Source organism: Cryobacterium sp. GrIS_2_6 (assembly GCF_035984545.1).
Classification (GTDB): Bacteria; Actinomycetota; Actinomycetes; order Actinomycetales; family Microbacteriaceae; genus Cryobacterium.
The window spans coordinates 3,132,543-3,189,649 of sequence record NZ_JAXCHP010000001.1 but is presented as its reverse complement, the minus strand read 5'-3'; the positions used below and the strand labels follow the sequence as shown (position 1 = coordinate 3,189,649).

51 protein-coding genes and 1 pseudogene (2 of these 52 cut by a window edge) are annotated in these 57,107 nt (G+C 70.2%); 30 read left to right on the top strand and 22 right to left on the bottom strand.

The features are described from left to right. The 4 genes in view from RCH22_RS15565 to RCH22_RS15550 are tightly spaced (at most 59 nt apart) and all read left to right on the top strand, a layout consistent with a single transcriptional unit that may run on beyond the window. Positions 1-895, top strand: the 3' portion of a protein-coding gene (locus tag RCH22_RS15565; RefSeq protein ID WP_327014607.1) for a nitrilase-related carbon-nitrogen hydrolase. The gene continues 17 nt to the left of window position 1, outside the view; 895 of the gene's 912 nt are visible here — the last part of the coding sequence; its start codon lies beyond the left edge, outside the window; its stop codon occupies positions 893-895. Positions 896-903: 8 nt separating this feature from the next. Continuing rightward, on the top strand, positions 904-2,352 hold the full coding sequence (hydA, locus tag RCH22_RS15560) for a dihydropyrimidinase (RefSeq protein WP_327015546.1): 1,449 nt from the start codon (positions 904-906) through the stop codon (positions 2,350-2,352). Between the two features lie 59 nt (positions 2,353-2,411). Next, complete coding sequence (locus tag RCH22_RS15555) at positions 2,412-3,428, top strand: TIGR03842 family LLM class F420-dependent oxidoreductase (RefSeq protein WP_327014606.1); 1,017 nt, start codon at positions 2,412-2,414, stop codon at positions 3,426-3,428. Between the two features lie 37 nt (positions 3,429-3,465). Next, entirely contained in the window at positions 3,466-4,776 is a 1,311-nt protein-coding gene (locus tag RCH22_RS15550; protein WP_327014605.1) for an aspartate aminotransferase family protein, read from the top strand. A gap of 46 nt (positions 4,777-4,822) precedes the next feature. Here the strand turns inward: RCH22_RS15550 and RCH22_RS15545 are convergent, their stop codons facing one another. Beyond that, positions 4,823-5,803: a LysR family transcriptional regulator gene (locus RCH22_RS15545; protein WP_327014604.1), complete on the bottom strand. Its 981-nt coding sequence runs from the start codon at positions 5,801-5,803 to the stop codon at positions 4,823-4,825. Between the two features lie 134 nt (positions 5,804-5,937). Between RCH22_RS15545 and RCH22_RS15540 the strand changes: the two genes are divergently transcribed. From RCH22_RS15540 to RCH22_RS15530, 3 genes are all read left to right on the top strand, one after another. Next, on the top strand, positions 5,938-6,063 hold the full coding sequence (locus RCH22_RS15540) for a hypothetical protein (protein ID WP_255454334.1): 126 nt from the start codon (positions 5,938-5,940) through the stop codon (positions 6,061-6,063). Between the two features lie 73 nt (positions 6,064-6,136). Continuing rightward, on the top strand, positions 6,137-6,685 hold the full coding sequence (gene pyrE, locus RCH22_RS15535; protein WP_327014603.1) for an orotate phosphoribosyltransferase: 549 nt from the start codon (positions 6,137-6,139) through the stop codon (positions 6,683-6,685). Continuing rightward, the gene (locus tag RCH22_RS15530; RefSeq protein WP_327014602.1) at positions 6,685-9,054 is read left to right on the top strand and encodes a hypothetical protein; all 2,370 of its coding nucleotides are present in this window, start codon (positions 6,685-6,687) and stop codon (positions 9,052-9,054) included. Before pyrE ends, RCH22_RS15530 begins: the two co-directional genes overlap by 1 nt. Before the next feature lie 95 nt (positions 9,055-9,149). Here the strand turns inward: RCH22_RS15530 and RCH22_RS15525 are convergent, their stop codons facing one another. The 3 genes from RCH22_RS15525 to RCH22_RS15515 are packed head-to-tail and all read right to left on the bottom strand — an operon-like array spanning position 9,150 to position 11,965. Next, the gene (locus tag RCH22_RS15525) at positions 9,150-9,950 is read right to left on the bottom strand and encodes an HAD-IIA family hydrolase (RefSeq protein WP_327014601.1); all 801 of its coding nucleotides are present in this window, start codon (positions 9,948-9,950) and stop codon (positions 9,150-9,152) included. Positions 9,951-10,002: 52 nt separating this feature from the next. Continuing rightward, positions 10,003-10,692: a metal-dependent transcriptional regulator gene (locus RCH22_RS15520; protein WP_327014600.1), complete on the bottom strand. Its 690-nt coding sequence runs from the start codon at positions 10,690-10,692 to the stop codon at positions 10,003-10,005. A gap of 10 nt (positions 10,693-10,702) precedes the next feature. Further along, positions 10,703-11,965, bottom strand: a complete 1,263-nt coding sequence (locus RCH22_RS15515) for an Nramp family divalent metal transporter (RefSeq protein ID WP_327014599.1) — start codon at positions 11,963-11,965, stop codon at positions 10,703-10,705. 99 nt (positions 11,966-12,064) lie between these two features. Between RCH22_RS15515 and RCH22_RS15510 the strand changes: the two genes are divergently transcribed. The 5 genes from RCH22_RS15510 (at position 12,065) to RCH22_RS15490 (ending at position 23,060) form a co-directional block, all read left to right on the top strand. Beyond that, a complete protein-coding gene (locus tag RCH22_RS15510; RefSeq protein ID WP_327015545.1) occupies positions 12,065-12,709 on the top strand; it encodes a TrmH family RNA methyltransferase in 645 nt (214 codons plus the stop codon). 266 nt (positions 12,710-12,975) lie between these two features. Beyond that, complete coding sequence (locus RCH22_RS15505; RefSeq protein WP_327014598.1) at positions 12,976-18,039, top strand: isopeptide-forming domain-containing fimbrial protein; 5,064 nt, start codon at positions 12,976-12,978, stop codon at positions 18,037-18,039. Continuing rightward, positions 18,036-21,371: a hypothetical protein gene (locus RCH22_RS15500; RefSeq protein ID WP_327014597.1), complete on the top strand. Its 3,336-nt coding sequence runs from the start codon at positions 18,036-18,038 to the stop codon at positions 21,369-21,371. Before RCH22_RS15505 ends, RCH22_RS15500 begins: the two co-directional genes overlap by 4 nt. Before the next feature lie 16 nt (positions 21,372-21,387). Further along, positions 21,388-21,756 carry a DUF4440 domain-containing protein gene (locus RCH22_RS15495; protein ID WP_327014596.1) on the top strand — a complete coding sequence of 123 codons (369 nt, stop codon included), beginning with the start codon at positions 21,388-21,390 and terminating at the stop codon, positions 21,754-21,756. A 179-nt stretch (positions 21,757-21,935) separates the two neighbouring features. After that, positions 21,936-23,060, top strand: coding sequence for a Vms1/Ankzf1 family peptidyl-tRNA hydrolase (locus RCH22_RS15490; RefSeq protein ID WP_327014595.1), 1,125 nt, complete (start codon positions 21,936-21,938; stop codon positions 23,058-23,060). 415 nt (positions 23,061-23,475) lie between these two features. Here the strand turns inward: RCH22_RS15490 and RCH22_RS15485 are convergent, their stop codons facing one another. Together RCH22_RS15485 and RCH22_RS15480 are read right to left on the bottom strand one after the other, a co-directional pair. After that, complete coding sequence (locus tag RCH22_RS15485; RefSeq protein ID WP_327014594.1) at positions 23,476-25,821, bottom strand: YhgE/Pip domain-containing protein; 2,346 nt, start codon at positions 25,819-25,821, stop codon at positions 23,476-23,478. Between the two features lie 11 nt (positions 25,822-25,832). Beyond that, positions 25,833-26,483: a hypothetical protein gene (locus RCH22_RS15480; protein WP_327014593.1), complete on the bottom strand. Its 651-nt coding sequence runs from the start codon at positions 26,481-26,483 to the stop codon at positions 25,833-25,835. A 155-nt stretch (positions 26,484-26,638) separates the two neighbouring features. Between RCH22_RS15480 and RCH22_RS15475 the strand changes: the two genes are divergently transcribed. The 6 genes from RCH22_RS15475 to RCH22_RS15450 all read left to right on the top strand — a co-directional run bounded on the left by RCH22_RS15475 (position 26,639) and on the right by RCH22_RS15450 (position 31,669). Beyond that, the gene (locus RCH22_RS15475) at positions 26,639-27,229 is read left to right on the top strand and encodes a TetR/AcrR family transcriptional regulator (RefSeq protein WP_327014592.1); all 591 of its coding nucleotides are present in this window, start codon (positions 26,639-26,641) and stop codon (positions 27,227-27,229) included. Positions 27,230-27,245: 16 nt separating this feature from the next. Beyond that, a complete protein-coding gene (locus RCH22_RS15470; RefSeq protein WP_327014591.1) occupies positions 27,246-27,740 on the top strand; it encodes a DUF3151 domain-containing protein in 495 nt (164 codons plus the stop codon). After that, a complete protein-coding gene (locus RCH22_RS15465) occupies positions 27,740-29,026 on the top strand; it encodes an adenylosuccinate synthase (protein ID WP_327014590.1) in 1,287 nt (428 codons plus the stop codon). Before RCH22_RS15470 ends, RCH22_RS15465 begins: the two co-directional genes overlap by 1 nt. Before the next feature lie 281 nt (positions 29,027-29,307). Continuing rightward, on the top strand, positions 29,308-30,195 hold the full coding sequence (locus tag RCH22_RS15460; RefSeq protein WP_327015544.1) for a DMT family transporter: 888 nt from the start codon (positions 29,308-29,310) through the stop codon (positions 30,193-30,195). A gap of 104 nt (positions 30,196-30,299) precedes the next feature. Next, positions 30,300-30,737, top strand: a complete 438-nt coding sequence (locus RCH22_RS15455; RefSeq protein ID WP_327014589.1) for a chorismate mutase — start codon at positions 30,300-30,302, stop codon at positions 30,735-30,737. Then, positions 30,734-31,669 (top strand): SDR family NAD(P)-dependent oxidoreductase, encoded by a 936-nt coding sequence (locus RCH22_RS15450; RefSeq protein WP_327014588.1) that lies wholly within the window; start codon positions 30,734-30,736, stop codon positions 31,667-31,669. Before RCH22_RS15455 ends, RCH22_RS15450 begins: the two co-directional genes overlap by 4 nt. 84 nt (positions 31,670-31,753) lie before the next feature. Here the strand turns inward: RCH22_RS15450 and RCH22_RS15445 are convergent, their stop codons facing one another. Together RCH22_RS15445 and purL are read right to left on the bottom strand one after the other, a co-directional pair. Further along, a complete protein-coding gene (locus tag RCH22_RS15445; RefSeq protein WP_327014587.1) occupies positions 31,754-32,668 on the bottom strand; it encodes a DUF559 domain-containing protein in 915 nt (304 codons plus the stop codon). A 146-nt stretch (positions 32,669-32,814) separates the two neighbouring features. After that, complete coding sequence (purL, locus tag RCH22_RS15440) at positions 32,815-35,121, bottom strand: phosphoribosylformylglycinamidine synthase subunit PurL (protein ID WP_327014586.1); 2,307 nt, start codon at positions 35,119-35,121, stop codon at positions 32,815-32,817. 147 nt (positions 35,122-35,268) lie between these two features. On the opposite strand from purL, the gene RCH22_RS15435 reads away from it, so the two are divergent. From RCH22_RS15435 to mgrA, 4 genes are all read left to right on the top strand, one after another. Next, positions 35,269-35,511: a YciI family protein gene (locus tag RCH22_RS15435; protein ID WP_327014585.1), complete on the top strand. Its 243-nt coding sequence runs from the start codon at positions 35,269-35,271 to the stop codon at positions 35,509-35,511. A 231-nt stretch (positions 35,512-35,742) separates the two neighbouring features. Beyond that, the gene (locus tag RCH22_RS15430) at positions 35,743-36,192 is read left to right on the top strand and encodes a sigma factor-like helix-turn-helix DNA-binding protein (protein WP_327014584.1); all 450 of its coding nucleotides are present in this window, start codon (positions 35,743-35,745) and stop codon (positions 36,190-36,192) included. Beyond that, positions 36,153-36,500 (top strand): hypothetical protein, encoded by a 348-nt coding sequence (locus RCH22_RS15425; protein WP_327014583.1) that lies wholly within the window; start codon positions 36,153-36,155, stop codon positions 36,498-36,500. The genes RCH22_RS15430 and RCH22_RS15425 overlap by 40 nt, the downstream gene beginning before the upstream one ends. Next, complete coding sequence (mgrA, locus tag RCH22_RS15420) at positions 36,497-37,522, top strand: L-glyceraldehyde 3-phosphate reductase (RefSeq protein ID WP_327014582.1); 1,026 nt, start codon at positions 36,497-36,499, stop codon at positions 37,520-37,522. The genes RCH22_RS15425 and mgrA overlap by 4 nt, the downstream gene beginning before the upstream one ends. 100 nt (positions 37,523-37,622) lie before the next feature. On the opposite strand, the gene purQ is transcribed toward mgrA, so the two are convergent. The 3 genes from purQ to RCH22_RS15405 form a co-directional block, all read right to left on the bottom strand. After that, on the bottom strand, positions 37,623-38,321 hold the full coding sequence (gene purQ / locus RCH22_RS15415) for a phosphoribosylformylglycinamidine synthase subunit PurQ (protein ID WP_327014581.1): 699 nt from the start codon (positions 38,319-38,321) through the stop codon (positions 37,623-37,625). Continuing rightward, a complete protein-coding gene (purS, locus tag RCH22_RS15410) occupies positions 38,321-38,596 on the bottom strand; it encodes a phosphoribosylformylglycinamidine synthase subunit PurS (protein ID WP_327014580.1) in 276 nt (91 codons plus the stop codon). The genes purQ and purS overlap by 1 nt, the downstream gene beginning before the upstream one ends. Before the next feature lie 174 nt (positions 38,597-38,770). Continuing rightward, positions 38,771-40,033 (bottom strand): aminotransferase class V-fold PLP-dependent enzyme, encoded by a 1,263-nt coding sequence (locus tag RCH22_RS15405; protein ID WP_327015543.1) that lies wholly within the window; start codon positions 40,031-40,033, stop codon positions 38,771-38,773. A 269-nt stretch (positions 40,034-40,302) separates the two neighbouring features. Here RCH22_RS15405 and RCH22_RS15400 point away from each other — a divergent pair, with 269 nt between their 5' ends. Together RCH22_RS15400 and RCH22_RS15395 are read left to right on the top strand one after the other, a co-directional pair. Continuing rightward, positions 40,303-41,004: a helix-turn-helix domain-containing protein gene (locus tag RCH22_RS15400; protein WP_327014579.1), complete on the top strand. Its 702-nt coding sequence runs from the start codon at positions 40,303-40,305 to the stop codon at positions 41,002-41,004. A 276-nt stretch (positions 41,005-41,280) separates the two neighbouring features. Further along, positions 41,281-42,336, top strand: a complete 1,056-nt coding sequence (locus tag RCH22_RS15395) for an alpha/beta fold hydrolase (protein WP_327014578.1) — start codon at positions 41,281-41,283, stop codon at positions 42,334-42,336. Between the two features lie 57 nt (positions 42,337-42,393). Here RCH22_RS15395 and RCH22_RS15390 read toward each other — a convergent pair whose 3' ends face one another. From RCH22_RS15390 to purD, 4 genes are all read right to left on the bottom strand, one after another. Continuing rightward, positions 42,394-43,230, bottom strand: a complete 837-nt coding sequence (locus RCH22_RS15390) for a VOC family protein (RefSeq protein ID WP_327015542.1) — start codon at positions 43,228-43,230, stop codon at positions 42,394-42,396. A 98-nt stretch (positions 43,231-43,328) separates the two neighbouring features. Next, positions 43,329-43,706, bottom strand: a complete 378-nt coding sequence (locus RCH22_RS15385) for a VOC family protein (RefSeq protein WP_327014577.1) — start codon at positions 43,704-43,706, stop codon at positions 43,329-43,331. 58 nt (positions 43,707-43,764) lie between these two features. Further along, positions 43,765-44,763, bottom strand: coding sequence for a phosphoribosylaminoimidazolesuccinocarboxamide synthase (locus tag RCH22_RS15380; protein ID WP_327014576.1), 999 nt, complete (start codon positions 44,761-44,763; stop codon positions 43,765-43,767). An 88-nt stretch (positions 44,764-44,851) separates the two neighbouring features. Further along, positions 44,852-46,120: a phosphoribosylamine--glycine ligase gene (gene purD / locus RCH22_RS15375; protein ID WP_327014575.1), complete on the bottom strand. Its 1,269-nt coding sequence runs from the start codon at positions 46,118-46,120 to the stop codon at positions 44,852-44,854. A 254-nt stretch (positions 46,121-46,374) separates the two neighbouring features. Between purD and RCH22_RS15370 the strand changes: the two genes are divergently transcribed. Further along, entirely contained in the window at positions 46,375-46,743 is a 369-nt protein-coding gene (locus RCH22_RS15370) for a sterol carrier family protein (RefSeq protein WP_327014574.1), read from the top strand. 55 nt (positions 46,744-46,798) lie between these two features. Here RCH22_RS15370 and RCH22_RS15365 read toward each other — a convergent pair whose 3' ends face one another. Continuing rightward, a complete protein-coding gene (locus RCH22_RS15365) occupies positions 46,799-47,302 on the bottom strand; it encodes a PfkB family carbohydrate kinase (RefSeq protein WP_327014573.1) in 504 nt (167 codons plus the stop codon). Between the two features lie 211 nt (positions 47,303-47,513). Between RCH22_RS15365 and RCH22_RS15360 the strand changes: the two genes are divergently transcribed. The 3 genes from RCH22_RS15360 to purM are packed head-to-tail and all read left to right on the top strand — an operon-like array spanning position 47,514 to position 50,746. Then, a complete protein-coding gene (locus RCH22_RS15360) occupies positions 47,514-47,927 on the top strand; it encodes a hypothetical protein (protein WP_327014572.1) in 414 nt (137 codons plus the stop codon). 21 nt (positions 47,928-47,948) lie between these two features. Continuing rightward, positions 47,949-49,646 carry an amidophosphoribosyltransferase gene (gene purF / locus RCH22_RS15355; RefSeq protein WP_327014571.1) on the top strand — a complete coding sequence of 566 codons (1,698 nt, stop codon included), beginning with the start codon at positions 47,949-47,951 and terminating at the stop codon, positions 49,644-49,646. Then, positions 49,643-50,746 carry a phosphoribosylformylglycinamidine cyclo-ligase gene (gene purM, locus RCH22_RS15350; RefSeq protein WP_327014570.1) on the top strand — a complete coding sequence of 368 codons (1,104 nt, stop codon included), beginning with the start codon at positions 49,643-49,645 and terminating at the stop codon, positions 50,744-50,746. The genes purF and purM overlap by 4 nt, the downstream gene beginning before the upstream one ends. A gap of 250 nt (positions 50,747-50,996) precedes the next feature. On the opposite strand, the gene RCH22_RS15345 is transcribed toward purM, so the two are convergent. Next, positions 50,997-51,230, bottom strand: coding sequence for a DUF3073 domain-containing protein (locus RCH22_RS15345; RefSeq protein ID WP_327014569.1), 234 nt, complete (start codon positions 51,228-51,230; stop codon positions 50,997-50,999). A gap of 187 nt (positions 51,231-51,417) precedes the next feature. Here RCH22_RS15345 and RCH22_RS15340 point away from each other — a divergent pair, with 187 nt between their 5' ends. Continuing rightward, complete coding sequence (locus RCH22_RS15340; RefSeq protein WP_327014568.1) at positions 51,418-52,503, top strand: NAD(P)-binding domain-containing protein; 1,086 nt, start codon at positions 51,418-51,420, stop codon at positions 52,501-52,503. A gap of 13 nt (positions 52,504-52,516) precedes the next feature. Here the strand turns inward: RCH22_RS15340 and crcB are convergent, their stop codons facing one another. From crcB to RCH22_RS15320, 4 genes are all read right to left on the bottom strand, one after another. After that, positions 52,517-52,885, bottom strand: a complete 369-nt coding sequence (gene crcB, locus RCH22_RS15335; protein WP_327014567.1) for a fluoride efflux transporter CrcB — start codon at positions 52,883-52,885, stop codon at positions 52,517-52,519. Then, positions 52,882-53,289: a CrcB family protein gene (locus tag RCH22_RS15330; RefSeq protein WP_327014566.1), complete on the bottom strand. Its 408-nt coding sequence runs from the start codon at positions 53,287-53,289 to the stop codon at positions 52,882-52,884. Before RCH22_RS15330 ends, crcB begins: the two co-directional genes overlap by 4 nt. 4 nt (positions 53,290-53,293) lie before the next feature. Further along, a complete protein-coding gene (locus RCH22_RS15325) occupies positions 53,294-55,483 on the bottom strand; it encodes an APC family permease (RefSeq protein ID WP_327015541.1) in 2,190 nt (729 codons plus the stop codon). A 173-nt stretch (positions 55,484-55,656) separates the two neighbouring features. Then, positions 55,657-56,139, bottom strand: a complete 483-nt coding sequence (locus RCH22_RS15320; protein WP_327014565.1) for a MarR family transcriptional regulator — start codon at positions 56,137-56,139, stop codon at positions 55,657-55,659. 93 nt (positions 56,140-56,232) lie between these two features. Between RCH22_RS15320 and RCH22_RS15315 the strand changes: the two genes are divergently transcribed. Continuing rightward, positions 56,233-56,517, top strand: a complete 285-nt coding sequence (locus RCH22_RS15315) for a hypothetical protein (RefSeq protein ID WP_327014564.1) — start codon at positions 56,233-56,235, stop codon at positions 56,515-56,517. A 525-nt stretch (positions 56,518-57,042) separates the two neighbouring features. Here the strand turns inward: RCH22_RS15315 and RCH22_RS15310 are convergent. Beyond that, positions 57,043-57,107 (bottom strand): annotated as a pseudogene (locus RCH22_RS15310) (PadR family transcriptional regulator) (its annotated part continues 322 nt past the right edge of the window); the annotation flags it as partial.

The window sequence follows — 57,107 nt, the reverse complement described above, 5'->3', positions numbered from 1 at the left end:
TGCCCCGGCCAGCGCGAAGATCCGCGCGGATGCGGCCGGCGAGCGCGCGAACATCGTGAGAGCCGCGATCACCCAGGCCACCTGGACCGGCGACGAAGCGTCGATGATCGCCAAGCACGAGGGGTTCGTGCGCTCGGCGGCCGCGCAGGGAGCGCAGGTGATCTGCTTCCAGGAGCTCTTCCACGGCCCCTACTTCGGCATCATCCAGGACCCCCAGTACTACGGCTACGCGACGAGCGTTCCGGGCCCCCTCGTCGAACGGTTCCAGGCGCTCGCCGCAGAGCACCACATCGTGATCGTGCTTCCGGTCTACGAGGAGGAGCAGGCCGGCGTGCTCTACAACACTGCGGCCGTGATCGACGCCGACGGCAGCTACCTCGGCAAGTACCGCAAGCACCACATCCCGCACCTCCCGCAGTTCTGGGAGAAGTTCTACTTCCGCCCCGGCAACCTCGACTACCCGGTCTTCGACACCGCGGTCGGTAAGATCGGCGTCTACATCTGCTACGACCGGCACTTCCCGGAGGGCTGGCGCATCCTCGGCCTGAACGGCGCCGAAATCGTCTTCAACCCCTCGGCCACCAAGCCCGGCCTGTCCAACCGGCTCTGGGAACTCGAACAGCCGGCCGCGGCGGTCGCCAACCAGTACTTCATCGGCGCCAACAACCGGATCGGCACCGAAACCGAGGAATTCGGCGACGAGGCCGTCACCTTCTACGGCAGCTCCTACTTCGTCGACCCGCGCGGCAACTACGTCGGCGCCATCGCCTCGACCGACACCGACGAGATCGTGATCCGCGACCTCGACCTGGGCCTCATCCGCGAGACCCGCAACTCCTGGCAGTTCTACCGCGACCGCAGGCCGGACTCCTACGACCCGATCGCCCGCGCATGAGCGCCCGGGTGGGGCGCACCCTGATCCGGGGCGGCACTGTGGTCAGCTCGACGGGCCGGTCGCAAGCGGATGTCCTCATCGACGGCGAGAAGATCGTCGCGGTGCTCGCCCCCGGCTCCGCCATTTTCGGGTTCGACGTCGCGGCATCCGCGGACACGGTGATCGACGCGACCGGGAAGTACGTGATCCCCGGCGGCATCGACGCGCACACCCACATGGAGCTGCCGTTCGGCGGCACCGCGGCCTCAGACACCTTCGAGACCGGCACCCGCGCGGCCGCGTGGGGCGGCACGACGACGATCGTCGACTTCGCGGTGCAGAGCTACGGGCAGCGTGTCTTCGACGGCCTCGCGACCTGGCACGACAAGGCCGCGGGCAACTGCGCCATCGACTACGGCTTCCACCAGATCATCGGCGACCTCAACTCGGACTCGCTTCAGGCCATGGACGGGCTGCTCGCCGAGGGCGTGTCGAGCTTCAAGCTCTTCATGGCCTACCCGGGAGTGTTCTACTCCGACGACGCGCAGATCCTCCGGGCGATGCAGAAGTCGGCGGAGACCGGGCTCATGACGATGATGCACGCCGAGAACGGGCCGGCGATCGACGTGCTCGTCGGGCAACTCCTCGCAGAGGGCAAGACCGACCCGTACTATCACGGCATAGCGCGGGCCTGGCAGCTTGAGGAGGAGGCCACCCACCGGGCGATCATGCTCGCCGACCTCACCGGGGCACCACTCTACGTCGTGCACGTCAGCGCGAAGCAGGCCGTCGCGCAGCTCGCGGCGGCCCGCTCCCGCGGCAAGAACGTTTTCGGGGAGACCTGCCCGCAGTACCTCTACCTCTCCCTCGAGGAGAACCTCGGCGCCCCCGGCTTCGAGGGCGCGAAGTGGGTGTGCTCCACGCCGCTGCGCAGTCGCGCGGATGGGCACCAGGAGGAGCTCTGGCAGAGCCTCCGCACGAACGAACTGCAGCTCGTCTCGACCGACCACTGCCCGTTCTGCATGAAGGGCCAGAAGGACCTCGGCCTCGGCGACTTCTCGAAGATCCCGAACGGCATCGGCTCGGTCGAGCACCGGCTCGACCTGCTCTACCAGGGCGTCGTCGAGGGGCGGATCACCCTCGAACGCTGGGTCGAGCTGACCTCGACGACCCCGGCGCGGATGTTCGGCCTCTACGGCACCAAGGGCGTGATCCAGCCGGGGGCGGATGCCGACGTGGTCGTCTACGACCCGGCAGGACACACCTCGATCGGGGTCGGCGTCGACGGCAACGGCGCGCCGACGGGCCGCACCCACCACATGAACATGGACCACTCCGCCTGGGAAGGGTACGAGATCGACGGGCACGTCGACACGGTGCTCAGCCGGGGCAAGGTCATCGTCGACGGCAACAGCTACCTCGGGGCGAAGGGCGACGGGCGGTACCTGCCGCGCGGCCTGAGCCAGTACCTGACCTAGGCGCCCCGGCCAGGCATCCGCCACCCACCGCCCACCATCGACAGAGCGCAGGGAACCCCATGGACTTCGGAGCAGTGCTGCAGACCAACCCGCCATCGGCCAGGGTCGTGCAGCTCGCGCAGCTCGCAGAGGCCTACGGCTTCAGCCACCTCTGGACCTTCGACTCGCACCTGCTCTGGCAGGAACCGTACGTGATCCACAGCCGCATCCTCGCCGAGACCCGCAAGATCATGGTCGGGCCGATGGTCACGAACCCGTCCACCCGCGACTGGACCGTGACCGCATCGACCTTCACGACCCTCAACGAGATGTACGGCAACCGCACCATCTGCGGCATCGGGCGCGGCGACTCCGCCGTGCGCGTCACGAACGGCGCCCCCGCGACGCTCAAGACCCTGCGTGAGGCGATCCACGTCATCCGGGAGCTCGGCAACTCCCGCGCCGTCGAGTACAACGGCGCAATCCTGCGGTTCCCGTGGAGCTTCGGCAGCTCCCTCGAGGTGTGGGTCGCCGCGTACGGGCCGCTCGCGCTCAAGCTCACCGGTGAGGTCGGTGACGGATTCATCCTGCAGATGGCTGACCTCGACGTGGCCGAGTGGATGATCAGCACGGTGCGGAAGGCCGCGGCAGCGGCAGGCCGGGACCCGGCATCCGTGAAATTCTGCGTCGCCGCCCCGATGTACATCGGCGAGGACTGGGAGCACATGCGCAACCAGTGCCGCTGGTTCGGCGGCATGGTCGGCAACCATGTCGCCGACATCGTCGCCAAGTACGGCGCCGACTCCGCGGTGCCGCGCGCACTCACCGACTACATCGCCGGGCGCGAGGGCTACGACTACAACCAGCACGGCCGCGCGGGCAACACCCACGCCGACTTCGTGCCCGATGAGATCGTGGACCGGTTCTGCGTGCTCGGCACCAAGGCGGATCACATCCGGAAGCTCGAAGCGCTCCGCGAACTCGGCGTCGACCAGTTCGCCGGGTACCTGCAGCACGACAACAAGGAAGAGACCCTGCGTGTGTACGGTGAGAGCATCATCCCGGCGCTCAACACAGCGCCCGCCGCGAAGATCTGAGAATGGCAGCCCGGGTGCGAGAACAAGGAGAACCGCTGTGACTGATACCGATCGGCTCGACGAACTCACCGCCGACCTCGACCTCGCCCACGTATTCCATTCCTGGTCGGCCCAGGGCGGCGAGCGCACCCCGTTCGTCCTCGCCGGCGGGCTCGGATCCCGGGTCTGGGACCACTCCGGCACCACGTTTCTCGACTTCTCCAGCCAGCTGGTCAACCTCAACATCGGCCACCAGCATCCGGCCGTCGTGCGCGCGATCGTCGAACAGGCCGGCCTGCTCGCCACGGTCGCGCCCGCTACGGCCAACCTCACCCGCGGCCAGGCCGCGAGCCGCATCGTCGCCCGCGCGCCCGACGGCTTCCACAAGGTGTTCTTCACCAACGGCGGGGCGGATGCGAATGAGAACGCGATCCGGCTGGCCCGGTTGCACACCGGTCGCGACAAGATCCTCTCGACCTATCGCTCGTACCACGGCAACACCGGGGCCGCGATCGTCGCGACGGGGGACTGGCGCCGGGTGCCGAACGAGTTCGCGCGCGGGCACGCGCACTTCTTCGGCCCGTACCTCTACCGCAGCGACTTCTGGGCCACGACCCCGGAGCAGGAGTGCGAGCGCGCCCTGCGGCACCTCGAGCGGGTGATCCAGAGCGAGGGGCCGAGCGGGATCGCCGCCGTGCTGCTCGAGACGATCCCGGGCACCGCGGGCGTGCTGCTCCCGCCGCCCGGATACCTGCCGGGGGTGCGCGCCCTGTGCGACCGCTACGGCATCCTGCTGATCCTCGACGAGGTGATGGCGGGCTTCGGCCGCACCGGAAGCTGGCTCGCCCTCGATCTCTACGACGTGGTCCCCGACCTGATCACCTTCGCGAAGGGCGTCAACTCGGGGTACGTGCCCGCGGGCGGGGTGATCATCCCGGATTCGATCGCGAACGACTTCGACACGACCGTGTTCCCGGGCGGACTCACCTACAGCGGGCATCCGCTCGCCATGGCCGCGATCGTGGCGACGCTCGACGCGATGGAGGCGGAGGGGATCGTCGACAACGCGGCCAGGATTGGGAGGGACGTGCTCGCGCCGGGGCTCGCAGAGCTTGCGGAGCGGCACCCGATCATCGGAGAGGTGCGCGGCGTCGGCGTGTTCTGGGCGCTCGAACTGGTCGCGGACCGGGCGACCCGGGAACCGGTGGGAGCCGGGGTGATGGCGAAGATCAAGGCCGGGCTGCTCGCCCGCGGACTGCTGCCCTTCATCGCCGAGAACCGCATCCACGTGGTGCCCCCCTGCGTGGTGACGGACACCGAGGCAGCCGAAGCCCTGTCCATCTACGACGAGGTCCTCTCCCTCCCCTAGTCCCCTCTGTGGCCGCGAAAGCGGGTGAATCGTCGTTATGGCACGCTCATACCGACGATTCACCCGCTTTCGCGAGAGCTATAGGTAGCGGTAGAGGTAGAGGTAGGGATGGGGCGGTGTGGGCCTGCTGGACGCTGGCGGCCTGGGTGCGGAGAACGTCGACGACCGTGCGCACGGCGAGGCGCTCGGCGCGGTCCGGGCGCATCAGCGCGACGATCTGCCGCTCGGCGTCCACCCCGCGCAACGGCTTGAGCGTCACCCGCCCCGGTTGGCCGCCTCCCCACGTATAGCGCGGCACGAGGGCGATCCCGAGGCCTGCCGTCACGAACGCCTCGATGAGCCTCATGTCGGCGAACCGCTGGGCGACGGTGACGTGGCCGGGGGTGCGCTCCTCGATCTCGTCGAGGATCCGCTCGAAGGGGTACCCGTCCGGCACCCCGATCCAGGTCTCGTCGATCACGTCAGCCGGGGCGAGCCAGGAGCGGCCGGCGAGCCGGTGATCGGCGGGCAGCCCGACGTCGATCGGCTCCGTCATGAGCGGAACGACCGTCAGGCCGCGCCCGCCCCAGGACCGCTGGCCGCTCAGGCTGTACGCGAGGACGATGTCGTAGTCGGCCGTGAGCGCCGGGAAGTCCCGGAGCTCCGGGTCGAGGTCGGTGCACGTGACCACGAGGCCGGGCCGGTCGGCGAGTTGCAGCATGGCCCCTGGCAGGAGCATCTCGCCGGCGGTCGGGAAGGTGACCACGCTGACCCCTCCGGAGGCGTCGTTCCGGAACTCGTGCCAGACGGCGGTGGCGCGGGCGATCGCGACCGAAACATCGGTGGCGCTGCGGGCGAGCGCGTGCCCGGCATCCGTCAGAATGATGCCCCGCCCGCGGCGCTCGGTGAGGCGCACCCCGGCCTCGCGCTCGAGCACTTTGAGTTGCTGGGAGACGGCGGATGCCGTGCGATGCGTCGCCCGCGCGACCTCGGTTATCGAGCCGCGTTCGGCCAGTTCCCTGAGCAGTTCGAGCCGCTGAATGTCCATGTAGCTACGCTACACAATGAGTGCAGGACAATGCGATTGTGCTGCATGGTCAGAGGTGGTCGACTAGGTACGTCGAACACGTGCAGCAGTGCCTCCGTATCACCGACATCCACCCTTGGTTGAAAGGCCCCCTCGTGTTCGTTCTCATTGCCGTGCTCTCCCTGATCGTTGTCGCGTCCATCGTTGGCGTTGTTGTCGATGTGCAGAATGACGGCTACCGTCACATGCCCGAACAGCGCACCTTCGTTCGCGGATTCTGACCCCTGCCTGACGCCTCCCCGTCCCCCGGGCCGGGGCAGGCGTCGCCAATCCCGGATGGCATACAGTTGATCCGTGACGGACATTCGGCAGCAGCTCATTGACTACATCTCGGCTGAGGCCGTGTTCCACGGTGACTTCACCCTCACGAGCGGGAAGAAGGCGACGTATTACGTCGACCTCCGCAAGGTGAGCCTCGACCACCGGGTCGCCCCGCTGATCGGTCAGGTCATGATCGACCTTATCGCCGGCGTGCCCGACGTCTCGGCCGTCGGCGGAATGACGATGGGTGCAGACCCGGTCGCCGCCGCGATCCTGCACCAGGGCGTCGCCCGCGGTCTCTCCTACGACGCGTTCGTCGTGCGCAAGGAGCCCAAGGACCACGGCCGCGGTCGCCAGGTCGAGGGCCCCGACCTCGCGGGCAAGCGCGTGATCGTGCTCGAGGACACCTCGACCACCGGCGGATCCCCGCTCGCGGCCGTCGAAGCCCTGCTCAAGGTCGGAGCGATCGTCGCCGGCGTCGCGGTCGTCGTCGACCGCAACACCGGTGCCCGCGAAGTCATCGAAGCGGCCGGCTACCCCTACTTCGCCGCCATCGGCCTTGAGGACCTGGGGCTGAACTAATGCCAGACCAGTCTGGGAGCGGCGAAGAAGGAATCGACTGGCTCGCCTCCCAGCTCGGCGACGGCACCAAGCCGACCCTGCCGGACGACTTCGTGATGCGTCGGCCGCGCCGGGCGAAGGGTGCCCCGGCGGATGCCTCCGGCCGGGTTTCCCGTTCCGGCGACGCCTCTGGTGCCGGTACGACTTCGGATCCTGAAACTCCGGCGCCCGCGTTCCTGTGGGGACTCAAGCCGACGACGGCGACCGCCGCCGTGACCGTGGTCAAGCCGGCGGCACCCGCCCCGGTTGCTCCGCCGCTCGCTCCGACTCCCGCCGTGCACTCGCCGGAGCCCGTGCACTCGCCGGAGCCCGTGCACTCGCCGGCGCCCGCGGGTGAGCCTTCTGTGGTCGAGCCGGCCGTGTTCCGGCCGCGCGCTGTCGGCGCCACGTCCTTCCCGGCACAGGCCGGCCTGACGCCTGCCCCGATCACCCCAGCGGCCCCGACGGCCCCCGCGGCCTCGACGACGGGGTCTCCCGCGGGTATCGAGCCCTCTGCCGGTTCTGCCCCTGCCGGTCCTGCAGTGGCAGGAACCTCCGCGTCCGCAGGCTCTGTTGCTTCGTCCGGCGCGATCGGTTCCGCCGGCTACGTCCCCGGCGACATCTTCTATCCGTCCGCTCGCCCACTCGCGTCGACCGGCGGCGCTGCCGCGACTCCGAACGCGGGCGCCACCGGAGGCTCGCCGGCCGTAGCGGCCGGCCGGGGCATCAGCACGGACGCACCGCTCGAACCCTGGTGGACTACGCCCGCGCGGTCACCGCTCGTGCTTACGCCCGAGGAGGTCGCCGCGGATCGCGCCGCCACCGCCGACGGGCGCGGCACCCTGTATCCGGCTCGCAACCTGCCCGAGCCGGAGCCCATCCCCGAGCCCCTGCCCGTGGTGCCTGCGCCGTCGCACTTCCGGCTCCGCGGGCGTCGCGCCGCCGCCCAGGCGCCCGTCGTCACGCCGCCCGCCGGTGCGGCCGCCGGTGCAGCTGCCGGTGAGCGTGCTGCTGCCGAAGCCGACGCCGCATCGCGTGTCGAAGTCGCCGATCGTGCTGTTGCCGCCGCCGCTACCGAGCGTGCGGAAGCCGTCGCATCCGCGGCCCGCGCCGAGACCGAGTCGGAGACCGAGGCCGCCGCCGAGCGCGTCGTGTTCGAGGCTGCCGCCGCGAGTGCCGCCGCAGCGGTTGCCGCGGCGTCTGTCGCGTCAGCGAGTGCGGCTCCGGCTGCGGCGCTGCCGTTGCTCCCGGCTCCGATCGTTCCCTTTCCGGTCGAGAGCGACCCGTGGGACGATTCCGGACTCGCCCACACCGAGCTTTCCACTCCTCAGGCTCCGCTCGCCGAATCTGCCGGGCACCCGGCCGACCCTCCGGCTGTCGTCGGCGGCGAGACGGCGGGGGCGCTGAGCGCGTTCGATGCACTGTTCCAACCCGCCGTCGACACCGACACCGACACCGCCGCCGCCGCCGCCGCCGGCGCGGCGGCCGCTGCCCCCACGACGGTTCTCGCTGCACCGGGCGTCGCGAATGCGCCGGCCCCCGCAGCCTCAGCTGCCGGCTTCTTTTCGCGTCGCTCGAAGGGAACGCCCCCCGGTGACCCGGGAGCAGCCGCGGCCGGCACGGTCGGATCAGGGACAAACGGTTCAGAGGCGACACCTGGTTCCGGACCACAGAGGCCCGGAACGAATGGTCCCAACGTCGGCGGCTCCGGTTCGGGCGGCTCCGGGAACGGTGGTTCAGGGCATGGCTCCGGCGGGGCATCCGCCGGGCACAGCGGGTTGCCGAAACCCCTGATCTGGACCGCGGTCGGCCTGCTTGTCCTCGTGGTTCTCGTCGGCCTCTTCCTGCTCGGCCAGCGCCTCGTGGGCTCCCCGGCGTCGACGGTCGCCGCCACGGCCTCGGAGACCCCTGCTCCCACCCCCACGCCGACCCCCACGCCGACCCCGGCGCCCACCGCCGCGCAGCCGGTCGGCGTGCACGCCTGGCAGGCCCTGTTCGGCGGCGAATGCCTGCAGCCTTACGTCTCCCCGTGGGAGGGGACCTTCACGGTCGCCGACTGCGCGGCCCCGCACCAGGCGCAGCTCGTCTATCGCGGACTGTTCCCCAGCGATGCGACCACGCCCTTCCCCGGCGAGGCGGCGCTCGCTGCGCAGATCAACTTGCTCTGCAGCGCGCCCGGCGTGATCGACCTCACCGCTGCGGCCGCGTACCCCGACGTGCAGGTGCAGGGCAGCTACCCGATCACCGCCGAGCAGTGGGCGGACGCCCCGCACCAGTACTTCTGCTTTGTCAGCCGGTCCTCGGGAGACGGCATCACCGGGAGCCTCGCCGGCCCCGGCCCGACGGCCTGACCGGTACCGTCTGGCCGACTGTGGCCTGAACGGACAACTGCGGCTCGTGCGCCGGCAACAGTTGTCCGTTACGGCAACAGTTATCCGGGGCGGGGCTAGATCTCGTCCGACTCGACGGGTTCGAGGGACACGAGCTTGTCGACGCCGGAGATGATCTCGTCCGGGCGGAACGGGTAGCGGCTGACCTCGGCCTCGTCGCTGATCCCGGTCATCACGAGCAGCGTGTACAAGCCGGCCTCGATGCCGGCGACGATGTCGGTGTCCATCCGGTCGCCGATCATCGCGGTGTTCTCCGAGTGCGCGCCGATCTTGTTCATGGCCGAGCGGAACATCATCGGGTTGGGCTTGCCGACGACGTACGGCTCCATGCCGGTCGCCTTCGAGATGAGAGCGGCGATGGCGCCCGTCGCGGGCATCGGGCCGTCCGCGCTCGGCCCCGTCGCATCCGGGTTCGTTGCGATGAAGCGCGCACCGGCGAGCAGCAGGCGAATGGCTTTGGTGATGGCCTCGAAGGAATAGTTGCGGGTCTCGCCCACGACGACGTAGTCGGGGTTCGTCTCCGTCATGATGAACCCGGCCTCGTGCAGGGCCGTCGTCAGGCCGACCTCTCCGATCACGAAGGCCGTGCCGCCGGGCATCTGGCTCTTCAGGAAGTCGGCGGTCGCGAGGGCAGAGGTCCAGATGCGCTCCTCGGGCACGTTGAGCCCTGAGGAGCGCAGCCGGGCGCTCAGGTCCCGCGGAGTGAAGATGGAGTTGTTGGTCAGCACGAGGAACGGCGTTCCCGCGTCGCTCCATTGCTGCAGAAGCTCGGCGGCCCCGGGCAGCGGGCTGTTCTCATGGACCAGTACCCCGTCCATGTCGGTGAGCCAGCATTCGATCTCGTCACGGCGTGTCATTCGGCGCTCCTCGGGTTCCCCTCCAGAGTAGCGTTCCGGGGTTTGGTCGGTGTCATCGCTTCGATTCCGCGCGGGGCTCTTCGGTGGGCTCCGCAGCGAGCCAGATCGACGCGGCCTCCGCATCGGTCAGGTGGCGGATGCTGCCGTTCGGCAGCCGCACCACGCCCGGTCCCAGCCGCGCGAGCACGGTTCCCGGCCCGATGCCGTCGCGTGCGAGGCCTCGGAGCACGACGGGATCCCGGTCGCTGATCCGCAGGACGACGCCGACAAGGCCGGGGCCGGCTTCGGCCGCGACGATCCCGGCGCGCGCGGTGACTGAGCCGTCGGCCGCGGGGATCGCGTCCCCGTGCGGGTCGACGGCCGGCCGGCCGAGGCGTTCGTCGATGGCGTCGAGCAGCCGGTCCGAGAGGGAGTGTTCGAGGACCTCGGCCTCGTCGTGCACCTCATCCCAGTCGTAGCCCATCTCGCGCACGAGCCAGGTCTCGATGAGGCGGTGCCGCCGCACGACCGCGCTCGCGCGCAGGAGACCGACGGGGGTGAGGTAGAGGGGCCCGTACGGCACGTGCGTGATGAGGCCGGCGGCCGCGAGTTTCTTCACCATCTCCGTGACCGAGGAGGGAGCGATCCCGAGCCGGGCTGCAAGAGCGGAGGGGCTGATCGGTTCCGGCTGCCACTCGGTGTGCGCATAGATGGTCTTGAGGTAGTCCTCAGATGCCGGGGTGCTCGTGCCGTTGTGTTTCATGCGCCGTTCCCTATGCTCCGGTGAAAATCAGCACGAGCAGGACGACATTGAGCGTGACCAGCAGGATGGCTGTGATGATCCCGGCCAGGGTCGTGAACCAGCGGTTGGTGTACTCGCCGAGCAGGCTCCGCCGCGAGGTCAGCCAGACAAGTGGGATCAGCGCGAACGGGATCCCGAAGGAGAGCGCGACCTGGCTCAGCACGAGGGCCTCGGTCGGGTCGAGGCCGAGGCCGAGGATGATAAGCGCCGGGATTAGAGTGACGAGGCGACGGACCAGCAGCGGCAATCGCAGCTGCAGCAGCCCGTGCATGATCTCGGCACCGGCGTACGCGCCGACGGAGGTGGAGGCGAGCCCGGATGCGAGCAGGCCGATCGCGAACACCGTCGCGACGATCGGCCCGAGGCTTGACTTCAGGGCGGCATACGCGCCCGGAAGCGAGTCGGTTCCGGGAATGCCCTGCAGAGCAGAGGCGGCGACGACGAGCAGGGCCACGTTGACGGTGCCGGCGAGGATCATCGCGAGGGTCACGTCCCAGCGGGTGGCCCAGAGCAGGCGGTGCGTGGTCGGCCGGTCGTGGGCACCCGGAAACCGGTCGCGGGCGAGGGCGGAGTGCGCGTAGATCGCGTGCGGCATGATCGTCGCACCGAGGATCGAAGCCGCGAGCAGCACCGAATTGCTGCCCTCGAACCGCGGAACGAGGCCGGCGAGCACGCTCGCAGGGTCCGGCGGGGCGAAGAACACCCCGGCGGTGAACCCGATCGTGATCACGCACAGCATCGCGACGATGACCCGCTCGAAGCTCTGTGCACCACGCCGGGTCTGCGCGGTCAGCACGAGCATCGAAACCGTGCCCGTGATAACGCCACCGAGCAGCAGCGGCAGCCCGAACAGCAGGTAGAGCGCAACCGCCCCGCCGATGATCTCCGCGAGGTCGGTCGCCATCGCGACGAGCTCCGCCTGCAGCCAGTACAACCGTCGCAGAAACGGATGCCGGAACCGGCTGCCGAGGATCTCCGGCAGGCTCTGCCCGGTCACGATCCCGAGCTTCGCGGAGAGGTACTGGATCAGCCACGCCATCAGGTTGCCCGAAAGCACCACCCAGACCAGCAGGTACCCGAACCGGGCTCCCGCGGTCATATTGCTCGCCACGTTGCCCGGATCCAGGTAGGCAACGCCGGCGACCATGGCGGGACCGAGCAACATCGCCAGCCGGGCGCGCGCTACGGGCGTCCGCGCCGCATTCGCTACCGCGCTGCCAGAATTTTTAGGCATACCGAAATCATACGCGCGCTCGCCCTGCCCTGGGCACGAGCACGCGCGCGGGGAGGGGGCAGGCGCGGGGCGGGATACGGTGGAGCGGTGACTGAACCGCTGCTCCCCACTTCCGCACCGACCGCCGCACCGACCGTGGAGCTGTCGACGAACGGGGTCGGGCCGTGGCAGGGCGAGTTGCCGGAGGAGGAGTTCTACGACCCCGAGCTGCTCGAGCACGGCGACACCCGCAACGTGATCGACCGATACCGGTACTGGTCGATGGCCGCGATCGTCGCCGATCTCGATGAGAAGCGCCACCCCTTCCACGTTGCGATCGAGAACTGGCAGCACGACATGAACATCGGCTCGATCGTGCGCAGCGCCAACGCCTTCGGTGCGGACACCGTGCACATCATCGGGCGCAAGCGCTGGAACAAGCGCGGCGCCATGGTCACCGACCGGTACCAGCACGTGCTGCATCACGCGGATGTCTCCACGTTCGTGCTCTGGGCGGCGAACGAGGGCCTGCCGATCATCGCCATCGACAACGTGCCCGGCAGCGTGCTGATCGAAACCTTCGCGATCCCGGAGCGCTGCGTGCTCCTGTTCGGCCAGGAAGGCCCCGGCCTCTCCGACGAGGCGATCGCCGCGGCGGACGCTGTGCTCGAGATCAGCCAGTTCGGGTCGACGCGCTCGATCAACGCCTCGGCTGCCGCCGCCGTCGCGATGCACGACTGGGTGCTTCAGCACCGCTTCAAGTAGCCCGCTCACGGAGCCGGAGCCGGAGCCGGCGCCGGAGCCGGCGCCGGAACCGGAGCCGGAAACGGAGCCGGAAACGGAGCCGCCCCGTTCTGGGGGAGGGCTCCGCCCCGCACTGGGGTCATCCGAGGGATGGACCGGCCCGATGCGCAGCCGGTAGCTTCTAGGAAACGTACTGAACAGGGACGCTTCTGCGTACCCGGGCACCCGAAATACCCCGCGTACGCCGAACCAGCGCTGCTCGCATTGCTTACCCTGGAGTACCCGTCATGCCGCTCTTCCGCCATGCCATCGTGCCGCGCCACAAAAAGCGTCAGATCCTCTTCGACCATGGTTTCCTCGCCCCGGCCCGGGCGCACATGCGGATCACGGCCAGCGTCCTGGCCGGCCTGCTCGTCGCCGTCGGCCTGACCGTCGGCGCGATTGTCGCCCCGGCGACCGCTGCCGGGCTCGTCACCCTCACGGCCAGCAGTACGCCGACCATCCTCGCGGGCGAAAACGCGACCGTGAGTCTCACCGCGACGGCTCCTGCCGGCGGTACAACGGACTACTACAACCTCGCATTCCGGTACCAGCTGCCCGCCGGCGCGAGCTACGTGCCCGGCAGTACGGCAGGGGCAAGCGGCCCGGCCCTCCCTGACCCGACCATCGTGACGATCACCGACGTCGTGGGGCCGCCGGCGGTCACCCACCAGGTGCTGATCTGGCCGAACATCGCCGACCTCGTGCACGGAAGCACCACCGGCCTCACCTTCGGGATCACGCCCAACCCCTCCGTCTTCCTGGTCGGATCTCCCATCCCCGGCAATGCGGCCGTCTACGGCCAGACCGACCCTCGACTGCTTGCCAAGTTCACGCCGACAACCGGCGTCGTCGTCGCAGGCAGCTTCGCATTCACGGATGCCGTCGCTCCCGTTTCCACGAAGGTCGCCGCCCTCAAGGTCACCAAGACCGAACCGAGCCCCGAGCATGAACTCATGCGCGGCGCACAGGACCAGGCCACCGTCTACACAATCACCACCAGGAACACCGGGGTCGCCGCCACGACCGGCGTCGTGCTCGTCGACTACCTCCCGGCCGGCCTCGAATTCCTCGGTTGCGGCCGTGTCGACAACAGTGTGGCGGGCACCGAGGAATACCCGCGCAGCGGCCCGCTCGGCTCCTCCACCGGCGGTCCCTCCTGCGCGACTCCCGCGCTCGTCGAAACGGTCAACGACCGCGCAGGCTTCCTCGGCCAGGTCTTCACGAAGGTCACCTGGAACCTGGGCACCCTCACGGCCGGGTCCACCCGCACCATCACCTATTCGGCCGCGATCCCGCTGAAGGCCAACACGATGTGGCCCGCCGGCCAGGTGCCCAACGCTGCCGCGCGCCTGCAGGCGGCCAACCTGAACAACAACACCGGGGCATCGACTCGCCAGGAGGCGCCGGCCGCCGCCGGCCAGGGCCTCACGAACACCGCAGTCGCCACCGGCACATACACCGGCCCCGTCGCCACGCCCGCGGATGCTGCCGCAACCTCGAGCGACTCCGTGACCGTCAAGGCCATGGACCTGTCGATCGTCAAATCCGTGGACTCCCCGGACTTCGTGTCCGACGGCATCGCGCACTTCACCCTGCTGCTTCGATCGAGTGAGTACACCACCGATTCCGCGATGACGATCACCGACGTCGTTCCCAACGGGCTCTGCCCGATCATGCCCGCTTCCGTCGTGGTCACCGGTCCGCGGGTCGGTCAGCTGCCGGCCGGCTGCACCGGAGGCGGCACGGTGACGGGCGCCACCGTCGACAGCGTCGTCGCCAACGCCGACGGCAGTTTCACGGTCGTGCTCACGCCGAACCCGACGAGTCTCCCGGTGAACACGAGTCGCACGATCGGCTACGACGCACTGATGTCTTCGACCTACGCCGGAGACAGCCAAAGCGGGCCGACCGTCGCGGGAGACAGCTTCCTCAACACCGTCGGGATCACCGGCACGACGACCGACGTCACCGCCGGCCTCGGCAGCACGCCGGTCACAGACGACTCGTCGGCCGGCCTCGCGTCATCCAGCCCGACCATCACCAAGAAGGTGCTTCCCCGCCCGGCCGCCGGTGGCACCGCCGTTGACTGCGCCGCCGCGGTCAACGCGCCCAACTACACAGACACCCAGATGCCGACCTACCACCTCGGCGACAAGGTCTGCTTCCAGCTGACCGTGGCGTTCGCAAGCTCAACCCGCACCCGCAACGCCCGGATCACCGACTTCACCCCGGTCGGAACGAGCTTCGACGGCTTCGCGCCCGCGTCAGGAAGCACCGTCGCCGTGACCCCCGCAACCGGCACCGAGTCGGCAACCCCGGCCGGCACCCTGCCCGCCGCCTGGAACCTCGGCACGCCGGACAACGGATCGACCGAGCTCTACGTCGCCAAGGGCGCAACCCTGACCCTCTTCGTGAGCGCCATCGTCACGTCGACGTCGCCGACCGCCGTCGTCGACATCACCGCGAACCTGATGAAGTACCGCCAGGAATCCACGGCGGGCGCCGTGCTCGCTCTCCGTGACCAGGTCGACTACGCGATCGCCCCTGCCCCCACCGTCTCCCTCGCCAAGAAGATCTCCGCCGTCAACGCTGCAGCCCCGGCCGCGCCGGCAACAGACGTCAGGGTCACGGAGGGCGACGTCGTGACGTACGCCCTCGACGTGGCGAACACCGGAACGGCCGCCGCAGGCACCGATGTGCCGGTCGCTGCCGTACAGGTCTGGGACGCCCTCCCCGCCGGCTACACCTGCACCACGTGGATCGTCGCGTCGATCACACCCGCCGGCAGCTGCCTGAATCCCGGTGACTCCGGCTACCCGACCACAAATGCCGTGCCGGCCAACGCTCGCAGCGTCATCGTCTGGACCGTTCCGGGTTCACTCGCCCCAGGAGCGGCAGCCACCCGGCTCAGCTATGCGGTGACGGTTCCCACCGGCGTGAGCGTGTCGACGGTGTTCCCGAATACGGCATCCGTCGTCGCCTTCACCTCGCCGAACACCGCGGGCGGCGACACGGGCTACTTCCCGAAGGGCTCGCTGAACCCGGCCCATGACACCGACGGGAATGCGCTCCCGGCCAACAGCACCGCGCAGATTCGCCTCGCCGACGCCGCCGTGGCCAAGACCGGCGTGTCCCGGATCGTGGCGACCGGCAACACCGCAAACCAGGCCGTCGCGGGGGAACTCGTCGACTACACCTTCTCCGTCACGGTGCCTGCTCATTCGACCGTGTACAACGGAAAGCTCTCCGACGCGCTCCCGGCCGGACTGACCATTCCGGTCGGAACCGTCGCGACAGTGTCGAGCGTGCCGGCCGGCGGCTCATTCGACCCGACGAATGGCGCCCTGACCTTCCCTGCAACCTTCGACAACACCACCGCCGTGGACCAGATCTTCACGGTGACGCTGCCCGGCGTGCTCGTCGGCGTCGGTCTGGCCTCCGGAACGCTCACCAACACCGCGACCTTCGCGAGCAACGGCACCCTCGGCGGGACCGCGGTGACCCCGCGCACCGCGGCCAAGGCCATCACGGTCGTGACCCCACTGCCGACCCTCGCCAAGATCGTCGACAAGCCCACCGCCCAGGGCAATGACATCGTGACCTTCACTCTCACGGCCGGCAACACCGCCGGCCGCCCCGCAGCCTACGACTCCGTCGTTGTCGACTGCCTGCCCGCGGGACTGACCCTGACGGCCTTCCTCTCCCCTGCCGCTTCGCCGACGACGACGAGCGTGCCCGGGGACGGCACCAACGGTTGCGGCACCGGAACCACCAGGCTCGGCTGGGTGCTCCCCGGCACCGGTGCACTCCTGGCCCCCGCCACCACCGTGCTCACCTATTCGGCACGGGTCGCACCCAACTCCGCCGGTCTCGTCACGTACACCAACGCGGCGAGCGTTACCGGCTCGACCCTGAGCGGCAACGGAGCGAATAACGCCGTCGTCGAGCGCGTTGTCTCCGCCGCCGCGTCGGCCGTCGTCACGGTCGAAGGTGCCACGACGGTCAAGACGGCCACCCCGAACGCCGTTGCGGTCGGCGGCGCGGTCGCATACACGATCACCGTAACCCTGCCCAAGAACGTCAACTTCTACAACGCATCCATCATTGACACCCTGCCAGCCGGCGTGACCGCGAACGCCGGCTCCGCCACGGTCGCCTGTCGTACCGCGACCGCCGTCGACTGCATCGCCACGCTGCCCAAGGGCCCCGGTTTCACCCTCGCCCCGTCCGGCCAGAAGATCGGTTGGCTCCTCGGGGACGTCGTCGCTGCGACCGAGGACCGCACCGTCACCGTCTCGGTCACCGGCACCGTCACCACGGCACCCGCCAACACCGCGGGAACGTTGCTGACCAACACGGCGGCTCCGCGCTGGAACGACACGGCCAAGTCCGATCCGGCCAATGCCGCATCGGGCTTCGACCGCACCGGCCCGGCCGGATCAGCGGGCGTCACCGTGCTCGAACCGGTGCTCAGAATCGCCAAGACCGTCTCCAACGCCACTCCGGAACCCGGACAGGCCTTCACGTACACCGTCACCGCGACCAACGCGAACACAGCAACGACGTCCGACGCGTTCGCCGTGACCATCGTCGACACCCTTCCCGCCGGGATCGACCCTGCGAGCGTGACGAATATCTCCGGCAATGGTGTGCTCTCCGGCACGACCATCACCTGGACGATGCCGACTATCGCCAAGAACGCGTCCGTCACCCTGACCTTCGACGCCAGGCTGGCCGCGTCCAAGAGCCTCACCGGCAGCGCGATCGTGAACAGCGTGAGCGTGACGAGCTACGCCTCCCTGGCGGCCGGCGGCCGTGTTTACACCGCCAACCCGCCGACGGCGACGGCAGCGGTCACCCCGCGCTTCCCGCACATCGGCCTCGCCAAGACCGCGACCAACGGTGCGACCGCATACGTGAACACCCCGTTCGGCTGGACACTGACGCTCACAAACACCGGAGCCGGCACCGCGGCGACCGTCACCCCGACGGATGCCCTCCCCGCGAACTGGGTGTACCTCGCCGGTTCCGGCACGGTCTCGATCGGGAGCGGCGCGGCCGGGCCCCTCGGCGACCCGACGGTGACCACCGCGAGCGGAGTGCAGACCCTGGTCTGGCCCGCGTTCACGGCCGTGGCCCCCGGAATCGTCATCAGCATCCGCTACAGTGCGCAGCCGACCGCTGCGGCAACCGTCACTCCGGGAGCCGGGGCGGGCATCCGCCACACCAACACCCTTTCGGCTTCCGCGACGGATACCACCGGTGCGACCGGACACGCCGGCCCCGCCCCGTACGCGGCGAGCCGGTGACCGCTGACGCGCACATCGATGCGGCCGACGTCACCCCGGCCAAGACGGTCGGCTCGGCTCTCGTCGCCGGGCGCAGCACGCCGGACGCGTTCAGCATCACCGTCAGCAACACCGGACCGGACACCGCGGTCGGGGCCGTCGCCGGACACAACTTCACGGTCACGGACACCCCCACCCAGCCGCTGCCCGCCGGCATCACCGTCACGGGGGCGACCGGCACCGGCTGGAGCTGCACGGTTCCGAACGCCGTGACCGGCGCCTTCAGCTGTGAACGTGTCAACGCGAACGAAACCCTCGCCGCACACGCCGCATTCCCGGCGATCACGGTCGCCGTCCTCGGCGGATCCGGTGTGCCGAACGGCACGGCTGTCGTCAACTCCGCCACCGTCGCCGCCCGCACCTTCGACCCGCTCCTCGGCAACAACACCGCGAGCGCGACGAGCACGGTGACCACGAGCGCAGACCTCGGCATCACCAAGCTCGCCAGTGGCGTCTTCGCCGCCGGCGACACGGCGACCTGGACCATCGACGTCACCAACGCGGGTCCGTCGACCTCTGTCGGGCCGATCACCGTGACCGACACCCTGCCCGGGCACCTCTCCGCCGTCTCGGTCACGGGAACCGGCTGGACCTGCACCACCGCCGCGACCCCGGTGACCTGTGTCTCCGCGGGCGGCCTCGCGCTCTCCGCGACCTCGCGCCTGACCGTGACCGCCACGATCGACTCCGACTTCACCGGCAGCCTCACCAACACGGCTGCCGTCGCAGGGACGACGCCCGACCCGAACCCGGCCAATAACAGCTCCGCACCGAGGACCCCGGTCGGGAGCGCAACAACGCTCTCGATCGCGAAGACCCTGCAGGATGCCCAGCTCGTGCCCGGAACGGATGCGACCTACCGCTTCGTCGTCGCGAACACCGGCCGCGCCGACGCCCGCAACGTGCGGATCACCGACGCGCTGCCCGACGGCCTGACCTTTGTGCGGCTCGCGACCGGTACCCCCGGCGCCTGGACCTGCACCGAGACCAGCACCACTCCCTCGACCATCGGGTGCGTCCTCACGGGCACCCTGCAGCCCGGCGCCGGGGCCACCCAGACTGTCGACGTCGTGGTCGCGGTGCCGAGCGGCCTCACCGGTTCCATCGTCAACACCGCGACCGCAGGAGCAGACAACGCCCCCGACGCGAGCGGCAACACCAACACCGGACTGACCGGCAAGGCCGATCTGGGAATCACGAAGACCCACCCCGCCGGCGCCGTGACGGCAGGCACAGACCTGACGTACTCCCTCTCGGTGACCAACCACGGCCCGTCGGACGCTCCGGCAGGCACCGTCGTGACCGACCACATCCCGGCAGGGCTGGTCGCCCGGGGCGCGGATGGCGGCGGCGACTGGACCTGCGCTGCACCCGTCGGACAGGATGTGACGTGCACGAGCACGAGCATCCTTCCCGTGGGAGCCACGGCAGGCGTCGTCTCCGTGACCGTCGGCATCCCGGCGAACGCCGGGCCCGCCGGCTTCACCAACGTCGCGGACGTGACCGGGGTTCTCGACGAGCCAACGCCGAACGCGCACCCCGACTCCGCGAGCGACCCGACCGACGTGACCACGCACGCCGACGTCACGATCGTCAAGACGATTGTGCCGTCCGCTCGCACCGTCACCGCCGGTGGCAGCATCGGCTACGCCCTGACGGTCACCAACGCCGGTCCGTCGACCGCGGATGCGCTCACGGTCGCCGACACTCTTCCGGCCGGTTTCACCGCCACCGCGATCAGCGGCGCCGGCTGGACCTGCGTCCTGGCCAGCCTTAGCTGCACCCGCGCCCAGCTCGGCGTGACGAACTCCGTGATCAGTGTCACGGCATCCGTTGCTGCAGCGGTGCCTGACGGCACCCGCGCGGTCAACACCGCGACCGTCGGATGGACCGACAGCCGCTCATCCGCCCACACGGACACCGACACCGTGCCCGTGAAAGTTGTCGCGATCGCCGACCTCGAGCTGAACCAGTCGACCGCGACAGTGACCCCCCTCGCGGGCGCCGACGTCGTCTTCGACTTCGCGCTGCGTAACGTCGGCCCCTCGGACGCCATCGGTCCGATCACGATCACCGACACCCTGCCGGCCGGGCTCCGGTACCGTTCGAACACGGTGGGCTGGATCTGCGTCGCGAGTGCCGTTGCCGCCAGCGCCCCGCAGGTCGTCACCTGCACTCTCGGTGACGGGAGCACAGGCCTCGCCGCCGGCGGCACGGCGACCGCGCTCTCGATCACGGTGAACACGGACCCGACTCTCGGTGCCGTCACGCTCGACAACCCCGCGATCGCCGCGACACCGACAACGGAGTCCACACTCGTCAACAACCCGAGCCCCGTGCGGGTGCTCTTCGCCCGCAGCGCCGACCTGCACCTTGTGAAGACCCACACCGGCTCAGGCGCGATCGGCGCTCCGACCGCATTCACCCTCACTGTCTCCAACGCAGGACCGTCCAGCGCCGTCGGGGTCCGTGTGATCGACACCCTCCCGGTCGGGCTCACCTGGGTCGACAGCGCGGGCAGTGACCCGGCGTGGTCGTGCTCGGCCGCGGCGTCCACCCCCATCGGCGCAACGGATGTCTCGTGCACGCTCGCGACGCCCGTCGCCCCCGGCGCGGACGCGCCGACCCTCGTCGTGAGCGCCCTCGTCGACGCACGGTCGTTCCCGACGGTCACGAACGCCGCCGCCGTCACCGCGGTCACCCCCGACCCGGACCCGGCAAACAACTCGGCGACCGATCCGCTCGGCGTCGCCCCGCTGGTGAGTCTCGCCGTGACGAAGCACCACACCGGGCAGGCCATCATCGGATCGAACCTGGACTACCTCGTCTCGGTCACGAACACCGGAGCCACGGCAGACCCGGGCGGATTCACCGTGGTCGACGTGCTCCCGGCCGGGCTCAGCTACGTCGCCGGCCACGGCGACGACGTGACCTGCGCCGCAGTGTCCGACGGCACGGGGGATTCCGCCTCGGGCGCACCCGGGTCCGACGCGGCGCTGGTCACGTGCACCTTCGCCGGCGCGCTCCCTGTCGGGGCGACCCGCACGGTCACGATCACGGTGTCCGTGCTGGCCACCGCGTTCCCGACCGTGGTCAACACGGTCACCGCGCACAGCCTCTACGCCGACCCGACCGCCCCAGCGGCCCAGGCGAGCGACTCCGCGACCGTCCTGAAGGCCCTCGCGCACACCGGAATCACCCTCCCGGTCGGACTCCTCGCCCTGCTCGCCCTCCTGCTCGGTGCCGCGCTCGTCCTCACGAGTCGCCGACGCCGCGCCCAGCGTGCCGAATAGGGGCTAGCGTTGCATTATGACTGCGATCACTGACGATCTGCCCGCCCGCCTGCTGCACGAAGAGCACGAGGGCTGGGACGCGATCCTTGCCCGCCGCGCCGGGGACTATTACTGGCGCACGATGACGCGCGATGCCCTATTGGTGCTCCCGGGGGATGTGGTCGCGAGGGACGCGGTAGCCGCGTTCTTCGAGGCGCTCGCGCCGCTCGACAGCTACGAGCTGCACGACCCCGCCGTGATCCGGATCAACGATCGCGCGGGCATCCTCGTCTACCGGCTTGTCACCCGCCGCGGCGACGAAACCGTCGAGACGTCCGCCGCGACCACCTACGTGTTCCAGAACGGCGGCTGGTGCGTGGCCCTGCACCAGCAAAGCCCCGTCTAGCCCCGTAGTCCGTCCGCGAAAGCGGGTGAATCGTCGGTTACGCCTGCCCAGACCGACGATTCACCCGCTTTCGCGAGCGGATGCCGGGTGTCTTGTGGACGGCCGTGCGCGGGTCTACCGTGGCGAGACAGGGTTCCCGCGTGTGGGGGAACCCGGATAGCGAGAAGGGACCCGGGTCAATGGCTGACTTTGGAAACGAGGGCCTCGCGGAGCTCTACCGCCGGCCCGGAAGCGCATCCACCGTTTACGTCGACGTCACCCAGGTCCGTGAGGATCCGAGACACACCTCGAGCCTGCGTCATCGCTCCGTGCGCGAGGCGCTGGCCGATGCCGGTGCCCCCGAGGCCGACGCCGACGTCGTGATCGACCGGATCGAGGAACCGCCCGGCAGGCCGGGCAAGGTGAGCCGGCTGCTCGTGGTGCGGGACGGCCTCATCGAACTCGACGAGCTGCTGCCCGGCGAACCGCTCGGCGAGCTGATCGTCTCGCACGGGCCGGTGCCGTGCCTGCTGCCGCTGCTCACCCAGCGACCGCGCGACCTGACCTACATCATCGCCGAGGTCGGGCGTGACGGAGGCGAGATCCGGCAGTTCCGGCTCAGCCGCACCGGCGCGGTCGCCGAGGAGGAGATCGAGGGCGACACCGAGTACATCACCAAGGTGCGGGGAGGATTCCTCTCCAACTCGCGGTACCAGCGCGACACCGAGGAGATCTGGAAGCGCAACGAGGGCCAGATCGCCGACGCGATCGACGAGATGGTGCGCACGAGCGGTGCGGAGCTGCTGATGCTCACCGGGGACGTGCGCGCGCGGCAGTTGTTGGTCGCCCAGCTCGCCCCCGCGAGCAGGGACATCCTCGCCGTGGTGCCGACGAACACCCGCCAAGGCGGCGCAACGACCGATGAACTCGAAGCCGACCTCGACCGGCACCTTGCCGCGATCCTCGCCCAGGACGAGTACGACGCCCTCGAACGCCTCGACACCGGGCGCGACGAAGGTCTCGTCGAGGCCGACTTCGCTGCCGTTGTGCGCGAGCTGCAGCAGGGCCAGGTCGAGGTGCTGCTGCTCGCTTCGGGAGCGCTGCCCGAGGCGACCCTGCTCGCGCTCGACCGCGAGCCCTGGGTGGCGTCGACCGAAGCGGATGCCCTGGGCGCGGCGGTTCTCGGAACCGTGCCTGCCGCAGACGCGCTCGTCCGTGCCGCGTTGCTCACCGACGCGCGCGTGGTCGTGGTGTCGCCGGGGGAGCTGCCCGGCGGGAGCGGGGCCGCCGCCCTGCTCCGCTGGTCGACCCTCTCGACCCACTGAGCCCGGCCGCCGCCGCGGCGGTTTCGGCAAGCCGCGCCCTGATTGCGCGACGGTCGCGCCGGTTTGCGCAGCCCGCGCCCTGATGACGCGACGGCCGCGCCGGTTTCGGCAAGCCGCGCCGGTTCGTGTTCGCGGCCGCGCCGGTTTCGGCAAGCCGCGCCCGCCGTTTCGGGTGCGGCCTGCGCAAATGGGCGCGGTCGTGGGCTCGCGGGAGTGAATGCCGGGATGTTCAGGCCGGGCGGATGCTGGGGGTCGGGGTGGGAGCATCCGTTGCCCGTTGTTGCCCGCTGCGGTTCACGGGCGCGCCGGTTTCTTCAAGCCGCGCCCGCCGTTTCGGGAACGGCCTGCGCAAACCGGCGCGGGCGCCAGCCGACCGACCGCCGGGCCGACCGCCGCCGGCGAGCCGGCCGGCGGGTCAGCCGATCAGGCTGGGGCGCAGGTCGCGGAGGGTACGGAAGTGTGTCATCCGGGTCACCCCGATCGCGGCCAGCACGAGGCCGCCGACGACCCAGAGGAGCAGTACCCCGGCATCCGCCCAGGCCGTGGCCGGGTTGCCGCCGTACATCAGCTGGCGGATGCCGTCGACCGCGTAACTCATCGGCACCACGTGATGCAGCCACGCGAGCGGCGCCGGCAGGGTCTGCCACGGGAAGGTTCCGCCGGCGGTGACGAGCTGGATCACCATGAGCACGAGCCCGACGAACTGGCCGACGCTGCCGAGCCACACGTTGAGCGCCAGGATGATCGCCGCGAAGGCGAGGGCGGCGAGCCCCATCATCCCGTAGGTGCCGACCGGGTTGTGCACCTCGAAGTGCAGGATCCCGGCGAGGATGCCGAAGAGCGCCGCCATCTGCACGAGGCCGAGCAGGCCCGGGGTGAGCCAGCCGGCGAGGGTGATCTTGAGCGGGGAGTGCAGGGCCGTAATCGCCCGGCGGGAGACCGGCTTCACGATCAGGAACAACGCATAGATGCCGATCCAGCCGGCGAGGCTCGCGAAGAACGGGGCCATGCCGGCGCCATACGTCCCGGCGGAGGTGACGGCAGCGGTCGTGAGCGACACCGGGTCGGCGATCGTCGAGCCCTGCAGGGTGCGGGTCTGCGCGTCCGAATTCGGGATGCTCGTCACCCCGTTCGCGAGGCCGTCGCGCAGCACGCCCGCGCCGGACTGAAGGGTGATGAGCCCGCTGTTGAGGCTCGTCGCGCCGGTGGCGAGGCTCGCGGCGCCGGTAGCCGCGGTGCCCGCTCCGGCGGCGGCGGATGCTGCGCCGTCGTTGACCGTGCCGGCCCCGGTCGCGAGGTCAGCGGCCCCGGATGCCGCGGAGCCGGCACCGGTCGCGAGCTTCGCCGCACCGGTCGAGGCGTCGCTCGCGCCGGACGCGAGTTTCGCGGCCCCTGCGGCGGCGTCGGTTGCGCCGGTCGCGACGCTGCTCGCGCCGGCCGCGGTCTGTGCGGCCCCTGCGGCGAGGGTTGCCGCGCCGGTCGCGGCGGTGGAGGCTCCCTTGGCGGCGGTTGCTGCGCCGTCGGCGACGTCGCCCGCACCCGTGTTGAGAGTGACGCTGTCGGTGACCAGGGTCTTCACGGTCGCGTCGACACCATCGGCATACGCGCCGGCCGTGCCGACCCCCGTACTGACCGGGTTGAGTTCGTCCACGATCGCCTTGATCTGGGCTGCGGTCAGCGTGGTCGTCGACGCGAGCGTGGCCGCGATGTTGGTCCGCGCGGTGCTGAGGTCTGTGGCCGCGGTGGCGAGGGTCGAGCTCGTCGCGCCGGTCGCCGTCGACAGCTTGGGGGCTCCGGCTGCGAGCTTCGCGGTTCCTGCGGCAACGCCGCTCGCCCCTGCGGAGAGCGTGGCGGTGCCTGTCGCAAGCGTCTTCGTCCCGGCCGCGAGGTCCGCGGCGCCACCGGAGACCTTCGTCGCCCCCGCGGACACCTGGCCCGCGCCGGTCGCGAGCGTCGCGGTCCCTGCGGCGAGGCTCCTGGCCCCGCTCGAGAGCTGGCTGGTACCGGACGCGAGGGTCCCTGCCCCTGCTGCGAGGGTGCTGGTTCCGGTCGCGAGGCTGCCCGCGCCGGTGGCGAGGGCGCTCGTTCCGGTCGCGAGCTGGCCGAGGCCGGAGGCGAGGACGCCAACGCCGCTCGAGAGCTGGGCGGCACCGGTTGCGAGGCTCGCGCTTCCGTCGGAGGCGGTCGTCGCGCCATCCGTCAGCTTGGTTGCGCCGTCCGCGGCCGTGACGAGGCTCGAGCGCACGTCGGACAAGCCGATCAGGAGCCGGTCGGCCGCTTCCTCATTGACCTTCGAGACGATGGCCTCCCGGATCTTCGTCGCGGCCTGGCCGCCGATCGTCGAGGCGAGGTAGCTGTTCGTGTCGTTCGTGGTGAGGGTGATCACCGACTTCCGCGGTGTCGACGTGGCCGAGGATGCGATGCCCTCGGAGAAGTCGGCGGGTATGGTCACGCTGAAGTCGTAGCTCGCGTCGGCGACACCGGCCTCTGCGGTCGCCGCGGAGACGCGGTGCCACTGGAAGGCGCCGGCGTCGGAGAGTTCGGTCGCGATGTCGTCGCCGTAGTTGTGGCTCACGTTGTCGATGACCGTCCCGGTGTCTGCGACCACGAGCGCGACGGGCACCCGGTCGAGGCCGGCGTACGGGTCCTGGTTGGCCCAGAGATATAGGCCGCCGTAGAGCACGGGTACGAGCAACAGGGCGCACAGGGCGACCCGGGACATCACGGTTGCGGTCAGGCGGTCGAGTTCGGCCCTGACCATGCGGAATACCTTCACAGCGTGTCCGCTCCGATCGAGACCGAATCCCCGGCCGTTGTGACGAACAGTTCGGGTTCGAGGGCCGCGATCGCGTGTGCCGACGCATCTCCGGCGATGACGAGCACGGCGTAGCCGCGCTCGGCGAGGTCGTTGGCGATCAGCCACCAGCCCAGCGGGTCGCCGCCGTGCCGGTCGGGCGAGCAGATCACGAGGGCCTCGACGCCGTCGCGGAGCACCGCGAGCTCCGTCAACAGGCGGATGCGCGCATCCGGGTCGAGGTCGGCGATGCTTGTGCGGCCCTCGTCTCCGAGGTCGAGCGAGGCCAGCATCCGCTTCACGGCGCCTCTGTGGGCCGGGCGGCCGGCGAACATGAGCTCCTCGGAGACGACCTCGGAGACGGGCAGGTCGGCGGCGGGCTCGCAGACGCCGGGCGCGTCAATGAGGGCGATCCGGCGGCGCATGGACGAGTAGTCGACGGTGTCGTCGAGGAGCACCTGGCCGGAGTCCGGGCGCATCCGGCCGCTCGCGATGAGGCCGAGGACGGTGGGTCGGCGCTCGGTCGCGGCGCGCGCGAGGGTGACGGTGTCGCTCTGGTATTCGAGCGTCGTGCTCGGGAGGGAGGAGCTTTTGGGGCCTTTGGTGACCGCGGAGAGGGTGACGCGCATGACTCTGCCTTCGATTGCCGATAATTCTCTGTGCCGATACGTGGTGAGTGAGCTCCCGGCGGCCGTCCTGCGGCCGGGTGCTTCATTGCGTCGAGGGCTGTTCTCCAATATACTGACTAGTCAGTACAGAAGCAAGAGTGAATCGGGGAAGACGCATGGCGCAGGTGACCGGCACGAAACGCCTGATCTTCGACGCCGCCCTCGCGCTCGCGGCCGAGCGCGGCATCTCGGGCACGACCATGGACGACGTCGCCGTGCGCGCCGGCGTGGCCAAGGGCAGCCTCTATTACAACTTCGCGTCCAAGGACAAGATCTTCGAGGGCCTCCTCTCCGAGGGCATGGCCGCCCTCACCGAAGCGCTGCGCTCCGCGCGCACCGGGCTGCACGGCTGGGCCGCGATCGAGGCGCTCGTCACGACGCTGCTCTGCCGGATCGCCGGGAACACGGCCCTCGCGAAGGTGATGGCCGGTGACATCTTCCGCACCGACCGGGCCTGGCAGGAGACCTCGTTCGCGTTCCGCCACCAGGCGCTCGCCGAATTCGCCGCGGCGATCGAGGAGGCGGTGCCGAACGAGGCCGGTACGGGGGGCGTGACGGGCCTGATGGCAAGCAGCGTCTTCGGCGCGACCCTGATGGCGGGGCTCGAGTGGCTCATCTTCGAGCCCGGCCGGCCCCAGCCCGAGGTTGTCGCCGCGGTGCTCGCGACGTTCTCCGGCCGATTGAACCCGACCCCCGGCATCCGCTGACGCGTTAGGATCGAGTGTGACCGGCGAAAACTTGATTGACCAGCCCGAGACCCTCCTTCCCGCGGAACCGGAGGTGATCGCGGCGCTCCGGAGTACCGAAAGCCACGCGTTGCCGTCCCTCGTCGCCGCGCACCCGACGTCTTCACTGGCCTGGGCCGTGCTGGCGGATGTCGCCCACCTCGAAGGCCGCACCATCGAGGCCTATGCCTTCGCCCGCGTCGGGTACCACCGCGGCCTCGATGCCCTCCGCAAGGCCGGCTGGCGCGGACACGGCCCGATCCCGTGGACCCACGAGTCCAACCGCGGGGTGCTGCGCGCCCTGTATGCATTGCGCCGCTCCGCCGCAGAGATCAACGAGCAGGACGAGTTCGACCGCCTCACCGTCTTCCTGAACGACGCCGATCCGACCGCGATCGCGCGCATCGACCAGGAAACCATCACGCCAGACGGCTACCGGGCCGATGACCCGGCCCCGATCACCGAGGCGTTTTTCATCCGAGGAGAGAACTAATGCCAGCGATCGTTTTGGTCGGAGCCCAGTGGGGCGACGAGGGTAAGGGTAAGGCCACCGACCTCCTCGGCAGCCGCGTCGACTACGTCGTCAAGTTCAACGGCGGCAACAACGCCGGGCACACCGTGGTGATCGACGGCGAGAAGTACGCGCTGCACCTGCTGCCCTCCGGCATCCTGACCCCCGGCGTCACGCCGATCATTGCGAACGGCGTCGTCGTCGACATCGAGGTGCTCTTCGAGGAGCTCGACGCGCTGATCTCCCGCGGCGTCGACGTGTCCCGGCTGAAGGTGAGCGCCAACGCGCACATCATCACCCAGTACCACCGCACGGTCGACAAGGTCACCGAGCGCTTCCTCGGCAAGCGCCAGATCGGCACGACCGGGCGCGGCATCGGCCCGACCTATGCCGACAAGATCAACCGGGTCGGCATCCGCGTGCAGGACCTCTTCGACGAGAACATCCTGCGCCAGAAGGTCGAGGGCGCCCTCGCCCAGAAGAACCACCTGCTCGTCAAGGTCTACAACCGTCGCGCGATCTCGGTCGACGAGATCGTGACCGACCTGCTCAGCTACGCCGAGCGCCTCCGCCCGATGGTCGCAGACACCGCGCTGCTCCTGCACCAGGCGCTCACCGCGGGCAAGACCGTGCTCTTCGAGGGCGGTCAGGCCACGATGCTGGATGTCGACCACGGCACGTACCCCTTCGTCACGTCCTCGAACGCGACGTCCGGCGGTGCGGTCACCGGATCCGGCATCGGCCCGAACCGGATCGACCGCGTCCTCGCCGTCGTCAAGGCGTACACGACCCGCGTCGGCGCCGGCCCGTTCCCGACAGAGCTCTTCGACGAGTCGGGCGAGTTCCTGCGCGCCAAGGGCTTCGAGTTCGGCACCACGACCGGCCGCCCCCGCCGCTGCGGCTGGTACGACGCACCCGTCGCCCGCTACACGGCCCGCATCAACGGGGTCACCGACTTCGTGCTCACCAAGCTCGACGTGCTCACCGGCCTCGCCTCCATCCCGGTGTGTGTCGCGTACAGCGTCGACGGCGTCCGCCACGACGAGGTGCCCGTCTCGCAGTCCGACTTCCACCACGCGAAGCCGATCTTCGAGGACTTCCCCGGCTGGACCGAGGACATCACCGGCGCCCGCACCTTCGAGGAACTACCGCGGAACGCCCAGGACTACGTGCTCGCCCTCGAGAAGATGAGCGGCGCCCGCATCTCCGCGATCGGCGTCGGCCCCGGCCGCGAAGCGATCGTGTCCCGCCACGACCTGATCAACTGAGAGCTGAGCCGGGCCGCAGGGTCTGAACCGAGAAGAGCGGATGCGCTGGGCGCATCCGCTCTTCTCGTCTCACGCCGTCTCACGCCGCTTCGAACGAGCGGATGCTGCCATTCACCGGCGGGATCCGGACGTTGCGCTCAGAGGGGGCCGACGCCGGCGGCCGCACACGTTACAGTCGGCAGGTGACCAATAGCACCGCCCCGCGCGACGCCCCCACTTCCGTAGCACCCGCTCCCGCCGAGCCGGCTCGCCGCGCCCTCGTTGCGCTGCAGTTCCTCGGTATGGGCGTCGTCTGGGGCTCGAGTTTCCTGTTCATGAAGGTCGCCCTAGCCGGAGTGAGCTTCGGGCAGATCGCGTGGTCGCGCCTCGTGCTCGGCGGCCTCACCCTCGGCCTGATCGTGCTCATCACCCGGCCCAGGGTGAACAACGGCCCCGTGCTGCCGCGCGAAGCGGCCGTGTGGCTGCACTTCCTCGTGATCGCTGTGAGCGGATGCGTCGTGCCGCATCTCCTCTTCGCGTGGGCCGAGCAGTACGTGTCCTCGAGCCTCGCCAGCATCTACAACGCCGTGACACCGATCATGACGGCCCTGATGGCGACCCTCGCCTTCCGCGTCGAACGGCTCGGGCGCGGGCAGGTGCTCGGGGTGGTCGCCGGCATCGCCGGCGTGCTCGTGATCATCGGGCCGTGGCGTTATGCCGCACTCACCGGGGACCTATGGGGCCAGCTCGCCTGCCTCGGCGCGGCGGTGTGTTACGGCTTCACGTTCGGGTACACCCGCCGGTTCCTGAGCGGGCGGCCGATCGCGGGGGCGACGTTCGCGTTCCTCAACATCGGGCTCGGCGGGGCGATCATGGTGCTGCTCACGCCAGTGCTGGCCTGGCACCCGGTGTCGCTCAGCCCGGCGATCGTCCTGAGCCTGCTCACTCTCGGCGCCCTCGGCACCGGGCTCGCCTACATCTGGAACATCAACGTGCTCCGTGCCTGGGGCCCGACGAACGCGTCGACCGTGACGTACGTGACGCCCGTCGTCGGCGTCGTCCTCGGGGTTCTGCTGCTCGGCGAGACGCTGTCCTGGAACGAGCCCCTGGGCGCGCTGCTCGTGCTGCTCGGCATCCTGCTCGCGCAGAAGCGCATCCGCTTGCCCCTGCCGCGCCGCGCCCTCGCCTAGCAGCGTCGCCACTGCCCGCGACAGCGGGTGAATCGTCGGTTTGCGGCAGCCATAACGACGATTCACCCGCTTTCGCGCCGGGGTGCGCACGGTATCGTTCAGTCATGGCCGAACACGAGGAATTGCCCGCCGGTGCGGGGCAGGATGCGATCGACGAATTGAACGGCATCCGCCAGAGCATCGACAACATCGATGCCGCCCTTATCCACATGCTCGCTGAGCGCTTCAAGTTCACCCAGCAAGTCGGTCGGCTCAAAGCCCGGCACGGTCTTCCCGCGGCAGACCCCGCGCGGGAGCTGCAGCAGATCCAGCGGCTGCGCGCGCTCGCCGAGGAGGCCAGGCTCGACCCCGGTTTCGCCGAGAAGTTCCTCAACTTCATCGTCGCCGAGGTCATCCACCATCACGTGGCGATCGCGGGCGGCCAGCCGGGCGTGGGAGACGGGCAGGCACCCGGCGCTGCCATCGGGGTCATGCCCGATTCGGCGATCGGTGCACCGGCTCCGGCGCCTGCGACTGCGGCGCCTGCAGGCCCCGCGTCATGAGCTGGGACCCGCGCGACCTCCCCGACCAGTCCGGCAAGACCTTCGTCGTCACCGGCGCCAACGCCGGCCTCGGCTATTTCACAAGCGAACAACTCGCCGCGACCGGTGCGCACGTCGTGCTGGCCTGCCGCAATCCCGTGAAGGCGGATGCCGCGATCGCGGCCATCCTCGGGCGGGTGCCCGGGGCATCCGTTTCGACGATCAACCTCGACGTCGCCGACGCCGACAGTGTGCGTACCGCCGCCGCGCTGCTGCTCGAGCTGCCCCGGCTCGACGGACTCGTGCTCAACGCCGGCATCGTGCACCCGCCCAGGACCCGCGAGTCGAGTGCGGCCGGCAACGAGATCGTGCTCGAGACGAACTACCTCGGGCACTTTCACCTCACCGCGCTCACCCTGCCTGCCCTGTTGCGCACGCCAGGCAGCCGGGTCGTCGCGCTCGGGTCGCTCGTGACCCGGCTGGTGGCCTCGCGCCTGGACAACCTGCAGCTCGTGACGGGGTACAGCGGCTGGGTCGCGTACGCGCAGTCGAAGATCGCGATGCAGGTGTTCGGCTTCGAGCTCGACCGGCGGCTCCAGCGTGCCGGACTCGGCGGCCCCGGCGGGGTGCAGAGCCTCGTTGCGCACCCCGGTTACTCGGTGTCGGGGCTGACGCCGGGCATCCGCGGGGTCAACGAGCCGAGCCGGCCGCAGCGTTTCGCCGACCACCTGCAGGGCCTGATCGGCGCCCAGGGCAAGGACCGCGGCGCCTGGCCGACGGTGCGCGCGACCCTCGACACGGATGCCCGCGGCGGCGAGTACTACGGCCCCCGTTTCCTGACCCGCGGCCTGCCTACTCGCCAGCGCCCCACCGCCACGAGTTTCGACCCCGCAGTCGCGTCGCACCTCTGGTCCCGCACCAAGGCCCTGGCCGGCGTCCCCTTCCCGCTCTGACCCTCCCGCGAAAGCGGGTGAATCGTCGGTTTGAGCGAGTGAAAACGACGATTCACCCGCTTCCGCGGAAAGGGGGTGGGGAAGCTAGGGAGTCCAACCGCGGGAATTGAGCGCCACGCGTACTTTGCGGATGGTGCTGGCCGGTCGCTTTCGGACGTGCGACTTGTTGATGCGAATCACCCGCCACCCTTCCTCCATCAGACGGTCTAGGCGATCGACGTCCCAGTGGTACTGCTCCTCATCCGTGCGGTGCTGTTCCCCGTCGTACTCGACGAGAACCCGATACTCGCGATAGACCAGGTCGCCGGTCGCGATCTTGATTCCGTTGCGATCGACGATCTCAACATTGAGCTCGGGCTCGGGAAGTCCGGCCCGCACCAGCAGCAACCGAAGTTCCGTCTCCCGCGCAGACGCCGTTCCCGGCCTGACCCACTGGAGTGCCTCCCGCAGCTTCTTCGCACCTCGATGGCCGGCATACCGGAGGGCGGCCCGTCGAAGCTGGTCGAGCGCGGCGACGGGTGCGCGCCGTCGTACCAGGGCGTCCCCGAGGATGATGAGCTCATCCAGATCCAGCAGGGTCGACAGCTGGCACCAGGTGTAGACAGCTGACGTCGTGCGTACCCCGCGCACCTCGACAACCTCGAGGCCTCGGTCGGCACTGTGGTGACCGATGACCCGGCGGCTCCCGTGCCGGGCAGCGGCATCCGCCGTGCAGACATGAAGGGTCATTGAATGCCCGAGGCGCTGCGGCAGCGGCAAACCGTGGATCTGCGCGGCGGTGACGTGGCTGAAGAAGGCGTTGGCAGACATCCGTTTGGCATAGGCCTGGATGCGCGACTCGATCGTGCGGAGCGCGTCCGGCGATGCGTGGATGCCGCGAAACGGATGCTCGAGATCTGACCGGCGCAAACGCCCCGGGCTGAGACCGGCATCCGCTCCCTCGGCAGTGGTGAACGCCGTCTCGCGCAGGCGAGGGGGAAGCGGCCGGGCGCGTTTCATCCCCGAATGATGCCAAAAATCCCTCACCCACGAGCGATCTCTCCACAGCCCCGCGTCGCCCAATCGCGAAAGCGGGTGGATCGTCGTTATGGCTGGGTCAAAGCGACGATTCACCCGCTTTCGCGGAACGGGGCGGGCCGCCCGCGCTAGGCGAAGTGCGCGGGGAGGGTGGCGCGGTGGCGCGACTGCAGGTCGGCGAGGGAGACCGTGAAGACGTCCTGGATCTCGAGCGCGTCGAGGGTGTTGTCGGTGACGCCGATGCGCAGCACCGGGTACCCGCGGCCCTCGCAGAGGCCGAGGAACTTCACGTCGTCCTCGCGCGGCACCGAGACGATGACGCGGCCGGCCGACTCCGAGAACAGGGCGACGGATGCGTCGATCCCGTCCCGCTCGCAGATGTCGCCGAGCCACACGCGGGCCCCGACCCCGAACCGGAGCACAGCCTCGGCGAGGGTCTGGGCGAGCCCGCCGGAGGACAGGTCGTGCGCGCTGTCGATGAGCGCCTCGATCGACGCCGCGTTGAGCAGGCCGGCGAGCCGCGCCTCACCGGGAAGGTCGACGACCGGCGGCATGCCGCCGAGGTGCCCGTGCACGACATCGGCCCAGGCCGAGCCGTCGAGTTCCTCGCGGGTGATGCCGAGCAGGTAGATGTTGTGGCCGTCGTCCTGCCAGCCGCTCGGCACGCGGCGGGCGACGTCATCAATCACGCCGAGCACGGCGACGACGGGCGTCGGGTAAATCGGCTGGTCGCCGGTCTGGTTGTAGAACGATACGTTGCCTCCGGTGACGGGGATCTCGAGCTCGAGGCATCCGTCGGCGAGGGCCGTGACGGCGCGTTCGAACTGCCACATCACCTCGGGGTTCTCCGGTGAGCCGAAGTTGAGGCAGTCGCTGATTCCGACCGGCACCGCTCCGGTCGCTGCAACGTTGCGGTACGCCTCGGCGAGGGCGAGCTGGGCGCCGCGGTACGGGTCGAGCTGGCAATAGCGGCCGTTGGCGTCGGTCGCGATGACGAAGCCGAGGCCAGACTCCTCATCAATGCGGATCATGCCGGCGTCGTCGGGGAAGGAGAGCGCGGTGTTGCCGAGCACGTAGCGGTCGTACTGGTCGGTGATCCAGCTCGGGTCCGCGAGGTTGGGCGAGCCAAGCAGCGAGAGGAACTGCTCGCGCAGGTCCGCGGCATCCGTCGACCGCGGCAGCGCAGAGGCCGAGTCGGCCTGCAGTGCGTCGATCCAGATCGGGTAGGCGACCGGGCGGTCGTAGACCGGGCCATCGATGGCGACCGTGCGCGGGTCGACGTTGACGATCTCTTCGCCGTTCCAGTCGATGACGAGCCGGCCGGTGTCGGTGACCTCGCCGAGCACGCTCGTTTCGACGTCCCACTTGGCGGTCATCGCGAGGAAGCCCTCGAGCTTCTCCGGCGTGACGACGGCCATCATCCGCTCCTGGCTCTCGCTCATCAGGATCTCCTCGGCGGTGAGCGTCGGGTCGCGCAGCAGTACCTTCTCGAGCTGGATGTACATGCCGCCGTCGCCGTTCGAGGCGAGTTCCGAGGTGGCACAGCTGATGCCGGCCGCGCCGAGGTCCTGGATACCCTCGACGAGCTTGTCGCGGAACAGTTCGAGGCAGCACTCGATGAGCACCTTCTCGGCGAAGGGGTCGCCGACCTGCACCGCGGGGCGCTTGGTCGGGCCGTCGGCGCTGAAGGTGTCCGAGGCGAGAATGGATGCCCCGCCGATGCCGTCTCCGCCGGTGCGGGCCCCGAAGAGCACGACCTTGTTGCCCACGCCGCGGGCGTTGGCGAGGTGCAGGTCCTCGTGGCGGAGCACGCCGACGGAGAGCGCGTTGACGAGCGGGTTGCCCTGGTATACCGAGTCGAACCAGGTCTCGCCGCCGATGTTCGGCAGGCCGAGGCAGTTGCCGTAGAACGAGATGCCGGAGACGACGCCGTGCACGACGCGCGCGGTGTCCGGGTCGTCGATGCGGCCGAAGCGGAGGGCGTCCATCACGGCGACCGGGCGGGCGCCCATCGAGATGATGTCGCGCACGATGCCGCCGACGCCGGTCGCGGCGCCCTGGAACGGCTCGATGTAGGAGGGGTGGTTGTGCGACTCGATCTTGAAGGTGACGGCCCAGCCCTCGCCGACGTCGAGCACGCCCGCGTTCTCGCCCATGCCGACCATGAGGTTCTTCTTCATGGCGGGGGAGACCTTGTCGCCGAACTGGCGCAGGTACTTCTTCGAGCTCTTGTAGGAGCAGTGCTCGCTCCACATCACCGAGTACATCGCGAGCTCGCCGCTCGTGGGGCGGCGGCCGAGGATCGTGCGGATCTCCTGGTATTCACCCTCGGTCAGCCCGAGGGCGCCGAAGGGCTGGTCCTTGTCCGGGGTGGCGATCGCGTTCGCGACGGTGTCGGCGATGCCGCGGGAGGGGGTGGTTGTAACTGCGGTCACGTGGCGTTCTCCCAGAGATAGCGGATGCTTGGCGCGTCCAGTCTACCGGTTGCCCCCCCCGCGCCCCTCCCGTTCCGATCCCGCCGTCACCGCATCTGTTCCCGCAGCGGCAACAGTTGTCGGAGATTCGGCCGGGATGCCGAGGCGGTGATCCGCGGCGGTGCCGCGCTCTACCCGACCCAGACCGCAACGACCGTGCGGGTCACCGGCGGCAAGGGCGGCGACGTCGTCATCGGCGACGGCCCGTACGCCGAGACCACAGAGGCCCTGACCGGCTTTTACCTGCTCGAGTGCGACAGCCTCGACGAGGCGATCCGGCACGCGGCCGCGATCCCCGCCGCCTGGAACGGCGTCGTCGAGGTGCGTCCGACGGTCCCGACCCTGATGTGATGACGGCGACGGATGCCGGCGGCACCGACCCGGCCGAGGCCCTCGCCGCGCTCCTGGTCGCGGAGCGGCGCCGGGTGCTCGCCACCGTCATCCGTCTGACCGGTGACCTGGTCCTCGCCGAGGACGCCGTCCAGGACACCGCCATCGGCGCCCTGGAGACCTGGCGTCGACTCGGCGTGCCGCCGAATCCGGGCGCGGCCGAACAAGGAACGGGAGGCGATCATCCTGGCCGTGCGACGGGCAGCCGACGACACCCCGCCCGGCATCGTCCGCGACGACCAGCTCCGGCTGATCTTCACCTGCTGCCATCCGGCGCTCGCGCAGGAGGCCCAGGTCGCGCTGAGCCTGCCCGTGCTCTGCGGGTTGAGCGTCGCAGAGGTCGCCCGGGCGCTCCTCGTCTCAGAGGCGACGATGGCCAAGCGCCTCACCCGGGCGCGACGCACGATCGCCGACGCCGGCATCCGCTACCGGGTGCCCGACGCGGAGGAGCTGCCCGGCCGGCTCGGCGCGGTCGCGACGACCGTGTTCCTGCTGTTCACCGAGGGCTACGCCTCCCGGTCGGCGGATGCCCCTGCCCCCGTGTCGGCGCGGCCTGAGTCCTCCGTGCCGCCGGTGCCGGCGCGATCATCGCCTGGTACGACGTGCTGCTCGCCCTCGACCCGAGCCCGGTCGTGCGGCTGAACCGGGCGGCCGCCCTCGCCGAGAGCGGCGACCCGGCCGCGGCGCTCGCCGTGGTCGACCGGATCGGCGGCCTCGACGACTACTTCTGGTTCCACGCGACCCGGCCGAGCTGCTCCGCAGGCTGGGGCGTCACCCGGAGGCCGGCGCTGCTGCCCTTGTGGCACGCGAGCTCACCGGATCTGCGGCCCAGCTCCGGCTGCTGGACCGTCGGCATCCGTTGTACGAGGCAACGCACAGAGTGGGTCCTGACCCCCGCGGCGGGCACCCCCCTGCGCGAGCGGATGCACCGTGGCACGATGAAGGGATGACCTACCTTCCGGCTGAAACCAGATACGAGTCCATGCCCTACCGCCGCACCGGGAAGAGCGGCCTCAAGCTCCCGGCCGTTTCGCTCGGGCTGTGGCAGAACTTCGGCGGGGTCACCCCGCTCGAGACGCAGCGAGCGATCCTGCGCCGCGCCTTCGACCTCGGCGTGACGCACTTCGACCTCGCCAACAACTACGGCCCGCCGTACGGGAGCGCGGAGTCCAACTTCGGGATTCACCTGAAGCAGGACTTCCGGCCGCACCGCGACGAGCTCGTCATCTCGACCAAGGCCGGCTACGACATGTGGGCGGGCCCGTACGGCGAATGGGGATCGCGTAAGTCGCTGCTCGCGAGCCTCGACCAGTCCCTCGGCCGGATGGGCCTCGACTACGTCGACGTGTTCTACTCGCACCGCGCCGACCCGGACACCCCGCTCGAGGAGACCATGGGCGCGCTGCACACCGCCGTCACGAGCGGCCGTGCCCTCTACGCCGGGATCTCCTCGTACTCGCCAGAGCGCACCCGGCAGGCCGCGGCGATCCTCGCCGACCTCGGCACGCCGCTGCTCATCCACCAGCCCTCGTACTCGATGTTCAACCGCTGGGTCGAGGACGACCTGCTGATCACCCTCGAGGACCTCGGCGTCGGCTGCATCGCTTTCTCTCCGCTCGCCCAGGGGCTGCTCACCGACCGGTACCTGCACGGGGTGCCCGCGGACTCGCGGGCGGCGCGGGCCGGGTCGATGAAACGCGACATGGTCAGCGACGAGACGCTCGTCCACATCCGTGCCCTCACCGATATCGCCGAGGCGCGCGGGCAGTCGCTCGCGCAGCTCGCCCTCGCCTGGGTGCTGCGGCGCCCGGAGGTGACGTCGGCGCTGATCGGGGCGTCCTCGGTCGCGCAGCTCGAGGCCAACGTCGCCGCCGTGGAGAACCTGAAGTTCACTGCCGCGGAGCTCAACGCGATCGACGCTCACGCCATCGACGCCGGCATCAACCTGTGGGAGGCATCCGCCGCCGTCTAAACCCAGCCCCCTGTTCGCGAAAGCGGGTGAATCGTCGTTCTGCGGCACTGAAAACGACGATTCACCCGCTTTCGCGGGACTGGGCACTGCGGGGCGCGGGTTACGCGCTCGCGAGCATCCGCTCGATCGCCGAGGTGAAGAACGTGAGTCCGTCGGTGCCGCTGCGCATCGCGGACGCGGTGTCGGGGCCGAAGCCGGCCTCGACCGCGTGTTCGGGGTGCGGCATCAGGCCGACGACGTTGCCGCGGGCGTTGGTGATGCCGGCGATGTCATTGAGGGAGCCGTTCGGGTTCAGTCCGACGTAGCGCACGACGACGCGGCCTTCGCCTTCGAGCTCGGCGAGGGTCGCGGCGGAGGCGATGAAGCCGCCCTCGCCGTTCTTCAGGGGGATGGTGATCTCCTGGCCGCTCGCGAAGCCGCTGGTCCAGACGGTGTCGGTGTTCTCGACGCGCAGCTGCTGGTCGCGGCAGATGAACGAGCCGTGGTCGTTGCGGATCAGCCCGCCCTCGAGCAGGTGCGCCTCGGTGAGCATCTGGAAACCGTTGCAGATACCGAGCACCGGCATGCCGCCGTTCGCGGCGTCGATGACCTCGGCCATGATCGGCGAGAGGCTCGCGATCGCGCCCGCGCGCAGGTAGTCGCCGTAGCTGAAGCCGCCGGGCAGCACGATCGCGTCGACACCGCGGAGGTCGTGCTCGCCGTGCCAGAGCGCGACGGGTTCGGCGCCCGCGATCCGGATCGCGCGCTGCGCGTCACGGTCGTCGAGCGATCCGGGGAAGGTGACGACGCCGATTCGCATCAGGCGGAGACCCCGACTGTGCTCTCTGCGCCCACGACGTGGATGCCGACGACGTCTTCGATCACGGCGTTGGAGAGCACGGAGTCGGCGAGTTCGCGCACTTCGGCGAGCACGGCCTCGTCGACGGGCCCGTCGACGGTGAGCTCAAAACGCTTGCCGAGGCGAACGCTCGTGAAGCGGGTCTTGCCGAGGCGGCCGAGGACGCCGGCGACGGCTTTTCCCTGCGGGTCGAGCAGCTCGGCCTTGGGCATAACTTCTACGACGATGGTTGGCATGGTTCACTCCGAGACGTCGGGGGCGTGGATGCCTCGATTCTACAGTCCACGGGGCCCGGTCCCGGGTCGGCTTCTACCGCCTCGGATCATGCTGTGTTGCGGAGAAAGCACCCTCCCGGCGCGGGCGGAGGTGTCTTCTTCGCAACTGAAACGTCGTGTCGGTCCAACCGGCTCCTACCGCCCGCTGCCGAGGCCCGCCTGCCCGAGCAGGACCCCGCGGAGCACGTCGAGGATCGCCGCGACCCCCTCGAGCGTCTCGACGAAGCTCGTGCTGAGCGGCGACAGCCCGATCCGCAGCCCCTCCGGCCCGCGGAAATCGGGGATGACGTCGTGTTCCCAGAGTGTCGTCGTGACCTGCCGCATCGCCGGGTGGTTGATCGTTAGGTGTCCGCCGCGGTGGGTGTGGTCGCGCGGCGACGTGAGCCGAACGCCGAGCGGCACGAGCCACTCGTCGACGAGGGTGATCGCGAATTCGGTGAGCGCGACCGACTTCGCCCGCACCTCCTCGATGCCCGCTTCGCCGATCATCGCGATCGTGTCCTGCATCGCGAGCATGCCGACGATCGGCGGCGTCCCGCTCTGAAACCGGCGGATGCCGTCGGCCGGGTGATACCCCGGCCCCATCGTGAACACGTCCTTCGTGCCCATCCAGCCCTGGATCGGCTGGGTGAGCACGTCCTGGAGGTCGCGGCGCACGTAGCCGAAGGCGGGCGCCCCCGGCCCGCCGTTCAGGTACTTGTACGAGCAGCCGACGGCGAGGTCGACGTCGCAGAGGTCCAGCTCGACGGGAACGGAGCCGACAGAGTGGCTGAGGTCCCAGAGCACGAGGGCGCCGACCGAATGCGCCGCCGCGGTGATCCGGCGCATGTCGGCGAGGAACCCGGAGCGGTAGGCGACGTGGCTGAGCAGCACGAGCGCCGTCTGCGGGCCGATCGCCGCGCGCACCTGGTCGAGTGAGACTCCGCAGGCGGGATCCGAGTGGATCCAGTGCAGGGTCAGGCCGCGCTCGGCGGCGATGCCCTCGAGTAGGTACCGGTCGGTGGGGAAGTTGTCGGTATCGAGCACGATCTCGGTGCGCGCCGGTTCGGAGCCGACTCTGCGGTAGTCCACCGCAGCCCGGGCGAGCTTATAGAGCAGTACGGTCGTCGAGTCGCCGATGAAGACCTGGCCAGGCGCCGCGCCGAGCGCGACCCGCCCAAGCTCGTCCCCGATCCGGAACGGAAGCTCCATCCACTCCTCGTCCCAGCCGCGGATCAGCCGGGTTCCCCAGTTGTGGGTGAGGAACTCGGTGATCCGCCCGACACTCGCGAGGGTGGGCCGGCCGAGCGAATTGCCGTCGAGGTAGACGAAGGGATCGGCCGCGGCGCCCGCCGCCGTGCCTGCCTCAGTGCCCACGAACTGCCGACGGTAGTGGGCCAGCCCGTCGATCCGGTCCATTCGGCGGGCGAAGACGAGGTGGGCATCCGTGCCCTCGCCGGCGGTGCGGCTCGGATCGGGGGGAGGCGTCATCGGGAGTCCTCGGTTCTCAGGGATGCTGCGGGCCGTCGACCGACCACTGCGGTTCTCCGGCGAGATTCACGGGTTCGCATGCGAGACCCGGTTCTCCGGCGAGATTCTATCCCGGACGAGGGATTTCGGGCGCAGGCACAGGCGACGTGGAGGATTCCCTCCGACTCGTCATAGCCGGGGGACTTACAATCGACTCCATGACTTCGTCCGAACCGACCCCGCAGGACGGCGCACAACCGCGTCGGCGCGACGCCCGGCAGAACCGAGAGCGCCTGATCGTCGAGGCGCGGGCTCTCATCGCGCAGAACGGGGTCGACGCCTCCCTCGAGGAGATCGCCCGCCGCGCAGACGTCGGCGTGGCCACGCTCTACCGAAACTTCCCGACCAGGGACGACCTCGTGCGCGCTCTCTACGACATCGCGCTCGCCGAACTCGCGACCGTCCGCGATGAGATCGCCGCGGCTCCGACGGCCTGGGCCGGCATCGAGCTCTACATGGAGCGTGCCGCCGAGTGGCTTGTCGCCGATCCTGCGCTCCCGCACATTCTCAAGCGCATGGAGGTCATCGACCCGGGCAGCGGCAAGGGCACCGAGTTCCAGGCCGTGATCGCCGGCCTCGTCGCCCGCGCCAAGAAAGACGGTGCACTCCGGGCGGATGTCGACGCGGTCGATCTCGCGGTTCTGGTCACCATGGTCGGTTCTCTCGGCACGCACGGCGGCGGCCACACCGGCCAGTGGCGCAGGCAGCTGGCGATCGTGCTCGACGGCCTGCGGCTCCCGGCCACGGACCGGCCCCGGCTGCCCGGCCGGCCGCTCGCCGCCCGCGAGTTCCAGGCTGCGGTCCACGGGCTCACCCGACGCGCCAAGCGCGCGGCATCCGGTGCCGGTTCCGGGCGCTGAGTGAAGATTGCGACCGTGAAAGCTCAGAGGGCACCCTCCCGTCCTGACCCGCGTCGCCGCTCCTCGTCCGCCCACCCCGTTGCGCCGGCCCGCGCCCGCCGCAACGCGCCGACTGTCGCCGTTTGCGCCGACTGTCGCCGTTTGTGCCGACTGTCGCGGGTGGGCCGGGTCACCTCGGCGGTAGCGGCGATTCTCGGCGCAGGCAGGGGCGCCATAGGCTTAAGGCCTCGGCAGCACGGCGGCAGCCCCGGCCGTCAGGTCGGAATGGAGAGCACGATGAGCACGATCGACCCCACTGCCACCCCGCCAGCGACCGGGCGGCATTCGGCAGAGGCCGCTGTCGCTGACCCCTCGGCTGTCGGCGCCGTTGACGACACCGGCACCGATGTTGATGTCGTTGTCGGCGGCCCCGACACGGCCCCGCCCATCGGCCCGTTCGACGGGTGGCCCGGGGTTCCGCGGTTCGGCACCCTGCCCGTCCCCCTGGCGGATGCGGTCGCGAACGTCGGCATCGACCTTCCCGTCGGGCGCGTGACAGCCCTGCATGCGCGGCCGGAGGCATCCGCTCGCGGTGTCGTGCTGCTCGTTCCGGGCTTCACCGGCTCGAAGGAGGACTTCGGCGGCTTCCTGCCGCTTCTCGCCGAGCGCGGCTGGGACGCCTGGTCGTACAGCCAGCGCGGGCAGGCGGACTCGGCAGCCCCCGCCGGCGCCGAAAACTACACGCTCGAATCTTTCGCCCAGGACGTCGTCACCGTGGCCGCACTCGTCGGCGGCGGCGGGCCCGTGCACCTGCTCGGGCACAGTTTCGGCGGCGTCGTCGCCCGGGCCGCGGCGATCCTGGCGCCGGAGGCATTCCTCGACGTCACCCTGCTCTGCTCCGGTCCGCACGGCTGGGCCGGGCGGATGGAGCGCGAGGCAGCGATCGTCCGCGAGCGCGGTTCGGCGGCGTGGTGGAACGAGGACAACCCGCACACCGTCGGTCTTCCCGACGCCGCCCTGACCGCCGACGAAGCGTTCCGTCGTCTGCGGATGGGGGCCACGAGCGACGACCAGCTGCTCGGTGCGGCAGCGATCCTCAGCGACGAGAACGACACCACCGGCGAGCTGCTCGCGACCGGTCTCGACACCCTCGTCGCGCACGGCGTCGACGACCCGGCCTGGCCGCAGGACTGGCAGGCGAGCATGGCCGGCCTGCTCGATGCCCGGTACGCGATCATCCCGGAGGCCGCGCACTCGCCGCAGCTCGAGAACCCGAAGGCGACCGCCGACCTGCTCGACGAGTTCTGGGGTCGCGACCGCGCGCATCCGCCTGCGAACCCGCAACAGCAGTAGCCGCCCGCCCTGTCGGAGTGCGTCTCGGCGCCGTGCGCGGGCGCGCGCCCGTCGCCGTCAGGCGGGGAGCGCCGTGCGCACCACGATCTGGTTGCCCCAGGGGTCGTCGAAGCCGAGGGTCTGCCCGTCGTGCCGGGTCTCGATGCCGAAGTGGGACATCCGCTCGGTGAGAGCACCGAGGTCGTCTGCGCCGGGCAGCACGATGTCGACCTCGCCGAGGCCGAGGGCGACGCGGCGCCTGCCCGAACCGGCGCTGTTCCAGGTGTTCATCGCCATGTGGTGGTGGTAACCGCCCGCGGAGACGAAGAGCGCGGACGGGCCGAAGTCGGCCGTCGCCTCGAAGCCGAGCCGGTCGACGTAGAAGGCGCGGGCGGTGGGCACGTCGCCGACGGAGAGGTGCACGTGACCCACGATGGCGTTGCCCGCACCGGGCTCGGACACGCCAGCCTCGGTGAGGTGCTCGCCGATGAAGGCGTTGGGGTCGAGGGCGAGCGTGGCCATCTCGACCTGGCCGTGGGCCCAGCCCCACTCGGTGCGGTCACGATCCCAGTAGAGCTCGATGCCGTTGCCCTCGGGGTCGGCGAAGTAGAACGCCTGGCTGACGAGGTGATCGGCGCTGCCGGTGAAGGTGCCCGGATGCTTCGTCGCGACCGAGTAGACCGCCGCGGCGAGCTGCGCCTGGGTCTCGAACAGGATCGCGGTGTGGAACAGGCCGCTCGAGCGGGGCTCGGGGGCCGCGAGTTCTGGCGCGTGCTGCAGGATCACGATCGGGGTCTCGCCGCGCCCCATCACGGCGATGGGGCCGTCCTGGCTGAGCAGGCTCAGGGTGACGGCGTCCCGGTAGTAGGCGATCATGCGGTCGAGGTTGCCGACGCGCAGGGTGACGGCGCCCATTCCGGTCGCCGCGGGGAGGAGTTCTGCTGCAGATCTGGTCACACCTGCGTCAACGGATGCCCCCGCCCCGGTATTCCGCCGACGACGGGCAGGAGAGGTCAGTCCTGGTGCAGCTGGATCAGGTTGCCGCAGGTGTCGTCGAAGAGGACGGAGGTGCCGAAGGCATCCGTGTACGGTTCGCTCGTGAACTGCACGCCGAGGCGGCCAAGGCGCTCGTATTCGGCGCGGACGTCGGGGCTGCCGAAGACGATCGCGGGCAGGCCGAGGGCACGGATGCCCTGGGCGTACCTCGCGGCCACCTTGTTGTCGCTCGGTTCGAGGAGGAGGCCGACGCCGTCCGGGTCCTCTGCGGACTTGACGATGTACAGCTGGTGCTCCGGCATGGCGAGAAGCTTCTCGAATCCGAGGACGGACGTGTAGAAATCGAACGCGGTGGCGGGGTCTTTCACGTGGACGCTGCACATCTTGATTCGCATGTCGGGAGCGTAACATTCGGCGGCGCCGGGCGCCGAGTCCTGTGACCGCGCGCGTCGGTCAGGCGACCGGGGTGTCCCCGGCGAGCCGGGTGAGCAGTTCGCGGTAGCGGGCGGCGGTGCGCTCGATGATGTCCTCCGGGAGCGCCGGGGGTGTGCCGGTCTGGTCCCAGTGCGCGCTCAGCCAGTCGCGGACGATCTGCTTGTCGAAGCTGGACATCCGCTGTTCCGGGGTCGTGCCGGTCTGCCAGAGGGTGGCGTCCCAGTAGCGGCTCGAGTCGCTCGTCAGCACCTCGTCGGCGAGGGTGATCTCTCCGGTCGCCCGGTCGGCGCCGAACTCGAACTTGGTGTCGGCGAGGATCACCCCGTTCTGTTCGGCGATGACGGACGCCCGGCGGAAGATCTCGAGGGAGAGGCGGCGCAGCTCGGCGGCGACGTCGGCGCCGACGAGCTCGACGGTGCGCTCGAAGGAGATGTTCTCGTCGTGCTCGCCCATCGGGGCCTTCCACGCGGGCGTGTAGATCGGTTCGGGCAGGCGGTCGCCGTTCTGCAGCCCCGCAGGAAGCGGCAGGCCGCAGACCGTCTGGCTGGCCTGGTATTCCTTCCAGCCCGAGCCGGTGAGGTAGCCGCGAACGACGCACTCGATCGGGAACATGTCGAGGGTCCTGCAGAGCATGGCGCGGCCCGCGACGGCGGCCGGGATGCCCGCGGCCGTCTTGCCCGCGGCCGGGTCCTCGGTGCCGGTGCCGGCGGCGGCCGTGTTCGCCGCCTCTACCAGCAGGTGGTTGGGAATGCCGGCGAGCTGCCCGAACCACCACAGGCTGAGCGTAGTGAGCAGCACGCCCTTGCCCGGGATGCCGGGCTCGAGCACGTGGTCGAAGGCGCTGACGCGATCGCTCGCGACCACGAGCACGCGGGAGGCGGCGTTCAGGTCGGGTGCTGCGGCATCCGCTGCCGGATCGGCCGGGACGTACAGGTCGCGGACCTTGCCGGAATAGGCATGGCGCCAGCCCGGGAGGTCGAGAGGGGCGGATGCGGTCGGCTTGTCAAGTGCGGTCACCGCCCCATTCTCCCGCACCGGCCAGCCCCCGCGCCAAACCCGCCCTTCCGGCCGCGCCAGCGGAGAGGCCGTTTCGCGGAGCGACAGGTCAGGCGACGACGCGGGCGGCGATATCCGTGCGGAACTGCGCACCCTCGAGGGTGATTTCGGCGAGGGCGGCATACACGCGGCTGCGGGCCTCGGCGAAGCCGTCGCCGAGCGCGACCACGCTCAGCACCCGGCCGCCGGTGGAGACGAGTCTTCCGTCGACGAGGGCCGTCGCGGCGTGCGCGATCGTGACGCCGTCGACGGCGGATGCGGCATCGAGCCCCACGATCGCCCGCCCGGTGACCGGGGTCTCCGGGTAGTTCTCGCTCGCCAGCACGACGGTCACGCAGGACTCTGCCGAGAACATCGGCCGCGCCATGCCGCCGAGCCCGCCGGTGGACGCCGCGAGCAGCAGCCCCGAGAGCGGGGTCACGAGCCGGGGCAGCACGACCTGGGTCTCGGGGTCACCGAAACGCGCGTTGAACTCGATGACCCGGATGCCGCCATCCGTCAGAATCAGCCCGCAGTAGAGCAGCCCGATGAAGGGGGTGTCCTCGGCGGCGAGCCTGCGGACGGTCGGTAGGGCGATCGTGTCGAGGACCTCGTCGACGAAGGCCTGTTCGCTGCCGAAGCCGGCGTCGAGCCAGGGCAGCGGCGAGTATGCGCCCATGCCGCCGGTGTTCGGGCCGAGGTCGCCGTCGGCGAGGCGCTTGTAGTCCTGCGCGGGGGAGAGCGGCAGCACGGTGTGGCCGTCGCTCAGGAAGAACAGGGAGACCTCCTGGCCGGCGAGGAACTCCTCGATGAGCACGCCGCCGTGCTGCAGCCAGCGCTCGGCGTGGTCGAGGGCGGCGAGGCGGTCCTCGGTGACGAGCACGCCCTTGCCGGCGGCGAGGCCGTCGGCCTTGACGACGTAGGGCGCCCCGAAGGCGTCCAGGGCGCGGGTCGCCTCGGCGAGGGTGCCCGCGCGCTCGGCGCGGCCGGTCGGCACGCCGGCCTCGTCCATGATGCGCTTGGCGAAGGTCTTGCTGCCTTCGAGGGCTGCGGCGGCGCGGCCAGGGCCGAACACCGGGATGCCCTGCGCACGCAGCGCGTCGGCGACGCCGGCGACGAGGGGAGCCTCCGGGCCGATCACAACGAGGTCGACGCCGTGCTCGATCGCGTATTCCGTGACGGCGCCGGGCACGTTCGGGTCGAGGGCGACGACGGGCACCGCGGCGGCCATTCCGGCGTTGCCGGACGCGGCGACGACCTCATGGCGGGGCTCCTCGCGGAGCAGCGCGGTGATGATGGCGTGCTCGCGGGCACCGGAACCGAGGACCAGAATTCTCACCGGTTCAGGCTACCGGATGCGCCCCACCCCCGGACCCCAGGCGCGCCCCGGACGGGTGCCCCGTTCCGCCGGGGGCTAACTCAGGACGAATTGCCGCGCGCCCCTGGCGAGCGCCCGCAAACACGCGGCGGGGTAGCCCACTGGCCGCAGATTTCCTGAGTTAGCCGCCACCGGGCAGGCGCACGGGGCCGGGGCACTCCGGGCGCGCGGCGCATCCGGGGCGGTCGGTCCCGGGAACCCGGCAGAATGGGGGGATGGCTAAGGCGAGGATCGACGACGGGGTGGGCCGGGCCGCGGTGCGCGGCTACGCGGCGGACCCGGCTGGCGCGAGCAGGGACATCCGTGCGCTCGCCGTGCGCTACACCCTGCAGTTGCTCTCCGAAGAGGCCAACGGCAACACCCTCGAGGTGCGCGTGCCGCCGTTCGGCGCCGTTCAGTGCATCGCGGGCCCCCGGCACACCCGGGGCACACCGCCCAACGTCGTCGAAACGGATGCCGCCACCTGGCTCGCCCTCGCGACCGGCGAGCTCGTCTGGTCCGACGGTCTCGCGAGCGGGCGTATCCACGCGAGCGGACAGCGCGCCGACCTTGCCGCGCACCTGCCGCTGCCCCTCGCCCCGTAACCGCACCTCCCGCGCCTCCCGTGCTTCTCGCGAGGGGGTCAGGCGAGGTTCGCGGCTACCTCGGCGCGGGTCGGCATCGATGCCGTCGCGCCGGCCAGGCATCCGCTCCACCGGACACGGCACCCCTGGAACCCTCGGCGAGCCGGGCGACGAGCGCGCCGACGAAGGTGTCCCCGGCTCCCGTGGTGTCCACAGGGCGCACCGGCCGGGACGGAGCGAGCCCGAGTGCGACGCCGCCGCGGGCGACAATGCACCCCTCATCCCCGAGGGTGACGATCGCCCAGCCGCGGCGCGCGCTGAGGGATTCTGCCGCGCGCGCGGCATCCGCCTCACCCGTGAGCTCCTCGGCCTCGAGGCGGTTGGCCACGACCAGGTCGACGCCCGCGAGGAACGCCGCAGGCAGCGGCACGACCGGAGCGGGCGTGAAAACCGTGAACGTGCCCGACGCCCGCGCGACCGCGAGCCCCTCAACGAGCACCGACACCGGCAGCTCGCACTGCAGCACGAGGAAGTCCGCCGCCGCGATCGCCGCGCGCTGCCCCTGGTCGAGCACGGTCACGGATGCCTTCGCTCACGAGCAGCGCGCGGAGTTCCGTCCGGTAAGCGTCGCGTCCGACCGCGCCGGTTCCCACAGCCCACATCCCGCGCCCGCGCCGGCTTCCGCTACCCGCGCCTGCCGTTTCGGTAGCAGCGTGCCGAAACCGGCGCGGCGGCGACCGCACTCCCGTTCTCCCGGCGCACTCCCGGGGCGCGCGTGCGAGAATGTCCCCATGAGCGCAACCGAGCAGCCAGGGAACGACATCGCCCCCGTGCAGCCCGCCCCGGGCGCGGCCGTCCCCGAGATTCTCGTCGGCCAGGCCGCGGCCACCGTGCGGCGTTCCCCGCGCTACCTCAACTTCATGATCGTCGGCGCCGTCCTCGGGGCGGTCACCGCGCTGATCCTCACCGTCGGCTTCCCCCAGACGGCCGAATTCGGACTCCTCCAGGTCTTCGGATTCCTCCTCCTCGTCGGCGTCGTCGTGGGCCTCGCCCTCGGTGCGCTCGTGGCGATCGTGATCGACCGATTCACCGTTCGCTCGGTCCAGACAGTCGTCGTCGATAGACTGGGCGTCTACGGCGTGAGCGAGACGAACGCTCCCTCCGAGGCAGACGACCCCCCAACATCCAGCGCTAATACGCTGTAAAGATAGTTAAGAGGCATCGATTTGGCTGGTGGCGACGGACTTCTCGGTCACGATCTCTTGCAGGGCGAGAAGGGGCCACAGGATGCCTGTGGCGTCTTCGGTGTGTGGGCTCCCGGTGAAGAGGTAGCCAAGCTCAGCTACTTCGGGCTGTACGCCCTGCAGCACCGCGGCCAGGAATCGGCCGGAATCGCGACGAGCGACGGCAGCAAGATCCTGATCTACAAGGACATGGGCCTCGTCGCCCAGGTCTTCAACGAGGCGGCGCTGAGCACCCTCATCGGTCACATCGCGGTCGGACACACCCGCTATTCGACAACGGGATCCTCAAGCTGGCAGAACGCCCAGCCGACCCTCGGCCGAACCTCGAGCGGAACCGTCGCCCTCGGCCACAACGGCAACCTGACCAACACGGCCGAGCTGCTCCAGCTCGTGCACGAGCGCTACCCGAAGGTCGAGGGTGAACTCGCCCGCGGCAACACCACGGACACCGCCGTCATCACCGCCCTCTTCACCGGGGACCTCGACCACACCCTCGAGGCCACCGCGCTCGAGGTGCTGCCTCGCCTGCGCGGTGCGTACTGCCTCGTCTTCATGGACGAGACCACCCTCTACGCCGCCCGCGACCCCCAGGGCGTGCGTCCGCTCGTCCTCGGCCGGCTCGAGCGCGGCTGGGTCGTCGCCTCGGAGACCGCTGCCCTCGACATCGTCGGGGCGAGCTTCGTCCGCGAGGTCGAACCCGGCGAGCTCATCACGATCGACGAGAACGGCCTCCGCTCGCAGCGGTTCGCCGAGTCCAAGCCCGCCGGCTGCGTCTTCGAGTACGTCTACCTCGCCAGGCCGGACACCACGATCGCCGGTCGCGGCGTGCACGAGGCCAGGGTCGAGATGGGCCGCCGCCTCGCCGCGGAGTACCCCGTCGAGGCCGACCTCGTGATCCCGACCCCCGAGTCCGGCACCCCGGCCGCGATCGGCTACGCGCAGGCATCCGGGATCCCGTTCGGCCAGGGCCTCGTCAAGAACTCCTACGTCGGCCGCACGTTCATCCAGCCGTCCGAGACGATCCGCCAGCGTGGCATCAAGCTCAAGCTCAACCCGCTCAAGGCCGTGATCAAGGGCAAGCGCCTCATCGTCGTCGACGACTCGATCGTGCGCGGCAACACCCAGCGCGCCCTGGTCAGCATGCTCCGCGAGGCCGGCGCCGCCGAGGTGCACGTGCGCATCTCGAGCCCCCCGATCACCTGGCCCTGCTTCTACGGCATCGACTTCGCCTCCCGGGCCGAACTCATCGCGACCGGCCTCGGCGTCGACGAGGTGCGCCAGGCCATCGGCGCCGACTCCCTCGGCTACCTCTCCCCTGAGGGCATGATCGCCGCGACCGAGCAGCCGCGCGAGCGCCTGTGCACCGCCTGCTTCACGGGCGTGTACCCGATCCCGCTCCCCGACGCACTGCACCTCGGCAAGAACCTGCTCGAGCGCACCGCCCCGGCCGGGGCGACCGATTCGACGCGGTCGACGGCGTCCGCAGGGTCGCCGGTCGTCGCGAGCGACGCATCCGTCGCCGCAGCAGAGGCCGCCCGCACGTCAGACGGATGCGACCCGGGCCCCGACGCGGAATACGAACCGCTCCTCGACCCGGCTTCGATGCGGGCGAGCACGCGAACCCCCGTGCGCGGCACCCAGGGACAGTTCATGATCGGCGATCCAGGAAGACAAGAATGAGCAACGCATCGTACGCGGCAGCCGGAGTCGACACCGAGGCGGGTGACCTCGCCGTCTCGCTGATGAAGGTGGCCGTCTCGCGCACCCACGGCGCAGAGGTGCTCGGCGGTTTCGGCGGTTTCGCCGGGCTCTACGACGCCTCGTTCCTCACCGCGTACAAGCGCCCGTTGCTCGCGACCTCGACCGACGGCGTCGGCACCAAGGTCGCGATCGCCCAGGCCATCGACAAGCACGACACCATCGGCCAGGACCTCGTCGGCATGGTCGTCGACGACATCGTCGTGGTCGGCGCCCGCCCGCTCTTCATGACCGACTACATCGCCTGTGGCCGGGTCGTGCCCGAGCGCATCGCCGAGATCGTCGGCGGCATCGCCCGCGCCTGCGCCGAGACCGGCACCGCCCTCATCGGCGGAGAGACGGCAGAGCACCCGGGGCTCCTCGGCCCAGACGACTACGACGTCGCTGGAGCCGCGACCGGCGTCGTCGAGGGCGACCAGGTGCTCGGCGCCGAGCGCGTTCGCGCTGGCGACGTCGTCGTCGCGCTCGCCTCGTCCGGCCTGCACTCCAACGGCTTCTCGCTCGTCCGGCACATCCTCGCCGAACGGGGCATCGGCTACACCGACACGTCCGGCGAACTCGGCGGGGTCGTCGGAGAAGTACTCCTCGAGCCGACCCGGCTCTACACCGGCCCGCTGCTGAGCGTGCTCGCAGACCCCGAACTCGCCGGCGCGGTGCACTCGCTCAGCCACGTCACGGGGGGCGGCATCGCCGCGAACCTCGCCCGGGTCCTCCCGATCGGCGCGTGGGTCGAAGTGGACAGGTCGACCTGGTCGCCCGCCCCCGTCTTCCGGGTGCTGAGCGCCTTCGCGGGCAGCACCCTGGAGAGCTCTGAAGGCACCTGGAACCTCGGCGTCGGCATGTTCGCCGTCGTCGCAGCGGATGCCGCGTCCTCGGTCATCTCGAGCCTCGCGGCCGACGGGATCCCGGCCTGGGTCGCCGGACGCGTGTCCACGGCCCCGCACGACCTCACCGGTTTCGTGCAGGGTGCCAAGGGCGTCAACGGCGGCGCTGTGCGCCTGGTCGGCGGCTACGCGGCCTGACCTGCGCGCCCGCGCCGCGGCATCCGCCGGCGCCCGCCCGCCCGCCACGGCAGCGCCGAGTGTCGCCGCCCACGCCGAGTGTCGGCGCTGTGCGCGGTCGCCTCGGCGGAAACGGCGACACTCAACGTGTAACGCCGACGCGTATGAGCGAATGCTGCCAAGTCGCTGGGTACCGCGCGCTCAGCGCGGTGCGGATGCCGACGCACGCAAAACGGGCGCCGTAAGTGGCGCCCGGTGCAGTGAACGGCGGTCAGGCGCGCTTCTGCTCGTCTTCGGTTGCGTAGGTGTCGACGTATCGGTCGGGTTCCTCTGACGTACTCGGCTCGTACTCCGGCCACTTGGCCAGGTCCTCGTCGAGACGCTCGTCGTCCACGGGATGCCCCGTGAGCTCGCGTTCGAGCGCGTTGTAGTTGGTGTCCGGGCTGAAATACTTCAGCTCACGGGCGACCTTGGTGTGCTTTGCTTTTTGACGGCCGCGCCCCATGCGAGACCCCCTAACGATGCCAGGCCAGGTGAGGAATGAGTCACCCGGGAGTTGCCGAACGGAATGGTGAAAACTAGGCGCTAGTTTAGCATGGTGGGCCTGAAGGCCCGCTTGTGGCTCGGGGGGCGAACCGCGGCGCACACGGCGATCTTACGCCCGACGTACGCTGGTGAAGAGGGGGGACGCGATGTCGAGTGAGGCGAGCGTTCCGGTCGTCATCGTCGGAGCAGGGCAAGCCGGCCTCGCGGTCGCCTACTACCTGCGCAAATTCGAGCTGATCCCGGGGCGCGACTTCGTGCTCTTCGACCGCGGCCCGGACGCGGGCGGCGCGTGGCAGCACCGCTGGGCGGGACTCCGTCTCGGGTCGGCGCACCGGGTGAACGACCTGCCCGGCGTGAGCGAACTCGGCCTGAGTTTTGCGACAGCCGACCGTGACCGCCCCGCCAGGGACGTCGTCACCGAGTACTACCGCAGGTACGAGGAGCACTTCGACCTCAGGGTCGTGCGACCGGTCACCGTAACCGCCGTCTTCAATCGCAGTGCCGACCTCGTGATCCGAAGCGCGTCGCCCGGGTTCGGCGACCACGAGACGACCGCTCGCCTGCTCGTCAATGCCTCGGGAACCTGGGGCGCCCCGTTCGTGCCGCACTATCCGGGAGCAGCGAGCTTCGCCGGGCAGCAGCTGCACACCTCGGGCTACCGGGCGGCCGAGGATTTCGCCGGCCGGAGGGTCGTCGTCGTCGGCGGCGGGACATCCGCCATCGGGTTCCTGCTCGAGCTCGAACACGCCGCCGCAGAACTGACCTGGGCCTCACGGCGCCCGATCGACTGGGTGCACACCGATCAGCTCGACCTCGAGGGGGCGTCGGCCGCGGTCGCCGCCCAGGACGAGGCCGCCCGGTCCGGTCGCGCGCTGCCGAGCATCGTGAGCGGGACCGGCGTGCCCGTGAGCCGCCGGATCGCCGCGGGGATCGAACGCGGGGTGCTCACCGCCCGGCCGATGTTCGCGAGTATCGAGCCGACCGGGGTGCGCTGGGCCGACGGCAGCTTCACGGAAGCGGACGTGATCATCTGGGCGACCGGGTTCCGTCCGGAGGTGCGGCACCTGGCCCCGCTGAAGCTCCGCGCCACGGGCGGCGGACTCGTCGTCGGATCAGGGGCGAGCTGGACCGACCCGAGGATCTTCCTCGCCGGGTACGGGCCCCAGGCGAGCACGATCGGCGCGCACCGGGCCGGCCGGATGATCGCCCGCCAGGTCGTCGCCCTGCTCTGACCCGTCTCCCGGCTCAGCGGGCGAGGAGGTAGCCGGCGGCGCAGACCGCGATGCCGAGCAGCAGGGTGCCGACGAGGTTGAGAACGGCGGAGCGCCAGCGGCCCTTGAGTGCGAGGTCGATCGTCTCGACGCTCCAGGTGCTGAACGTCGTCAGCCCGCCGCAGACCCCGGTCAGGAGCACGAGCCGGAGGTCGCTGCTGAGCACGGCGCGCTCGGCGAGCCCGAGGATCACGCCGCCGAGCAGAGCCCCGGCCACGTTGACGATCAGCACGCCGATCGGCAGGCGGCCCGGTCCCACCGGGAGGGCGCGCGATACGAAGTACCGCACCACGGCTGCGGCACCGCCGCCGGTGACCACGGCGGCGAAGACGAGGGCGTTCATGACCGAGCCCCGGCATCCGCTGCGGGGCGGTGACGGATGCGCCCGCCGAGCCAGACGCCGAGCGCGGCCGCCGGGAACCCCAGCAGCAGCGTCGCGAGCAGGTACAGCCCCGCCAGCGGCCACGACGAGGCCGCGCCGAGGGAGACGAGGGACACCATCACGGCCGAGAACGTCGTGAAGGCGCCCAGCGCGCCAGGGCCGAGCAGAAGCTTGAGCCAGACCGGAACCGCGGGGCGGGTCCAGAGGCCGGCGACGAGCCAGCCGAGCACGAACGCCCCGACGGTGTTGATGATCAGGGTGCTGGCCGGGAACTGGGTGTCGTTGTGCGGCAGCGCACGGTCGATGCCGAGCCGCAGGGCCGTGCCGATGATGCCGCCGGCGAATACGGCCAGTGCGTTCCGCACCGGGTTATTTGCGCTTCCGGCGCCGGGCGCCGGGGCGGGCGGGCTGCCCGGGGCGACCCGCGGCGGCTCCCGACTTGCCGGCGGCTCCGGCAGCGGATGCCGCACCCGAGCCGGTCTTCCCCGCTGCGGCCACCGCGGCAGCGGCCTGGATCTCGAGAGCAGAGGTCGCCGGGGCGAGCGGGCGCCGGGGGATCGGGCGCGGGCGCACCGGCTCGCCGCGACGGTCCTGGCCCGGGATCGGGCGGGACCTGCGGCCGTAGATGAGTTCGGAGGAGTCGAGCAGCCAGGGCACGAGCGCGATCGTGACACCGTGCACGAGCATCAGTTTCTGGCGGAGGCGCCGGGCCTTGTGGTTGTGCAGCAGGTTCTCCCACCAGTGCCCGACGATGTAGATCGGGGTGTAGATGGTGACGACCTCGGAGCCGTGCGCGGCGCGGCGCTCCTTGATGTAGCTGATCAACGGCCAGCTGATGTCCCGGTACGGCGACTCGACGATGCGCAGCGGCACCTGGATGTTCTGCCGGACCCAGTCGCGCTGCAGCTGTTTGGTCTCTTCTTCGTCGATCGAGATGTGCACGGCCTCGATGCCCTCGTGCCGGGCGGCGATCGCGTAGTCGAGCGCCTTGAGCACGGGCTTCTGCATCTTGCCGACGAGCACGATCGCGTGGTCACCGGTGGAGCCGAAGGTCGTGTCAGGGTCGACTTCGATCTCCTTGGCGACGTCCCGGTAGTAGCGGTTCACGCCGAGCATCAGGGTGAACAGCACCGGCATCATCACGAAGACGAGCCACGCGCCGTGGGTGAACTTGGTGATCGTCACGACGATGAGCACCACGCCGGTCAGGGCTGCACCGAAGCCGTTGATCGAGAGGCTCGTGATGATCGAGGCGCGGTTCGGCGGGTTCGTCTTGAGCAGGGTGAGCCAGTGCTTGACCATGCCGGTCTGGCCGAGGGTGAACGACACGAAGACGCCGATGATGTACAGCTGGATCAGGACCGTCAGGTTGGCCTGGAAGACGATCAGGATCAGGCAGGCGAAGAGGGCGAGGAGCACGACGCCGTTCGAGTAGATCAGCCGGTCGCCGCGGGTGCTGAGCGACTTCGGTGCGTAGGAGTCCTTCGCGAGCACCGAGCCGAGCAGCGGAAAGCCGTTGAATGCCGTGTTCGCAGCGAGCAGCAGCACGGCGGCGGTCGCGGCCTGCAGCACGAAGAACATGATCGAGTTGTTGCCGAAGGTCGCCGCGGCGATCTGGGCGATCAGGCTCCGCTGCGGCGACGTGGCGCACTCGGCCCAGCCGATCAGGTCGCAGGGGTTCTCCGCGTAGTGCACTTTCGCGATCAGCGCGAGGGTCGTGAGGCCGATGAACATCACGATCGCGATGCCGCCCATCAGCACGAGGGTGCGCTGGGCGTTCTTGACCTTCGGGTGTTTGAAGGCCGGAACGCCGTTGGCGATCGCTTCGACGCCGGTCAGGGCGGAGCATCCGCTCGCGAAGGAGCGCAACAGCAGCAGGATGAACGCCGACTGGGCAAGGTTCTCGGCGTGCACGCCGAAGCTCGCGGACTCGGCGACGGGCGCATCACCGAAGATGACCCGCACGAGGCCGACGACGACCATCAGGATCACGCTCGCGATGAACAGGTAGGTCGGGAAGGCGAAGGCCTTGCTCGACTCGCGCACGCCGCGCAGGTTGACGGCGGCGAGCATCACGACGAAGAAGACGGCGAGCTCGACCCGGAAGTTCACGAGTTGCGGCACGGCCGAGATGATGTTGTCAACGCCGCTCGCGACCGAGACGACGACGGTCATCACGTAGTCGACGAGCAGGGCGGATGCGACGAGCAGGCCCGCGCGTTCGCCGAGGTTCTTGGAGGCGACCTCGTAGTCCCCGCCACCGGAGGGGTACGCCTTGATCAGCTGGCGGTAGGACGCGACGACGACGACAAGCAGGAGCACGACGCAGGCCGCCACCCAGGGGGCGAAGCTCAGGAAGGCGAGCCCGCCGAGGGTCAGGATCATCAGCAGTTCCTGCGGGGCGTACGCGACGCTCGACAGCGGGTCGCTCGCAAAGATCGGCAGGGCGAGGTGTTTGGGCAGCAGCTGACCCTCGAGATGCTCGGTCGAGAGTGGTTCGCCGATGATCCACCGCTTCGCGGAGCGAGTTTCTGGCGCTTGGGAGCCGTCTGGTGTCACGAGGGATGACACTACTCCGTTGGACACGACTGTCAAACTTCCGGGAATAGGGCGAGCCCCACGCGAGTTGGGGTACCCCCGCACCCCGCACTCCGCACCTCACCGCCGTCCGCGAAAGCGGGTGAATCGTCGGTGTGCCGCAGCGAAAACGGCGATTCACCCGCTTTCGCGGGTCAGGGGGACTGTGCCGCGTCGATCACCCGCCAGAGCGAGGTTCGCAGGGCGGTGAGCTCGTCCAGTGTCATGCCGAGGCTGTCGATGATGCGCGGCGGGATCGTGAGGGCGTCCTCGCGGAGTGCTCGACCGGCATCCGTCAGCGTGATGTCGAGCACGCGTACGTCGCGCGCATTGCGACTGCGGCCGACCAGGCCGGCGGCCTCGAGGCGCTTCAGCAGCGGGGAGAGGGTCGCGGGTTCGAGGCGCAGCTCGGCGCTGAGGTCGGAGACCGAACGCGGGCTGCGTTCCCAGAGGGCGAGAAGCACGAGGTACTGCGGATGCGTGAGGCCGTACGGCTCGAGGATCGGCCGGTACACCGAGATCACACTGCGGGACGCGATCGCGAGGGCGAAGCAGACCTGGTCCTCGAGGCGGAGCAGGTCGGGCGCGGACGCGGGCACTGTCGCGGAACCGGTCGTGCCCGGGAAATCGTCTGTCATCGGTTTGTCCCGCGCCTCTGCTGTTCCCCGTCGCGGCCGTCTCGACGGAATTGATTAGTGTACTAATCGTAATTAATTAGTACACTAACCATTATGACACGCGCACCGAGACGAGGAACCGGCGAACCGGGCGATTCTGACGACAGGCCGTCGGGCGAACACGGCCTCGCGGGCGCCGTGTCCTGGCTGAATCGCACGCTGCTGCCCTGGATCGGGCCGCCGCCGCTCGGCCCGTACACGACGGAGACGACCGAGCAGAAGCAGGCGGAGCGCGCCGAGGCGACCTGCCCCCTCTGTGGCGAGCTGATGAGCCGGCACGAGATCGACCGCTCGGGCGAACGCACTCAGATCCACCACCCCGCCCCCGCAGCCCCCTGATCCCGCACGCCGCCCCCCCGACGCATCCCCGGAAAAGTGCACTCTCGCGGACGGGCGAGGCGCGGGTCAGCGGGGCAGGGCGTCCAGGATGGCGGCGCGCACCTCGGCGAGGCGGGCGCGCAGGTCCGAGACGGTCGCGGCGGGCACCCGGGCGTGCACGGCCTCCTTGCGCAGGTCCGCGCGGAGCTGCTGGCGGAATTCGTTCAGCACGAGGTCGGCCTCGCGCAGCGCGCGATTGGACTCGAGGCGACGGTCGGTCGAGGTTCCCGAGGTGGTCCCGGCCGCCGCAGGCTGGCCCTCTGCGCCCGTCGACCCCGCGCTCACGCCGTCGGTGGAATCCGCGCCCGCCGAACCCGAACCCGGAGGCGTGCCTGCGGAACCGGAACCCGCGGGATCCGCCGGGCCGGCCGTACCCGGAAACGTGGAGCCTGAACCGGCACCCGTACCCGTGTCCGGAACGGCGGAACCGGTGGTGGGAGTCGAACCCCCACGTGCTCGGCCGCCCGCTCCGAAGCCCGCGTCATCCCTGGCCCGCCTGGCGGCAGCTGCGAGATCGGTGCGCAGGCTCGTCATCGCCGCGGCGACCCCGG

Excerpts from the sequence above, each read along its gene's own strand:
- RCH22_RS15340 (WP_327014568.1), top strand. The coding sequence starts at position 51,418 with ATGTCGAGTGAGGCGAGCGTTCCGGTCGTCATCGTCGGAGCAGGGCAA.
- RCH22_RS15465 (WP_327014590.1), top strand. The coding sequence starts at position 27,740 with ATGCCAGCGATCGTTTTGGTCGGAGCCCAGTGGGGCGACGAGGGTAAG.
- RCH22_RS15480 (WP_327014593.1), bottom strand. The coding sequence starts at position 26,483 with ATGCGCGTCACCCTCTCCGCGGTCACCAAAGGCCCCAAAAGCTCCTCC.
- RCH22_RS15445 (WP_327014587.1), bottom strand. The coding sequence starts at position 32,668 with ATGAAACGCGCCCGGCCGCTTCCCCCTCGCCTGCGCGAGACGGCGTTC.
- RCH22_RS15545 (WP_327014604.1), bottom strand. The coding sequence starts at position 5,803 with ATGGACATTCAGCGGCTCGAACTGCTCAGGGAACTGGCCGAACGCGGC.
- RCH22_RS15515 (WP_327014599.1), bottom strand. The coding sequence starts at position 11,965 with ATGCCTAAAAATTCTGGCAGCGCGGTAGCGAATGCGGCGCGGACGCCC.
- purM (WP_327014570.1), top strand. The coding sequence starts at position 49,643 with ATGAGCAACGCATCGTACGCGGCAGCCGGAGTCGACACCGAGGCGGGT.
- RCH22_RS15450 (WP_327014588.1), top strand. The coding sequence starts at position 30,734 with ATGAGCTGGGACCCGCGCGACCTCCCCGACCAGTCCGGCAAGACCTTC.
- RCH22_RS15405 (WP_327015543.1), bottom strand. The coding sequence starts at position 40,033 with ATGGACCGGATCGACGGGCTGGCCCACTACCGTCGGCAGTTCGTGGGC.
- RCH22_RS15530 (WP_327014602.1), top strand. The coding sequence starts at position 6,685 with ATGCCAGACCAGTCTGGGAGCGGCGAAGAAGGAATCGACTGGCTCGCC.
- RCH22_RS15460 (WP_327015544.1), top strand. The coding sequence starts at position 29,308 with ATGGGCGTCGTCTGGGGCTCGAGTTTCCTGTTCATGAAGGTCGCCCTA.
- crcB (WP_327014567.1), bottom strand. The coding sequence starts at position 52,885 with ATGAACGCCCTCGTCTTCGCCGCCGTGGTCACCGGCGGCGGTGCCGCA.
- RCH22_RS15520 (WP_327014600.1), bottom strand. The coding sequence starts at position 10,692 with ATGAAACACAACGGCACGAGCACCCCGGCATCTGAGGACTACCTCAAG.
- RCH22_RS15360 (WP_327014572.1), top strand. The coding sequence starts at position 47,514 with ATGAGCGCAACCGAGCAGCCAGGGAACGACATCGCCCCCGTGCAGCCC.
- RCH22_RS15315 (WP_327014564.1), top strand. The coding sequence starts at position 56,233 with ATGACACGCGCACCGAGACGAGGAACCGGCGAACCGGGCGATTCTGAC.
- RCH22_RS15485 (WP_327014594.1), bottom strand. The coding sequence starts at position 25,821 with ATGGTCAGGGCCGAACTCGACCGCCTGACCGCAACCGTGATGTCCCGG.
- RCH22_RS15455 (WP_327014589.1), top strand. The coding sequence starts at position 30,300 with ATGGCCGAACACGAGGAATTGCCCGCCGGTGCGGGGCAGGATGCGATC.
- RCH22_RS15385 (WP_327014577.1), bottom strand. The coding sequence starts at position 43,706 with ATGCGAATCAAGATGTGCAGCGTCCACGTGAAAGACCCCGCCACCGCG.
- RCH22_RS15395 (WP_327014578.1), top strand. The coding sequence starts at position 41,281 with ATGAGCACGATCGACCCCACTGCCACCCCGCCAGCGACCGGGCGGCAT.
- RCH22_RS15475 (WP_327014592.1), top strand. The coding sequence starts at position 26,639 with ATGGCGCAGGTGACCGGCACGAAACGCCTGATCTTCGACGCCGCCCTC.
- RCH22_RS15345 (WP_327014569.1), bottom strand. The coding sequence starts at position 51,230 with ATGGGGCGCGGCCGTCAAAAAGCAAAGCACACCAAGGTCGCCCGTGAG.
- RCH22_RS15555 (WP_327014606.1), top strand. The coding sequence starts at position 2,412 with ATGGACTTCGGAGCAGTGCTGCAGACCAACCCGCCATCGGCCAGGGTC.
- RCH22_RS15370 (WP_327014574.1), top strand. The coding sequence starts at position 46,375 with ATGGCTAAGGCGAGGATCGACGACGGGGTGGGCCGGGCCGCGGTGCGC.
- RCH22_RS15400 (WP_327014579.1), top strand. The coding sequence starts at position 40,303 with ATGACTTCGTCCGAACCGACCCCGCAGGACGGCGCACAACCGCGTCGG.
- RCH22_RS15495 (WP_327014596.1), top strand. The coding sequence starts at position 21,388 with ATGACTGCGATCACTGACGATCTGCCCGCCCGCCTGCTGCACGAAGAG.
- mgrA (WP_327014582.1), top strand. The coding sequence starts at position 36,497 with ATGACCTACCTTCCGGCTGAAACCAGATACGAGTCCATGCCCTACCGC.
- RCH22_RS15490 (WP_327014595.1), top strand. The coding sequence starts at position 21,936 with ATGGCTGACTTTGGAAACGAGGGCCTCGCGGAGCTCTACCGCCGGCCC.
- purS (WP_327014580.1), bottom strand. The coding sequence starts at position 38,596 with ATGCCAACCATCGTCGTAGAAGTTATGCCCAAGGCCGAGCTGCTCGAC.
- purQ (WP_327014581.1), bottom strand. The coding sequence starts at position 38,321 with ATGCGAATCGGCGTCGTCACCTTCCCCGGATCGCTCGACGACCGTGAC.
- RCH22_RS15320 (WP_327014565.1), bottom strand. The coding sequence starts at position 56,139 with ATGACAGACGATTTCCCGGGCACGACCGGTTCCGCGACAGTGCCCGCG.
- RCH22_RS15505 (WP_327014598.1), top strand. The coding sequence starts at position 12,976 with ATGCCGCTCTTCCGCCATGCCATCGTGCCGCGCCACAAAAAGCGTCAG.
- RCH22_RS15390 (WP_327015542.1), bottom strand. The coding sequence starts at position 43,230 with ATGGGCGCCGTCACCCTGCGCGTCGGCAACCTCGACCGCATGATCGCC.
- RCH22_RS15525 (WP_327014601.1), bottom strand. The coding sequence starts at position 9,950 with ATGACACGCCGTGACGAGATCGAATGCTGGCTCACCGACATGGACGGG.